The sequence below is a fragment of the Kutzneria buriramensis genome (assembly GCF_003387475.1).
Lineage (GTDB): Bacteria > Actinomycetota > Actinomycetes > Mycobacteriales > Pseudonocardiaceae > Kutzneria > Kutzneria buriramensis.
Genome location: NZ_QUNO01000013.1, coordinates 339,273 through 396,943, shown reverse-complemented (window position 1 = coordinate 396,943; position 57,671 = coordinate 339,273). Strand labels below are relative to the sequence as shown.

Genomic DNA, 57,671 nt, shown 5'->3' with positions numbered 1-57,671 from the left:
ACGACTGCTTCGTCGAGGAACTGGCCGTGCCGTGGCTGATGCGGATGTGTTACGGCACACCGATGTTGAACGTGTGGCTGCGGTCGCTGGGGGCGCGGATCGGGCACGGTGTCTGGTGCGAGACGCACTGGCTGCCGGAGACCGATCTCGTCGGCATCGAACCGGGAGCCACCGTGAACCGGGGAACCGTTGTGCAGACGCACCTGTTCCACGACCGGCTGATGCAACTCGACGAGGTGCGGGTAGGTGCCGGTGCGACGATCGGCCCGCACAGCGTTGTGCTGCCGGGATCGCGGACCGGTGACGGCGTGACGCTCGGACCGGCGTCGCTGGTGATGCGCGGCGAGGAGATCCCGGCCGGCACGCGCTGGCGGGGAAACCCCGTGAGCGCCTGGTGATGCCGTCGGGGGCTGCCGTCTCGGCGGCAGCCCCCGAGGCCGTGTCAGCCGTCGATGTCGAAGGGCTGGCCGTAGACCTGCCAGTGCAGCGGCGGGTTCAGGGCGAGGTTGCCGTTGTTGAGGAAGACCCGCTGCTCGGTGTCGACGCGCGTGGTGTCGCTGTGCGCTGCCTCGGTGAGCATGGCGGCCTTTCGGGCGTCCAGGAACGCGTTGAGGTAGGTCACCTCGTCGCCGCCTTGGGCCGGGGTCTGGGCGTTCTGCATGGCGGTGGCCCGGATCCCGCCGAAGGAGGTGCCGCCGGTGCCGGGACCGTGCATGACGATCGCGTCGTAGTAGATGAACTGCCCGAGCGCGCCGAGGCCGTCCTGCTTGGCCTGGCTCACCGCCGGGTCGAAGTAGACGCGGTCCCGTTCGTCGTTCTGGGCCTGCTGGAAGACGGGATCGCTCGCGGCGGACGCCCAGTCGTCCTTGAACGTCGGGTCGAGGCCGTCGTGCGATTCGGAGCCGTTGACGGCTTCGAGCGCCGGCAGGTACTTCGCGAGGACGTTGCCGGGCTCGCGCTGGGCGTAGTCCCGCACCAGTTCGAGCATGTCACCGGTGCCGGAGCAGAAGCCGATGATGCCGGCGGTGTAGCCGCGCCCGTCGTGGATGTCCTCGATGTAGGCGTACTGGGCCTTCCAGTCCAGCGAGGAGTTCTCCGCGCTGGAGACGAGCTCCATTGCGATCTCCTTCTTCGCGGGATCGTTCAGGTCACCCTCGTCCTGGGCCTGGTGGGCCGTGACGGAGGTGGTGGCGAAGGCGGCTGCGGACGGCACGGCGGCCGTGCAGAGCGCGAGCAGGGAGCCCGCGATCGCGGCCGTGAGGGCGCGCGCGGTGTGTGAAGTTGGCACCGAAGTGTCTCCAGTGGGCAGGGTTTGGAGGTTGTCTTCGGCGGCGGGCTTTCATATTCGTGAACAATCCTTACGATGTCAAGGGTGCGAGCGCTGCTCGTGATCCGCGCCGGCGACCCCGCACGGGCCGCCGGCACGGCCGGTCACGCGACGGTGAGCGAGTAGAAGCCGCGCCCGAAGGTGGCGATCACCAGGCGGTGGTGCGACGGGTCGTAGGCGATGTCGTCGACCGGCACCAGCGGCAGGTTCTGGCCCAGCCGGGCCCACTGGGCGGATCCCGCCGTGCCGGTGAAGACGCCCTGGTCGGTGCCGGCGTAGAGGATGCCGCCCGCGCCGATCACGAGGGTGTTCACGGGCGCCTGCGGCAGGTTTCCGGACAGATCCGTCCAGTGACCGCCGCTGTCGGTGGTGCGCAGCACGTGCGGCTGGGCGGAGCCGGACCGGTAGCCGGACAACGTGACGTAGGCGGAGTTCGGGCTCTGGGGATCCGGGACGACCCGCGTCACCCAGGGCTGACCGGTGAGCACGTTGGTCCAGGTGGCGCCGAGATTGTGCGTGACCCAGACCCGGCCGTCGTCGGTGCCGACCCAGACCGTGTGCTGGTCGGTGGCCGCGGCGACGGTGGTGATGGTGCCGAACGGGAAGTCGTCCTTGCCGGGGCCGCCGGTCAGGTCGGGGCTGATCGCGGTCCAGGTGACGCCGCCGTCGGTGGAGCGGTTGAGCCGGTTTCCACCGTAGTACATGACTTTCGGGTTGGTGGGGTCGAACTGGACGGGGGTGAGCCAGTTGCGGCGGTCGGCGGTGGTGGCGCCGGTGAAGTCGGTCATCGAGGAGCCGCCGTTGGTGGACCGCGCGCATTCGCCGTACTGGAGACAGGCGAAGACGATGTTGTCATTGGCCGGGCTGATCAGGTTCTCCTGGCCGTCACCGCCGAAGTACTCGTTGAACCGCGTGCCGCCCCACGACCGCAGCGATCCGTTGTCCTGCGCGCCGCCGGAGACGCGCGAGGTGTCCGCGGCGGTGATCGCCACGCTGTAGAGCTGCGTGAACGGCTCGACGGTGGCGTGCGTCCAGCCGCCGTCGCCGTTGCTGTCGGACCGGTAGACGCCGCCGTCGTTGCCGAGGTACACCCGCTTCGGATGGCGCGGATCCCAGACGATGACGTGCTGATCGGAGTGCACGGCGTCGTCGGCGGTCCACGTCTTGCCGCCGTCGTGCGAGGTCACCAGGGGCACGCCGGCCAGCTGCACGTGGTTGGCGTCGGTAGGGTCCACCCAGATCTTGCCGAACCACCAGCTGTAGCTGGACTGCGAGTCGACGAGCTCCGCGTCGTCGGGCAGGCGCGTCCAGGTGGCGCCGGCGTCGGCCGAGGTGTAGGCGCTGCCGTAGGAGCCGGCGGTCGTGCCGACGATGGCGTACATCCGGCCGGGCTGGGAGGCGGAGATGCCGAATCCGTAGCGGCCGACGTCGGGGCCGGTGGCCGGCAGCCCGCCGCCGAGCTGCTGCCAGGTGGCGCCGCTGTCGGTCGAGCGGTACAGGCCGGAGCCGACGCCGCCGTAAACCCGTTGGTCGGGCTGCCGGCGGTGATCCCAGAGCGCGGCGTAGACGCGGTGCGGGTCGGCCGGATCGAACTGGACGTCGACGGCTCCGGTGAACGCGTTGGGCACATCGAGCACCTTGTGCCAGGTGCTGCCGGCGTCGGAGCTGAGGTAGACGCCGCGATCGCCACCGGCGTTGTACAGCGAGCCGTTCGCGGCGACGAGGATCCGCTGCGGATTGGTCGGGTCGATGGCGATCGCGCCGATGGTGCCGGAGTCGGGGAGGCCGACCTGCTGCCAGTTCGCGCCGTGATCGGTGGAGCGGTAGACGCCGGTGCCTTCGTAGGTGACGCTGCCGCCGCCCGGATTCGGCTCGCCGGTGCCGACGTAGACAGTGCCGTTGGGCGCTACCGCGACGGCACCCATCGCCTGGGTCGAATCCTGGGGCCAGGCGGCGGTGAAGGTGCGGCCCGCATCCGTCGACCGCCAGAGGCCGCCGCTCGCCGAGGCGGCGTACAAGGCGTCGGTGGTGGTCGGGTCCATGGCCAGGCCGACCACGCGGCCGCCGATGTTGGTCGGACCGAGCGACTGCCAGGCGCCGCCGACCTTCGGCAGGTGGCGGGCCTGAGCTGCGGCGATGTCGTAGGCGTGCCGGGGAAGGGTCTGGCCCGGCACCGTTTTCTGCACGTAGCTGTAGTCGGCGGGGGCCGCCGGGCCACCGTCATCGTCGTCGTCCATGGGGTGGGCCGAGGGAACGACCAGGGTGCTGACGAGCACGACGGCCGTTGCTAACCGAAGCATCCGATCTCCTTCGCGCGGATCCGTGCCGTGACGAAGGGGACGCTAGGAGTAGTGGTCGGCGCGCAACAGCCGTCGAAGGTCGGTCAGTCGCGGTGGCGTGCCTCATCGGCCAGCGCGGCGGCCTCGGCCAGGACGCGGTGGGAGATGCCCGGGTCCTTCTGCTCGGCGGCGACGACGCCACGCCACTTGGCCAGCAGGATGCGGGTGCCGATGAGGTCGCCGGACCTGTCGGCTTCGCGACGGACGACGTCGTACTCGTTCCGGAACTCCGCGCGCAGCAACGGAGGCGGGGTGAGGGCGTCCAGTTCCGCGGCGAGTTCGTCGGCCGTCATGTCCATAGTGGACCTTGTCATGCTGAGATGCTCCCTGCAACACCGGAGATGATGGCTGCGAGTTCGGCCGGGCGGCTCAGCCAGGGGCTGTGGTCCGCGTCGAGTTCGAGGGTCGTGCCGCCGAGTCTTCGGGCCATGCCGTGCTGGACCGGGGTGGGGATGGCGCCGTCGCGCGTGCAGACGACGTAGGTGGCGGGTAGTTGGCCGTACGCCGCCTTGGGGAGGGGGTCCTGGAAGGAGCGTGTCGACTGCGGGGTGAGCTTGGGCGCGGCCGTCGCCGCCTCGGCCGGGGTGCAGGCGTTGAAGAAGTGGCTCTCGGGGTCGGTGGTGGTGAGGCTTTGGCCGTCCGGGCTGGGCAGCCACCAGTCGAGGGGCTGGCCGCCGACCATGCCCTGGAGGCTGGCGCCGGCCGGGATCGCGAAGGCGCAGACGTAGATCGTGTGGACGACGTCGATGCGGGTGGCGGCGATGGCGGTGGTGGGGATGCCGCCATAGGAGTGGGCGGCGATGACGAACGGGCCGTTGAGGTCGTCGAGGGCCGCATTGAGCGCGGCGACGTCGTCGTTCAGGCCGCCCAGGCGGGGCGTGGAGCTGGGGAGGGAGACCGCCGCGGACGGGATGCCGGCGTCGGTGAGCCGGGTGCGGACGTCGTCCCAGCACCACGGTCCGTGCCACGCGCCGTGCACCAGCACAACGGTCGGAAAACTGGCAGCCATGCGTTGGAATCGTAGTTGACTGTTCAAACGATACGGTGGCGGGAGGTGTGGGGCGGCAAGGTTTTCGGCCCGGGCGGTCAGGACCAGGTGGTCTCCAGTATCCGCGCCACGTCGTCGGGCGACGGCATGGCCGCGATCTCGTCGCGCACGAGGGCGGCGCCAGCCCGGATCACCGGGTCGGTGAGGACGCGGATCGCCGCCGCCGCGACCGCGTCGGGCGTCGCCTCGTCGCCGACGAGCGCGATGCCGGCGTCGGCGTTGACCACGCGTTCGGCCTGCCGCGGGTGATCGGCGCCCTGGGGCAGCACGACCAGGGGCACGCCATGGGCGAGCGCGGCCAGCGTGGTCCCGGCGCCGCCGTGGGTGACCATGACGTCGACGCCGACGAGCAGCGTCTCCAGTGGCACGAACCGGCTGAGGTGGACACGGGTGCGGTCCACATCGAACCGATCGGCGTCGGCGTTGAGCGTGACGACGACGTCCAGGTCCCGTTCGACCAGCGCGTCGACCAGCGGCGACAACTGCTCCGCGCGGCCGAAGACGGTTCCGAACGAGACCAGGGCCCGGGGCCTGTCGCCCTTGGCCGGCACGGTCTGCGGCTGCGACCACGGCTGGCGGTAGGCCTCGGGTCGCAGGAGCTGACGCGGGGCCGGCGGCCGCCACTCCGGATAGTTGACCGACGGCGGGCAGATGTCGACGTAGCGAAGCGGCGGGACGCGGATCAGGCCGCGGTCGGCGTACCTGGACGCGACCACCTCGTCCATCGCGGCGGTGTACTCGTCCGGCCGGCGCGGGCCGTAGGCGAACATCGCCGCGGGGGTGCCGAGCGCGGCGGCGACCACCGGGCCGATGTGGTCGGAGATCTCGTGGACGAGGAGGTCGGGTCGCCAGTCGCCGGCCATGGCCAGCGCTGGTTCGGCCGACAGGTCCACCGCGCTGCCCGCGAAGATGTACGCGGCGCCTCGCGGCTCCGGTTTGTCGATCATGTCGATGCCCGTGGCGCGCAGCGTGTCCGCGACGGCGTCAGCGATCGTCATCTCCGTGGCCAGCAGATCGAAGGCCTCGGGCTTGACCAGGTCTGTCGCCTGCGAGGACGTGAGGAAGCCGACGGCGTGGCCGCGAGCGGCGAATGCCCGAGCCAGCGGCATCATCGGCAGCAAGTGTCCATGGATGCCGGTGCCGGAGAAGAGGATGCGCACATCCGCAAGCTAACAGGCGGTGGCGCGTCCGACGGAGCGGTTGGGCGGAGGGTGCGCATTGTCGGCACGAACGGTCGGGCCGTGACAAAAAAGCGGCCCGCCCGGAAACCCGAGCGGACCGCACCAGACCTCAACCCGTTCTACCCCTTGCGAATGGCCTCGATGATCCGCGGCCGCAGCTCCGCCGCGCTCACCACCGCGTCCACGGAACCGACCTCCACCGCCCGGTGCACGCTGTGCACCCGGTCGAACTCCGCGGCCATCTCCGACAGCTTCTCGGTCCGCACCGAAGACCGCACCTCGGCCAACCGGGCGCTCAACTCCGCCCGCACCGCCCCGGAAGCCTCCGCGAGCTGACCCTCAAGCTCCACAACCCGCGAGTCCTCCGCCGTCCGCCGGTTCACCTCCAGCGTGAAGACAACCGCCGCAGCCGGCGCGCCGCCGATCACGGAAGCGAACGAACCCTCAACGGCCAACACCGTCATCCGGGGGTTCAGCGCCTTGGAGAAGACGACGAACGCCCCGCCGTGGTACCGCGAGATCACCGAGAACACGATGGGCCCGTCGAAGTTGACGATGGCTCGCCCGATCTCGGCGCCGTACTCCAGCTGGAGCTTGCGCATCGACTCCGGCGACCCGTCGAACCCGGACAGGTTGGCCAGCACCACCAGCGGCCGGTTCCCGCTGGCGGCGTTGATCGCCCGCGCCGCCTTCTTGGACGACATCGGGAACAGCGTGCCGGCGGTGTACGAGTCGGGGCCGTCGGTGGGAGGGAAACCGCGCCGCTGCACGGACTTCGACTCGATACCGAGCAGACACACCGGCTGCCCGCCGAGGTGCACGTCCTGCACGACCGCCGTGTCGGCGTCGGCCATGCTGGCCCACCGCTCCAGCACCGGGTGGTCCTGGTCGGCCACCGCCCGCATCACGGTGCGAATGTCGAACGGCTTCTTGCGGTCCGGGTTGGACGCCGCGGAGAAGATGTCGCCGACGGTCGCGAAGTCGCTGCCCTCGACCACGTGCGGGAACGAGGAGATGTCCCGGTCCACCGGGTCGCCGGAACCCGCCGCGCGCGGCCCGACTTCCCCAGGCGCCACGTAGGTGTGCTCGTAGTGCGCCATCAGCACATCCCGCGCGCCGGCCAGGCTGGGCGCCCAGTACTGCGCCTGCCCGTTCGGGCCCATCACCCGGTCGTAGCCGCCGATGCCGAAGTTGTCCTCGGCGGACACGCCGCCGGAGAAGTCCAGCGCCTGCTTGCCGGTCAGCACCATCGCCGAGTCCGGCGTCATCACGAGGATGCCCTTGGTGTGCATGAGCATCGTCGCCTCGGCGTTCCAGTACGGCTGCGCGCCGACGTTGATCCCCGCGACCACGATGTTGATCTCGCCGCCGTCCTGGGTGAACTCGACGATGCGCTTGAGCGCCGCCGCCACCCAGTCCATGTTCTCGGTGCCGGACTCCATGGAGATCCGTGCGCCCGAGGACAGCGCGAACCACTCGACCGGCACCTTCATCTGCTCGGCCAGGTCCAGCGCGGCGATCACCCGCCGGCACTCCGGCTCGGACAGCGCGCCCAGCGACTTGGTCGGGTCGCCGAGCAGCACGACCCGCTTGACGCCCTCGGGGTACCGCTCGGTCGGCGTGCTCACCACACCGGCGACCATCGCCGCCGTGTTGCGCCCCTTCGGCCGATCCACCGGCACCAAGGCAAACGAGGAATCCAGGTCGTGCTCGGTGAAGTCGCCCAGCAGCCCCGTCAGCTCGTACGGGTACACCGTGTTCCGGCTGCTGGCCCGCATCACCTTGAGCCGGTAGTCGTCCAGCGGCTCGACCGCGTCCACCGGCGGCTCGTCCACCGACAGCGTGGTGCCGCCGGTCGCGTCGAACGCGATCCGCACGGCGATCTTCGTCAGCTCCCCGGTCTCCGGGTCACGCTGACGGGCGATGAACAGGATCTCCTCCAGCCCGGCGCCGGCCGTGGTCGGCAGCACGCGGCCGGCGATCATCTCCAGCTCCTCGCGGGTCACCTCGCTGACCGGCCAGACGTAGACGACGATCCGGTTGGTGTTGAACCGGTTCTTCGACGGACGCCGCGACTGGGCCCGCCGGATCGAGTCGAGGCAGGTGGCGACGGTGTCCTCGGCGGTGGGCAGCGCGACCAGGCGGCCGTCGTGCTCACGCAGCTCGGTCAGGTCCCGCACCTGCGCGAAGGCGACCAGCCGGTCGTCGGCGGGGTTCTCCCTTGCCACACAACGGAACAGGTACACCTCCTCGTCGGAGGACGGCAGGCGGGTCAGGTCGAACTTGCGCAGCCGCTCCAGCTGCATCCGCTGCGCGATGTACGGGTGGAGACCGCGGATCAGCCGCTCCTCGGTCATCCCCGTGGTGGACGGCCGGAACGTGAAGTGGTGGTGCATGACGGCGCCACCCCGGCCGGCGACGGTCGCCGTGACCCGGCGGACCTGCACCGGCAGCGGGTGCGCGGCGATCACCTCGTGCAGCTCCGCCGCCATCGCGTCGAAGTCCTCGGGCTGCTTCTCCCACGCCAGGTAGATGTCGGCGTCGACCGCCTCGTCGCCACCGGCCAGCTCGGCGAGCCCCCGCAGCGCGCTGCCGAAGGCGTCGAAGCTGACCGCGGCGGACGCGATGCGCGCGCCGGCCCGGGAAGCCACCACGAAGGTGCAGCCCGCGACCTCGCTGCGGTGCACGTCGGTGGTGCCCTTGTTGCCGTAGTAGCGGCGGATCAGCACCTCGAGCATGGTGGCGTTGTCCAGCTCGGCGCGGATCAGGCGCTGCCCCAGCAGGCGGACCAGCGGCTCCGTGCTGCGGACCATCTCGGCGATGCGCTCGGCGCGGTCCGGCGAGTCCGGGTGCGCGTCGAGGTGCCGAAGGTGGTTGCGCACGGCGGCGTACACCCGGGCCCGGTTGCGGCGCAGCAGCGGCTGGCCGAACCACGCGAACACGACGCCGCGGGCGAGGTCGGAGACCACCGGGAACCTGACCTGCGTGGCCGACACCAGCCGTTCCAGGGCCAGACCGGTCGGCTCGCGCAGCGTCTCGTCCGGCGGCAACTCGTTCAGCCACGAGCGCAGCAGCGTCATCACGACGGTCGCGTCGGACGCGGCCCGCTGGAGCGCGAGGAAGATCCGGAAGACCGCGGTCTCCAGCTCGGGGGTGCGCTCCAACTCGGTCACGCCGTAGTGCGCCAAGGCCTTGGACAGCTTGGCCTGGAACGCCTCCGGCAGGCCGGCGCGCTCCACGTCCAGGCTCTGCAGGTACGTGTGGAAGTACTCGCGGGCGCTGTAGGAGTGGCTCTCCTCCTCGCCGGTCGGCCGGTTCCGGCTCAGCTCGGCGAGGTCGGCGAACACGTCCAGCAGCGCCAGCTCCTCGGCCAGCGGACGGTCGTCGGCCTCCTCGCGGGCCGCCACGTAGTCGGCGAGCACCCGGCGCTCGTCCAGCGGGTCGACGTCGAAGCCGAGCAGCAGGTTGCGCAGGTCCTCCTGGCCGCGGGCCAGCCGCTCGGCCACCGGCACGACCGCGGGCGCGGCCGGCAGGTCCAGCTCGACGGTCTCGACCGGGCCGGCGTCCTCCTCGGAGTCGTCGGCGATCGGCTCCAGCCGCATCAGCGGGGCGCCCGTCGGCACCTGGCTGCCCACCGAGACCGGGCGTTCCTTCAGCCGAGCCTTGAACGGCGCGCGCAGCACCGTCTCCATCTTCATGCTCTCCAGCACGATGATCGGCGCGCCGGCCTCGACCTCGTCGCCGACCTCCACCGGGGTCGCCACCACCAGCGCGGGCGCGGGGGAGCGGACGACGCCGCCCTCGTCGCGGCTGATCCGGTGCGCCACGCCGTCCACCTCGACCAGGTGGATCGGGCCGTGGGTGCCGGTGAGCAGGCTGTGGCGGGAGCCGTTGACCAGGATCTGGCCGGTGTGGTGGTCGAAGCGGTCCAGCACGACGTCGGCGGTGCGGACGTCCTCACCGGCCTCGACGGCCACCCGGAACCGGGTCGCGCCGACCCGGGCCACCCGCACGCGGTAGCCGACGCCGCGGAGCTTGAGGTCCAGCGGGCGGCCGCTCTCGTGCTGCACCTGCGGCCGGCCGCCGAACGCGGTGGACAGCAGGCGCTGCCGCTCCACGCGCTCCTCTTCCTCGTACGCCTCGATGGCCGCGGCGGCCAGCGCGACGGAGGAGTGGCGGTGCGAGACCAGCCGGCCCTCGCCGCGGACCCGGTCGATCCAGCCGGTGTCGGCGCTGGCGTCGATCACCTCGGGCTGGTCGAGCAGGTCCAGCACGAAGCTCTTGTTGGTGGCGCCGCCCTCGATGATGACCTTGGTCTCGGACATCGCCCGGCGCAGCCGCGCCAGCGCCTCGTCGCGGTCCCGCCCGTACGCGATGATCTTGGCGATCATCGAGTCGAAGTCGGCGGGGATGGTGTCGCCCTCGCTGACGCCGGTGTCCACCCGGATGCCCGGGCCGGCCGGCAGGTCCAGCCGGGCGATGCGGCCCGGCGACGGCGCGAAGTCGCGGTCGGGGTCCTCGGCGTTGAGCCGAGCCTCCACGGCGTGGCCCAGCTCGGCCGGCTGCTCGCCGGTCAGCTTGCCGCCGGCGGCCACGTGCAGCTGGAGGCGCACCAGGTCGGTGCCGGTGGTGATCTCCGTGATCGGGTGCTCCACCTGGAGGCGGGTGTTCACCTCGAGGAAGGCGAACAGCTTCTCGCCCGGGTGGTACAGGAACTCGACGGTGCACGCGCCGCGGTAGCCGACCTTCACGGCCAGCCGCTCGGCGGACGCCTTCAGCTCGGCGGTCTGTGTGGGGCTCAGCACCGGGGAGGCGGACTCCTCGATGATCTTCTGGTTGCGGCGCTGCACCGAGCAGTCGCGCACGCCGAGCGCCCACGCGGTGTCGCCGTCGGAGATCACCTGGACCTCGACGTGGCGCGCGCCGGTGACCAGGCGCTCGAGGAACACGACGCCGGAACCGAAGGCGCGCAGCGCTTCCTGGCTGGTGCGCTCGTAGGCGTCGGCGAGCTCGTCGGCGGAGGTGACCTTGCGGATGCCGCGTCCGCCGCCGCCCGCGGTGGCCTTGAGCATCAGCGGGTAGCCGATGTTCGCGCCGGCGGTCAGCGCGTCCTCGAGGGTGGCGACCTCACCGCGGCTCCACGGCGCGACCGGGACGCCCACCTCCTCGGCGATCAGCTTGGCGCCGATCTTGTCGCCGAGCTGGCGCATGGCGTCCGCGCTCGGGCCGACGAAGGTGACGCCGACCTTCTCGCACACCTCGGCGAACGCCGGGTCCTCGGCGACGAAGCCCCACCCCACCCAGGCCGCGTCCGCGCCGCTCTCGACCAGCGCCTTCTCCAGCTTGGCGTGGTCCAGGTACGGCCGCGCCGACGCCGGGCCCAGGTCGTAGGTGAGGTCGGCCTCGCGCACGAACGTGGCGTTGCGGTCGGCGTCGGTGTAGAACGCGACGGTCTCGATGCGGCGCCCGGTCTCCGCGGAGAGATCCCGGACGGCGTGGATCAGCCGCATCGCGGCCTCTCCGCGGTTGACGATGGCGACACGACTGAACACCGACCGAGCCTCCTGCACTAGAACCCGGTGGGGCCGACGGACCCCACTCCCACCCTGAACACTCTCGTGGATCCGCCAGTGGCGAAATGCTGTATGTGACGGCGCGGAGCACCGGAAATTGTAGAAACCCAACAAAAGATGACCCCGGTCACAGGGTGCGCCGCGGGCGGCCCGGCCTGTCGCGCTGGACAACGGTCGGTACCGTCGCCCTCCGGACCTGCCGCCGCGCCCATGACGTCCCTTTCGGCCGGGGAACGTTTCGCCGCGCGCTTCGCCGCGCGCCTGCCGTGCAGTCTCTCCCACCGGCGTCTAGTGGAACTCGCAAAATGATGGAAAAAAACGGGGAGCCGGGCAAAAGCCCAGCTCCCCGCCGTTGTCCACTTCGCTCAGCCGGTGACCACCAGTGCCGCGCTGCCCGCCGGGACGTCGATCGTCACACTCCCGTCGCGCACGGTCACATGCTGCGGCTTCGGCGTGAAGGCGCCGTTCTTGCCGACCGCGGAGCCGGCGATGGTGATCGCCGTGGAGTCGAGCGAGGGGGCCGTCAGGACGTACTCGCTGGCCCTTGCGGCGGGGGCGGCAAGGGTGACGGTCGCGTGGACGGCGGAGGTGCCCGTGTTGTTGACGAACACGTTCGTTCCGATGCCCCAGGCGGTCACGTTCGAGCCGCCGGCGACCGTCGCGGCGTGCAGCGAGCCGCGGCCGGCCAGCGCCCAGAGCAGCTCGCCGTAGTAGACGCCCTGCACGCCGGTGGGGGTCATGCCGTCGAACACGATCGGCGAGTACGCCAGCGGGAACTGGATGGACGTGCCGCCGTGGAAGTTCACGCCGTCGCCGTGGTTGGCGGCGATGCCGTGCATGTAGTCCAGCGACCACAGCGCCGCCGCCTGCACGTTGCTGACGCCGGCCGCGCCGCCGTGGAAGTAGGAGTTGGACTCGGTGATCCGCCAGTGGGCCAGGCCGTTGTCGGTGATCGCCTTCTCCATCGCCGCCTCGTTGGTCGGCAGCCGGCCGGAGGAGTTGGAGGCGAGCATGCCCGGGATGGTGGCGGTGGTGTTGCTGGCGATGTAGAGGTGCGTGGACAGCAGGGACAGGCCGTTGGCCTTCTCGTGCGCGGCGAAGGTGGTGGACCAGTCCGTCTTGTCGGCCTCGCCGGGGCCGTCGAACGTCGCGTTCGGCACCTTTGCTCGGATCGCCGCCACGTAGGCGTCGAACGCCGTCTCGTAGGCGGTCTCGGAGTCGTACACGTTGGGCTCGTTGCCGATCTCGAACGCGATCAGGCTGCCGCCCAGCGCGTGCGCCGCGAACTGGGCCTCCGAGGCGGCATTGGCCGGAGTGTTGGTCTTCAGGTTGATGCCGTAGATGACCTTCCAGCCGGCCGCCCGCACGAAGCCGGCCAGCTTGGCGACGTCCGCGGGCGCGACCTCCGTGGCCGAGCCGCCCTTGCCGCCGGCGTTCCAGTTGACCTGGTCGCCGAGGTTGCCGCCCAGGCGCAGCACACTCGGGCCGAGGCGGCGGAACAGCTGCACCAGGTCGGTGTCCTTGGCGTCGAACAGGCCCGCGCCGACGCGGTCCTTCTCGTAGCTGAAGCCGGCGAAGCCGCCGCCGACGTGGCCGCTGGCGGCCTTCGCGACCGTGACGGTCACCGGTGTCGGGGCGATCGCGGTGCCGCCGGCGAACACCGCCAGCGAACTCAGTGCGAACGCCAGCAAACGGGCGGGTACCACCCTCATCGATGCTCCCTTTGATCAGTGCTGTGGGGGTCAGTGCTGCGGAGTGACGGAGATCAGGCGGGACGCGCCCGGTGCCAGCGAGGCGTCGAAACTGGTTGTCGTGCCGAGGTTGCTGTGCGCCCAGAGGTCGCGGACCTTCGCCGGGCCGGAGAAGCCCAACTGGCTCCAGTCGACGCTGACGGTCGCGGTGGAGGCGCCGAGGTTGAACAGCGCGACGTCGTAGCTTCCGTTGGCCTGTTTGGCACTCCAGATCTGGTCCGTGAGCTGCTTGCCCGGGACGCCGGCCTGGTTGACGGCGATCACCTCGTCGTTGGTCATCAGCTTGAGGTCGCCGGCGTCGAGGTGCGTGAGGTCAGCGCCGAGCAGCAGCGGTGCGCAGCCGATCGACCACAGCGTCATGGCCGTCTGGCGCTGCGTCGGCGTGAGGCCGTCGTTGTCGCCGTTGCCCAGTTCCAGCGAGTCCAGGTCGTTCCAGCCGCCCGGGCCGCCGTACTGGGTCCACTTCGGCAGGTCCGTGAAGCGCTTGGACACCTTGGCCCAGCTCGTCAGCGGGTAGCTGCTGCCGGGGGCGCCGCAGTGGTAGCACTCGATGTCGCCGTCGATGCGCCAGCCGTTCGCGTACTGCTTCCAGGTCGCGGCGTCGGCGTAGGACAGGGAGTTGGAGAGCTCCAGCACGATCGGCCGTCCGTTGTGGACGATCGCCTGGTGCCAGGCCTTGATGTCCGGGCGGTTGTCGGCCGGCTTGTTGCCGCCGCCGGGGCCGACGAAGTCCATCTTCACGTAGTCGACGCCCCAGGACGCGAACAGGTCGACGTAGCTCTGGATGTACTGCTGCGCGCCGGGTTTGCTGTAGTCGATGCGCCAGTAGCCGCTGCCGAGCGTGTTGCCGATGGTGCTCGTGTCGGCGATGTCCTTGGCGTGGTAGGGGGTTCCCTTGATCGGCAGGTTGGCGTTCACCACGCTCTGGCGGATGCCCGGGTTGAGGTAGAGCCCGAGCTTGAGGCCCATGCCGTGCAGTTTCGCCGCCAGGACGGGGATGCCGTGTGGGAACAGGCCGGTGTCCCAGGTGTCGCGGCCGTAGGCGTCGACGTGGTCGCTCCAGCCGGCGTCCAGATTGATGTAGCGGTAGCCGTGCGATTCGAGGCTGGTGTGCATCGCGTCGGCCTGCGCCAGGATCTTCGCCTCGTCACCGGGGCCGCGCAGGAAGCTCCAGCTGCTCCAGCCCATGATCGGTTTCGTGGCCGCGCCGCCGGGGGCGGCGGCTGCCGGCTGGGCGGCCAGGACGGCGAGGGCGGTCACGGCGACCGCCAGCAGATGTCTCTTGGTCGGCACGATCCGGTTCCTTCCTCGATGAAGGGGCGCCACCGGGCGGCTCGGAGACCTGGCGACTATAGATCCGATGTATCCGTACCGTAAAGGTCTCCTTCGTGACTGCCGTGCAGGTGTTCCAGAGGTGGCGGCGGTGTTTCGCGGCCGGCCGGTTGTGGCCGATCGTCGTGGCCGATCCGCCCTCGCTGGCCGTCAATACCGTTGTCAGGGCGGGTGCCGGCGAGGCGTCGGCGTTGTTGTGTGCGTTGTCCGGTCGAGGAGGCGGTTGTCATCGACGATGTCGATCGGCCGGGCGTGCCGACGGTTGACGACGCGGAACGGGCGGCGGTACACATCCGATGAATCCGGCAGACTCTGGGGAGTGGGCATGAAGCGGATGTGGCTGGCCCTGGTGGCCGCTCTGATGATGACCGGACTGTGTGCCGCGCCGGCGTGGGCGGCGCCGGGCGACAACCATGCCCACGACGACCCGTTCACCGCGGCGCGCACCGCCTGGTGGCGCGGCGACCGGTTCGGCATGTTCATCCACTTCGGCGACTACTCGAACTGGCAGGGTGTCTACCAGAAGCCGGACGGCACCACCTGCCAGAGTGCCGAGTGGATCCTGCAGAACTGCCAGATTCCGATGAAGGAGTACGAGGCGAAGGCCGCGACCTTCAACCCGGCCGCCTTCGACGCCACGAAGATCGTGAACCTGGCCGAGGCCGCCGGCCAGCGCTACATCGTGATCACCGCCAAGCACCACGACGGCTATGCCATGTGGCCCACCAAGGTCAACACGTGGAACCTGCGCGACCACTCGGCGTTCGACAAGCACCGTGACATTCTCGCCGAACTGAAGGCGGCCGCCGACAAGGCCGGCATCACGTTCGGCATCTACTACTCGATCAAGGACTGGCACGACACCGGCTGCCAGCACGACTTCCCGGCGTACCGCAAGAACATGTACGCCCAGTTGAAGGAGCTCGTCACCGACTACCATCCGGCGCTGCTCTGGTTCGACGGCGCCTGCCCGGCGTGGAGTCCCGCCGAGGGCGACAACCTCCAGAACTACCTGCACGGCCTGAACCCGGACCTGGTCGTCAACAACCGGGTCGGCAAGCGGCGGATCGTCGACGGCGACTACTCGACGCCCGAGCGCACCATTCCGGCCGCTCCGGTGGACGGTGCGCCGTGGGAGACGTGCGACACCATCGCGAGCCACTGGGGCTACAACCGCAACGACACGTTCAAGTCGCCGGTGACGTTGACGCGGAACCTCCTGGACATCGTCTCTCGCGACGGCAACTTCTTGCTCAACATCGGGCCGACCGACACCGGAGCCGTCCCGACTGGACAGTCGACCGTGTTGCAGGCGATGGGGTCGTGGCTGAGCGCGAACGGGTCGGCGGTGCGTGACGCCGGGTACACGGGTCTCGTCGCCGATCCGGACTGGGGCGCGGTGAGCCGTTCCGGCGACAAGCTCTACGCTTCCGTCTACGACTGGGGAAGGCCGCTGCACCTGACGGCCCGGTCGAAGTTCACCATCACCGGCGCGCGCGTGCTCGGCAGCACGCAATCCGTTGCCTGGAAGGCTTCCGGGGACGGCTACGACCTGACGCCGTCGGGCGGCGCGACCAACGGCACTGCCACGGTGATCGAGCTGACCGTCACCACGCCGCCGACCGTGACGACCGCACCCGGCACCGGATTGACCGCGCAGTACTGGCCGAACGCCACCTTCACCGGGAAGCCCTCGGTGACACGGGTTGATCCGACGCTGAACTTCGCCTGGCAGTTGGACGGCAGTCCCGCGCCGTCCATCCCCGTCGGCGCTTTCTCCGCGCGGTGGACGGGATCGGTGGCGGTTCCCGTCAGCGACAACTACTCGCTGGCGACCGTCTCCGACGACACCGCCCAGGTGTGGGTCGACGGCAAGCTCGTCATCGACGCCTCGAAGCCGCACGCCGTTCGCGTGGACAAGGCCGTTGTCGGGCTGACGGCCGGCCGGCACACGATCCGGGTCGACTACACGCAGGCCGGCGACGAGGCGTACCTCAAGCTGCTGTGGTCCAGCCCGAACATCGGGCAGCGGATCATCCCCGCCGGGTCGCTGTACCCGGCGTAGCTACCCGGACTCCTTGGCGTTGCGCATGAGGTGGCTGGCGAGGGCTGTGCGGGAGGCGACGCCGAGCTTGGTGAAGATCCGCGACAGGTGGGCCTCGACGGTCTTGGGGCTCATGAACAACTGGCTGGCGATCTGGCGGTTGGTGTAGCCGTGGGCGACGAGCTCGGCGATCTCCAGCTCACGCTGGGACAGCGGGCCGCCGTCGCGGCGGACGCGGGTGGACTTGGCGCCGAGCTGGCGCTGCTGGTGGACGACGGCGGCGTGCATGCCGGCGGCGCCGGCGTTGGCGAAGAGCTCCTTGGCCCGGCCCAGGTGCTGCTGGGCGTCGTCACGGCGGCCGAGCTCGGCCAGGGCGGCGCCGAGGACGTGGCGGGCCTGGCCCTCGTGGACGGGCAGGTGGGCCTGGGCGAAATTGTCGGCGGCGCGGGCGGCCAGGTCGGCGGCGGCGGGGATGTCCTTGGCGGCGAGGTGGGCGCGGGCGGAGGCGAGCCAGGCCTGGGCGGTCCGGCCGGGAAGGTCGCCGTCGGCGACGGACTGCTCGGCCCGCCGGCCCCAGTCCAGCGCGGCCTCGACGTTGCCCAGGGCGACCTCGGCGCGGACGAGCTCGTCGAACCAGAGGCGGCGCAGCGACGGGGCGTAGCCGATGAGCGCGGGATCGCCGCCGCGCATCAGATCCTGCACGCAGCCCTGCGGATCGCCGTTGGCCAGCCGGGCGGCGGCCAGCGCGGCGACGCCCTCGCCGGACCACCAGTACGCGCCGGGCGCGGCCTTTTCGACGGCCAGCTCGGCGAAGTGCAGCGCGGCCTTCACGTCGCCGCGGCACAGGGCGATCTCCGACTGCCGGGCGTGGATGACCTCCTGCAACTCGGGACGGCCCATCACCAGCGCGGCCTCGAGCGTCGCCTCGGCCTGCTCGGCGGCCTGCGCCAGCTCGCCGAGCTGGGCGTACACCTGCGTGAAGGTCAACAGGATGTCGGGCTGGAGATGGCCGTGGCCGGTGCGTTCGGCCAGCGCGGCGCAGCGGCGAACGTGGCGCAGGGCGTCGAAGTTGCGCTCCAGCACCAATTCCGCCCACGCCAGCTCCAGCGTGAGGTACAGCCGCTCGGCGAGTTCGCCGTCGGACAGGCCGTCCAGCATGGTGGAGGCACGGCGGACGTGTGACACGGCGGTCTCGAAGCGACCGGTGTAGGCGTCGGCGGTGGCCAGGATGCTCAGGCCGACGGTCAGCGTCAGCGGGCGGATCTCATGCAGCGCAGGGGATTCCAGCACCTGCATCACCCAGGTACGGGCTTCCTCGAACTTGGCGCACTGCAACAACCCGGCGGCGATGTCGATCCGCATGCCGAGCGCCAGCCGGTCGTGCCGGTCGGGCAGCCGGGTCAGCTCGGCGGTGAGCAACGCCTGCGCCTCGTCGTAGCGGCCGAGCAGGCGCTCCACGGTTCCGCACATCGACACGGCCGCGCTGCGCAGGTCGCTGGGCTCCTCGGGCAGCAGCACCAGCAGGTCCTGGAGGGTGCCCCGGCACTCGTCGATCCGACCGGTGACGAGCAGAGCCCTGGCGCGCAACAACATCAACCCGCACAACCGGCTGTGTTCGGCGGGAGTGCGGGGGAGGAGGTCGATGGCGGTGCGCAGCCAGTCGACGGCCAGCGCGGGCACCGTGCCCAGCACGGACTCCGCTGCCTCGACGAGGACGTTGATGGCGCTGTCGTCGCCGGCCCGGGCGGCCCGCTCCACGTGGTGCGCACGGGAAGTCGCTGGCGCGCCACGCCTTTCCAATCCGGCGGCGGCGCGGGCGTGGGCGTTCAGACGCCAGGCGGGGCGGCCCGTGCGATACGCGGCGCTGCGCACCAGCGGGTGGCGGTAGCGGAAGCGGCGGGCGCTGCTCTCGGCGCGGATGAGGTCGCGCGCGACCAGTTCGTCCAGATCTGCCAGGGTTTCGCCCTCCGGCAGCTCGGCGACCTCGGCCACCAGCTCCGGATCGAACGGGTCGCCGGCGAGCGCGGCGGCCTGCGCCACCAGCAGCAGCCGCGGCGTCAGGGCGGCCAGTTCGGCGGACAGCGCCACCTCGGGATCGCCGTCGGCGGCGACGCGGGTCAGCGCGTCGAGGTAGAACGGGTTGCCACCGCTGGAATCGTGCAGCTGCTTGGCCCGGGCCGCGTCGACGTCCGGCAGCAGCTGCCGGACTTCCTTCAGCGTCAACGGTTTCAGCTCGAGACGGAGCCGCTCCGGGCCGGCGGCGTGGGACAGCGCGGCGAACAGCCGCTCCGACGCCTGCCGCGGCCGGTAGCTGACGGCGAGCAGGAACGGGCCGGTCGGCGGGTGGCGCACCAGGAACTCCAGCAGCCCCACCGAACCCTCGTCGGCCCAATGCATGTCGTCAAGCAACAAAGTGCCGCCCTGCTCGGGCGTGACGACCTCCAGCAGCGTGCGCACCGCGCGGTAGAGCCGGTGGCGGCCGACGCCTTGCAGGTCGGCGTGCGCGACGGCGCCGCCGTGGAAGACGGCGGTGAGCAGCTCGACCGCCGGCTCGCCGAGCAGGTCGCGCTCGGTGGTGTCCAGATCCGCGACCCGGTCCGCGAGCGCGTCCAGGAACACCGCGAACGGCACATGCTGCTCGAATTCCGTGGCACGGCCGCAGAACACCGCGCCGCGGTGGCGGGCGAACTCGACGAGCAGGCTGGTCTTGCCGATGCCCGGATCGCCGACGACCTCGACCAGCCGGGCCGCTCCCGGCGCGTGCAGCAGCGCGAGTTCGTGCTCCCGCCCGACTATCGGGCGGCTGGTGCCGTTCACGACTGTCCCCTCAGTGTGGCCTGACGGACAGACAATACGCGAAGGCGATCGATCGGCCGGTGAACGAAGTCAGGCGGTGGGCCAGACCGACACCTGGGTCAGGCCGAGCAGACTCGACGCGCGCAGTCGCACGTAGCGGGCGGTGACCGTCTCCAGCAGGGAAACCTTCATGAACCGGCCGGCGCCGCTGCCGCGCGCGGTCCAGGTGTGGGCGTCGTCGCTGGTCTCGATCGCGACCGGCTGGCCGGCGGCGACGCCGCGGGCGAAGACCGCGCCGATCTGTTGCGGCCGGCCGAGGTCGAGGTACACCCAGTGCTCCGTCGCGGCGGTGCAGTCGTTGGACGTGCATTCCGGTTGGATGAGCGGATGTTCGAACGAGCCGTCGGTCAGGACACAGGGGGAGACCGGCACGGGCTTGCCGTCGGGACCGTCGGTGTAGCAGGCCGCGGCGCGTGACTCGGGGCGGCCGACCTTGCCCGTGAACGGAATGCCCTGGCTGGTGTAGGTCGTGTCGAAGCTGGTGTCCGGACCGGCGGCGCTGCCGGTCGTCGAGACGCGGATCACCCCGTTCACGTCCTCGAACGCGCGGGCGTCCACTGTGGATCCCGGCGTGCCGTCGGCCGACCAGACGTCCTGGAAGTCCTTGGCGAAGTGGACGGTGTAGTCGCCCGAGCCGGCCAGCCGATCCCAGCCCACGGTGGTGTTGGCCGCGTCGCCGACGGCCGTGACGTGCTGCGGTTCCCAGAACTTCAGCGCCGGCACGGCCAGGTCGGTCCGCTGGATCACGAAGTTCGTCTGCACGCCGGGGCCGCCGACCTCGTCGCCGGCGGCCGGAAGCTGCGCCGACAGGCCGAAGTTCGTCGCCGTGTTGAAGCTGCCCCGCACGTCCGACCCGCTCATGTGGACGGTGAACCGGCCCTGGCCGTCGGAGGTGACGGTCCGCAGGATCTTGCACACCTGCGGCGGGTTGTCGGCCAGGCACGCGGTGCCCAGCGTCCCCACCACCATGAGGCCCTGCGTCGCGACCTCGCCGAGGTCGGGGACGCGGATGAGAGCGAGCCGCAGGTTCGCGGCCGGGCCGCCGTTCTGCCGGACCACCTGGCCAGTCAGCGTCACCTCCGCGCCGGCCGGCACCTTGCTCTGCGCGCAGCCGGCGGTGAGGGCGGCGACCAACGTGACGGCGACCGGCGCGGCGACGCGGATCTTGCGCATGGCGGCGATCGTAGGGAGCCGTGCCCCGGTCCGACGGCGTTTTCGCGCAACTGGCCCCTACCAAAGTCGGTGGCGTCGTGTCGCGAAAGTTCGATGTGGCCGGCGACCAGCGCTGCCTACGCTCGGTGACGTGAGCGAGTTGATCACCCACTGGATCTCGACCGTGCCGCCGTGGGCGGTGTACGTCTCCGTCGCCCTGATCATCATGATCGAGAGCCTGGGCATTCCCATGCCGGGGGAGTTCGCCCTGGTCGGCGCCGCCCTGCTGACGCTGCGGCCGGGGGTGAGCTGGGAGCTGGTCGCCGCCTGCGCCGCCGCGGGGGCGATCGTCGGCGATTCGATCGGGTACACGATCGGCCGCCGGGGCGGCCGGCCGCTGCTGGCGTGGGCCGGACGGAGGTTCCCGCGGCACTTCGGACCGAGGCACCTCGCCGGCGCGGAGCGGGCGTTCGAGCGGTGGGGGATGTGGGCGGTGTTCCTCGGCCGCTTCATCCTGCTGCTGCGGATCCTCGCCGGGCCGCTGGCCGGCGCGTTGCGCATGCCGTACCGGCGGTTCCTCGTCGCGAACGCGCTCGGCGGGATCGTGTGGGCGACCGGCACCGCCGCCCTCGTCCACTACGTGGGGGCGGCGGTGGAGACGTGGCTGAGCGGGATCGCGCTGTGGGGGCTGGTCGCCGCGCTGGTGTGCGGGGCGGTGATCTCGGTGGTCCTGAAGCGGCGGCTCACTGATCATGAGGATGTGACTACTGGTGCTGATGAGACGGAAGAGCCGTTGGCCGGTGGGCACGACACGGCGGAGGTGGTCCGCGTCGGCGACACCGTCCGGCGCACGCGCCGGTCCGGATCGCCCTTCGCCGAGCAGGTTCTGCGCCACCTCGAGGCGGTGGGCTACCCGCACGCCCCGCGCTTCCGGGGTGTCGACGACAGGGGCCGGGACATCCTCACTTACGTCCCGGGGCGCACAACCGACCACCCGTCACAGCGAGCCGAGGGTGCCTACCGACAGGGCGGGGCGATGCTTCGCCGCCTCCACGACGCCACGGCGGGCCATCGGCTGGCCGGCGGCCGGGAGTGCGTCGTGCACGGCGATCCGGGCCCGTTCAACACGATCTTCCAGGACGGCCGGCCGGTCGCCTTCATCGACTGGACGGGCTGCGCGCCGGGGGACCGGCTCGACGACGTGGCGTACCAGGCCTGGACCTGGTGCATCCAGACCGTGGGCAACGTGCCGGTCGCCGACCAGGTGGCCCACCTGAGGGAGCTGTGCGACGGCTACGGGGGCCTCGACCTCGAGCTGGTCGTCGCGGCGATGGTCGAGCGGCAGACCCGGCTCATCGACACCGAACGAGCCAACGCCGCCGATGCCGACCTGTCCGAAGCCCGCCGCGACCATGCCCGGATCGCCGTCGCCTGGGCGACGGACTGCCGCGCACTGGTCCGGGAGCATCTGATTGCGGCCCCGGGAACGCCCGGGATTGCGTCGTGAAATTGCATGGGAGACTTGCCTCGGGTAACTGCAGCCGGCAATGTCAGTTGGACTTCCGACTGTCGGGGGACCGGCCCCCGGTGCGGTGATCCTTTTCGAACGACCCCCGCTGTCCAGCGGAAATGGCGCGCTGCACGTGCACGTGCACCGGCGTCGGAAATTCGTCGGAGCATTCCCCCTTTTTGGCTATTTGCGCGGCGGCGGCTGTCGTTGAAACTGAGGGCGTTTCCTGGGGGCGCGAGGAGGGTGGGGTCCGTGATGGAGGAAAATCGACAAATACGTGACATGGACAACAGTCGAATTCCAGCCGTTCCGGTATCCAGGGCGTGTCTAGGACTGCGGCCGCCCCCGGACCCACGGCGAATGGGCCGGCGACCCCGGCCCGTCCATCGCTCTCAGTGCCTGGCCGCGCCCCGTCGCCCACCGCGCCCGACCATTTCGCTGCCACCCCGAAAAAGCCTGCTCACGCTGGCCTGGCGGCTGTCGAGAGTGATCACCGGCGCGTCCTCGATGGGCGCCGGCCTGGCCTTGATGATCCGCGCGCGGCTGGGCGCGCAGCCCTGGGACGTGCTGCACCTGGCGCTGGCCAGGCTGCTCGGCGTGTCGCCGGGCACCGTGATCATCGGTGTCTCGCTGCTGGTGCTGCTGTTCTGGTGGCCGCTCAAGCAGCGGCCCGGCCTCGGCACGTTGGCTACAACCTTCCTGCCGGGCGTCTGCTGCGACTTGGTGCTTTCGGTGGTACCGGTGCCGGCGGACCTCGCCCCGCGCGCGGCGCTGCTGGCCGGCGGCATCGGCGTCTTCTCCCTCGGCACCGCGCTGGTGATCCAGGCCGGCCTAGGCCCCGGCGCCCGCGACGGCCTGATGACCGGCGCCTGCGCGAGGTGGGGCTGGAGCGTTCGCGCCGTCCGCACGAGCCTGGAGCTGGGCGTGCTCGCGCTGGGCCTGGTGCTGGCCGACCCGGTGCAGGCCATCCACACCGGCACCGCCGGCCCGGGCACGCTGGCCATCGCCCTCACGCTCGGCCCCCTGATCGGCTGGCTGCTCAAGCAGCGGGCCAGGCAGCGGGAGGCCGCGGCGACTCAATGACCTTCCGGCCCGCACCCTCAGTCGTGTACCGCGGCCGCCGCCAGCTGTGCCCGCAGCTCCGGCGTCAACCGCGTCGCCATCCGCTCCACCAGCATGGACATCTCGTACGCGACGACGTCCATCTCGCAGGTCGGCGCGGCCAGCACGGCCAGGCACGACCCGTCGCTGATCGACATCAGGAACAGGTAGCCCTGCCGCATCTCGACGATCGTCTGCACCACCTCGCCCATCTCGAAGCACCGGGCCGCGCCCTTGGCCAGGCTGACCAGCCCGCTGGCCACGGTCGACACCTGCTCGGCCCGGTCGGTCGGCAGCGCGTGCGAGCCGGCCAGCAGCAGGCCGTCGGCGGACACCACCACGGCGTGCGCCACCTCGGGCACGCGGCGCACGAAGTCCGTGATGAACCAGCCGAAGTCGCCGGGTTCCTGGTTGGTCATGCCTGCTTACGCTCCTGTCCGTCAGCTGCGGTGCTCGGCCGCCGCCATGCCGTTTGGGGCCATGTCGTCCGACTCGCTGTCCAGCGCGTGCCGGCGCGCCCGGCCGAGCCCGCGCTGGAAGCCGGCCAGCCGGCTGCGGGTCGTCTCCGGGGACCGCTCGGGGAACTGCGGCGGCCGGGTCTCCTGCACGTCCGGCGGCGCGCTGCGCGGCGCGGCCGAGCCGGGCACCAGGTGCTTGTTCGGCACGCGTTTGGGCAGGCCGACCGGGGTGAGCTGGTCGCCGGCGGGGCCGCTGAGCCGGGTCCGCACGGTCAGCCAGCCCTCGTCGGCCGGCGAGTTCCACGGCCGGCCCGGCAGCTCGTGCCGGTTGACCGGCTCCGGCGACTTGACCGGCACGCCGACCTCGACGGCGGCCGGCAGGTCCGGCAGCGGCGGCGCGTCCGGCTCGTCCACCGGCCACTCGTCGACCGGCTCGACGGGCTGGAACCAGCGGGACAGGACTTCCTCGTAGATCGGCAGCCGCAGGGTCGGCTCGGGCTCCGGGTCCTTCCTGACCGGCGGCGGCTCGACCTCGGCCTCGTCGGGCGGCTTGCGGAACAGGCTGCTGCTGCCGTTCTGGCTCTGTCGGGGGATCGGCACGTCGCCGGGCTGGGTCTCCTCGAGCACACGCCGACGCGGCGCGGCCGTGAGCGCCGGCGTCTCCTCCTCGCGCGGCGGCGCGAGCAGGTCGGCCGGCACGGTGATGACGGCCTTGGTGCCGCCCTCGATGAAGTCGCCGTTGCGCAGCCGGACCCGGATGTTGTGCCGCTGGGCCAGGCGCGCGACCACGTACAGGCCCATCCGGCGGGCCACCGTCACGTCGAAGGCGGGCGGGTCGGCGAGCCGCTGGTTGGCGGCGTCGAGCTCCTCGGCGGTCATGCCCATGCCGCAGTCGGAGATCTGCATCGCCAGCTGGCCGCCGCGCAGCGTGCGGGCCGCGATCGTCACGGTCGTCGACGCCTCGGAGTACGTGGTGGCGTTGTCCAGCAGCTCGGCGATGAGGTGCACCAGGTCCTTGACCGCCCGGCCGTGCACCAGCACGGTCGGCAGTCCGGTCGCCTTGACCCGGGCGTAGTGCTCCACCTCGGAGATCGCCGCGCCGATCAGCTCGGCCAGCGGCAGCGGCCGGACCATGTGCTTGGTCAGCCCGGTGCCGGACAGGATGATCAGGTTCTCGCTGTTGCGGCGCATCCGGGTGGCCAGGTGGTCCAGCACGAAGAAGCGGGCCAGCTGGTCGGGATCCTGCTCGTTCTGCTCCAGCCGGTCCAGCTCGCACAGCTGCCGCTCGACCAGTGCCTGGCTGCGCCGGGACAGGTTGACGAAGATCGCGTTCACGTTGTCGCGCAGCACGGCCTGGTCGGTGGCCATCCGCACGGCCTGGTCCTGCACCACGTCGAAGGCCCGGGCCAGCTGGCCGATCTCCTCGCGGCTGAACACCGACACCGGGTCGACCGCGTTCTTCGACGCCTGCACGGGGTCGGGGTCGGCGAGGATGCGCTTGAGCGTCTGCGGCAGCCGGACGTGCGCGATGTCCAGGGCCTCCAGGCGGAGCCGGCGCAGCGGCGTGAGCAGCGACCACGCCACCACCAGCATCAGACCGAGCGCGATCATCAGCGTGCCCAGCAGGGCGGCGATGTCCCGGCCGGCCGAGGCGGCGGCGTCGTTGGCCAGCGCGGTCGCCTGCGACCGCAGCTGGCTGATCAGGCCCAGCTCGACCTTGTGCAGCTTGTCGTTGGCGGTGTCGCTGGTCGCCGTGAACGCCGGGATGTCGATGTTCAGCGGCGCGTTCGGGCTGTCGGTGAGCAGCGCGGACTGCTCGGTGAGGTGGTCGGCGTCGACGTCGGCGCCGGAGTAGCCGTCGCTGAACTGCTGGCGCTCCTGGGTGGTGGCGACCGCGGTGAAGTCCGCGATGGACGCCGTGAACGCGGCGTTGGCCGCGCGCGCCAGGTCCTGGTTGAGCGCGGACTGGAACGAGTTGTTGGCCGCGGCGATCCGGAGCAGCGAGTCGAGCTGGGCGATCTGCTCCTTGGCCTGGCCCAGCGTCTGGGCGGCGGTGCTGGCGCGGGAGAGCTCCTGGCTGCCGGCGGCCGCGCTGACCTCCCGGCCGACCTGCACCAGCGAGTCGATCACCGACGTGTACTCGGTGAACAGCGCGGAGTCGGGGTAGACGCCGCGCTGGGCCAGCACGCGCAGCGTGGTCAGCGTGCTCAGGCCGTCCACGGCGCGGGTGTAGCGGTCCATGCTGCCGGCGTCGGGCAGGTTCAGCCCGGCCACCGCGGACCGCAGGTCGGTGATCGCGTTGTTGGTGCGGTCCAGTTGCACGGCCAGCGGACTGCCGGCGGCCGAGCTGGCCGCGCCGGCGCCGACGACCATCAGCTCGCGTTCCCTCTGCAGCTGGTGGACCACCTCGGTGAGCTGCTTGGCCACGTCGACCTGGGCCACCGTGCGGTGGAAGTTGTTGGCGTTGTCGATCTCGGTCTGCACCCGCAGGCCGCCCAGCACCAGCGCCGCGATGGTCGGCACCAGCAGCACGGCGCCGACCTTGGTGCGCAGCCGCCAGTTCCGCAGCCGCCATCGCCCGCCGGCCGAGCCACCGGGCCCGGGTCGTCGTCCCGTCACCGGCCGGGCGGGCCGGCGACGACCGCCCGGCTCGTCTTCGGTGTCCCGACGCTGTGGCTCGGACACTTCCACACGCTCCCCTGGTCAACCGAACAAGGACCCGGCAGGCGAATCGGAGTTCGAGGGTCGTAGGCGCGAACTATTGTCGACAGTTGACGATCCGCTCCCGGCGGCCTTGCGATCGCCGGATGCAATTGCACCGAAGCTTCTTAACACAGCCGAAGAGCCGGTGTTGACGCTCGCCCGGGTGACTTCGCGGCGACGTGCGCCGTTCCTGTCGCAGTTTGCGTCGACAAGGACCAAACCGTTTCGGCAGCCCGGCGGGGTTTTTCGAACGGGGTCGGCCTCGCTCTTGGCGATGATCGCCTTCGGTGAATTCACCCGCATGGACGCGACGGCTGCTTCGGTGTCTTTTTGGCTATCGGATAACCGCCTGCGCGCTTCGGCGTAAACCGGTGCGTCGGGACGGCGTCAATCGGTGCCCGGAACAGCATGATTTGCGGCCGGCGGCCGTCGGGGCCGCATGTTCGGCGGTATTGCGGGGGTCGCTAGAGTCCCCTGCTGTGCGGTCGGTGATCCGCATCACAGTTAATTGTGAATTCTACCCCCGAGCGGGGAGGAGAAAGATCGAATGAGCGCAACGCCCTGGTCGCGGCGGCTGTTCCTGTCGGTGACGGCCGCGGCCGCGGTGGCCGCGGTGGACTCCGGGTGCAGCCTGCTGGGCGGCGGCTCGACCACGCAGGTGAAGGCGGCCGGCGACCAGACCCTGGAGAAATCCAAGATCAACGTATCGCTGATCCCCTGCACCGACGTCGGACCGCTGTGGCTGGCCAAGAAGAACGGCTACTTCGCCGCCGAGGGACTCGACGTCACCCTGGTCAACAAGCCCAGCGGCCCGGACGTGATCAGCAGCGTCTTCGGCGGCGACGCCGACTTCGGCTTCGCCACCTACCCGGTGCTGGTGCAGGCGCAGCTGAAGACCAAGGGCAAGCAGAACCTGCGGGTGGTGGCCGATGCCTCGGCGGCCAAGCCGGACACCACCGCCGTCGTGGTCAAGAAGGGCTCGCCGCTGACCCGCGCCGAGGACCTCAAGGGCAAGCGGATCGCCGTCACCGCCCGCGGCACGATGGCCGACCTGGCCGTGATGGCCGGCCTGCGCGCGGCCAAGGTGGACTGGAACACCGTGCAGTGGAAGCAGATCGGCTTCGCCGACATGCTGCCCAAGCTGGAGAGCGGCGAGATCGACGCCGCCTTCTTCGCCGAGCCGTACGTGACGATCGCTCAGGCGCAGGCCGGCGTCACCACCGTGTTCCAGCCGCTCACCGGTGCGCTGGACGGGATCCCGCTGTCCGGCTACATGGCCACCGAGCAGACGACCAAGGAGCGGCCCAAGACCGTGGCCGCGTTCCAGCGGGCGATCCGCAAGGCCCAGACCGAGGCCGCCACCCAGCACGGCGACACCGAGGTCAAGCAGACCATGGTGGACAACGCCAACGTGCAGCCCGACATCGCGCCGGTGATCCACCTGCCCACGTACCCGATCTCCGCGGACCCCACCCGGCTCCAGCGGGTGCCGGACCTGATGCAGCAGTTCGGGCTGATCAGCGACAAGTTCGACATCAAGCCGATGATCCTGCCGGAACTGGGCTGAGGTGCGGGGCCTGGCCGGCATCGTCCTCCTGCTGCTCGGGTGGGAGGCGGCGGTGCGCGCCGGCGCGGTGCCGGCCGAGTACCTGCCGCCGCCGTCGGTCGTGTTGCCGCAGTTGCTCGCGATGCTGACCGATCCGGGGTTTCAGTTGGCGGTCGTGGCGACGGTGCTGTCCTGGGCCATCGCCCTGGCGGTGGCCACCGGGATCGCGGTGCCGGCCGGGTTGTTGCTGGCGAGCGTGCCGTGGCTGCGCGTCGCCAGCCGTACGGTGGTGGAGTTTCTGCGGCCGATCCCCGCCGTCGCGTTGGTGCCGCTGCTCGTGGTGGCCGTCGGCGGCGGGCCGGCGACCAAGATCGGCCTGGCGGTGTTCGCCGGGCTGTGGCCCATCCTGTTCAACACCATCTACGCCTTCGACGAGATCGAACCGTTGCATGTGGACACCGCCCGCGCGTTCGGCGCGGGCCGGGTGCGGGTGCTCACCGAGGTCGCGCTGCCGAGCGTGGCGCCGTTCGTGCTGACCGGCGTGCGGCTGTCGGCGGCGATCGGGCTGGCGGTGGTGATCAGCGCGGAGATGCTCACCGGGGCCAGCGGCGGCATCGGCCAGTTCATCCTCGCCGCGGCCAGCGGGGCCACCCGCATGGACCGGGTGCTGGCCGGGGTGGTGGTCGCCGGCGTGCTCGGCTACGTGATCAACGCCGGCCTGGAACGCCTGCACCGCAACTACTTCGACTGGGGTGCGGCGTGACCCGGCCGCAGCGATTCCTGTTGCGCTGGGGAGTCCTCCTCGCCCTGGTGACGTGGTGGCAACTCGTCACCGCCGCCATCGACCACCCGTACTTCCCGCCGCCACTGGAGATTCTCGCCGCCGCGCGGCAGATGTGGTTCTCCGGCAGCGCGAGCACCCTGTTCCTCAGCCAAGACGCCCTGGACTCGCTGTTGCCGAGCATCGGTCGGCTCCTCGGCGGCTGGTGGCTCGCGGTGCTCGCCGGCGTGGTGCTGGGCACCGCCCTCGGTCTGTCCCGGCGATTGCTCGACTACACCGGCCCGGTGTTCGCGTTCTTCCGGTCGCTGCCGCTGCCGGCGCTGGTGCCGGTGTTCGTGCTGCTGTGCCGGTTGGGGTCGCAGATGGTGGTCGCGGTGATCCTGTTCGGCGCGGTGTGGGCGGTGCTGCTGAACACTGTGGACGGTGTCCACACGGTGGACCGGGTTCAGCTGGACACCGCGCGGGCGTTTCAGATACCGGCCGTGCGGCGGCTGGTCGGCATCGTGCTGCCGGCGGCGCTGCCCAAGATCTTCGCCGGGCTCCGGGTGAGCCTGTCCCAGTCGGTGACGCTGATGGTGGTGGCCGAGCTGTTCGCCGCCAACGGCGGGCTCGGCGGCGAGCTCCAGGACGCGCGGGACCAGTTCGACTTCGCCCAGATGTGGGCGGTGGTGGTGATGGTCGGCGTGCTCGGCTACACCCTCAACACCGTGCTGCTCGCCGTGGAACGGCGCGCGCTGGCGTGGCATCAGGCCGTTGAAGGAGGACAACTTGTCGACCATGCTTGAGTTGGCCGGGTTGAGACATGTCTACCGTGGCGGGCACGCCGCCGTCGACTCGCTGTCGTTCACTGTGGACGGTGGCGAGCTGTCGTGCATCGTCGGGCCCTCGGGCTGCGGCAAGTCCACGCTGCTGCGGGCGGTCGCCGGCCTGATCGCGCCGACCGGCGGTGAGGTGCTGCTGCACGGCTCGCCGGTGCGGGGCGTGCCCGAGGAGCTTGCGGTGGTGTTCCAGGACTACAGCCGGTCGCTGTTCCCGTGGCTGACCGTACAGTCCAATGTGGAGTTTCCGCTGCGTGGGCGCGCCACCCGGGCCGAGCGCCGGGAGCTGGCCTGGTCGGCGCTGAAGCAGGTCGGGCTCGCGGACGCCGCCCACAAGCATCCGCAACAGCTTTCCGGTGGCATGCAACAGCGAGTCGCCTTGGCGCGAGCGCTGGCGTATCGCCCGGCGTTGCTGCTGCTGGACGAGCCGTTCGCCTCCGTCGACGCGCAGACCCGTTTCGAGCTGGAAGACCTGCTGCTGCGCGTGCATGCCGAGCAGGGCACCACCATGCTGCTCGTCACCCACGACATCGACGAGAGCGTCTACCTGGGCGACCGGGTGCTGGTTCTTTCCTCCTCGCCGGCCCGGCTGCTCGCCGACCTGCCGGTGCACCTGCCCGCCGAGCGGGACCAGATCACGACCCGCGAGTCGGAGACGTTCGTCGAACTGCGCACCGAGGTCGCGCGGCTGCTGCGGGGCGTGGCGGCGCCGGTGTCGGTCAGCCCTTGAGGCCGCCGGAGGTCACGCCGGACACCACGAACCGTTGCGACAACAGGAACACCACCAGCGGCACGGCCATGCCGACGGTGGAGAACGCCATCGCGCCGCTCCAGTCGCTGGTGTTCGCGCCGAAGAAGCCCCACAGGCCGGTGGTGACCAGCCGCTTGGAGTCGTCGGTGGCCAGCGTCAGGGCGAACACCAGATCGCCCCAGCCCCACAGGAAACTCAGCACGGCCACCGTCGCCACACCCGGCTTGGCCAGCGGCAGCGCGACCTGGAGGAAGGTGCGGACCGGGGAGCAGCCGTCGATGGTGGCGGCCTCGACCAGTTCGCGGGGGATGGTGGCGAAGGTCGGGCGCAGCAGCACGATCGCGTACGGCAGGGCGAGCGTGGTGTCGGCGAGGATCAGCCCGAGGTAGCTGTCGGTCAGGTGCAGCCGGCTGAAGATCACGAACAGCGGGGTGGCCAGCATGATCGACGGGAACATCAGGCTGCTCAGGCAGAAGAACAGGATCACCGACCGGCCGCGGATCCGGTGCCGTGCCAGGGCATACGCGGCCGGCGCCGCCAGCGCCACGGACAGGATCATGGTGCCGGTGGCCACGATGGCGCTGTTCAGGACGTAGTGCAGCACCCGGGGATCGCCGAAGATCCGGGACGTCCAGGTGGCCGGCGTCGGCGCGAGCGGGATCAGCTGCGGTGGCACGGCACGGATGTCGGCGTCGGACTTGAACGACGCGGTGATCATCCAGTACACCGGGAACAGGTAGGCGGCGACCAGCACCAGGCCCACCACGAACGGCAGCCGGCGGGTCACGCCTCGGCCTCCTCGCGGCGGGTCGTCAGCAGGTACAGCACGGCCAGCCCGAACAGCACCACGAACACGATGTTCAACACGGCGGCTCCCTTGCCGAACAGGAACTCCAGGAACACCGAGCGGTAGGCCAGGGTGGGCAGGATGTCCGAGGCGCCGGCCGGGCCGCCCTGGGTGGCGATCCACACCAGGTCGAAGCTCTTGAACGTGAAGATCAGGCTGAGCACGGCGGAGGCGGCGAAGGTCGGCCGCAGCAGTGGCCAGGTGACGTACCGGAACCGCGTCCACGGGCCGGCGCCGTCGATGGCCGCCGCCTCGTACAGCTCGCGGGGGATGCCGACCAGGCCCGAGAGCAGGTTGACCAGCGTGAACGGGATGCCCAGCCACACCTGCACGAGGATCAGCGCCGGCAGCGCGAGGCCGGTGTCGGACAGCCAGTACGTGGGGGAGCTCTCCAGGCCGAGGCCGCCGAGCACCCAGTTCACCAGCCCGGACCGGCCGTCCAGCAACCAGCGGAACACCTGCGCGCTCACCACGATCGGGATGGCGTAGCCGGTGAGGTAGAGCGAACGCATCACCTTCGCGCCGGGGAAGGACTTGGCGTAGAGCAGCGCCAGCGCAAGGGCGATGACCAGTTGCAGCGCGACGGCGCTGACCGTGAAGACGACCGAATGCCAGGCGGCGGAGCCGAACTGTGGGTCCGCGAAGGCGGTCTCGTAGTTGGCGAACCCCACCCACGGCGTCGCCCCGTGGAACAGGTTGCCCAGCGTTCGGTCCTGAAAGGACAGCACGAGATTGAACACCAGCGGGTACGCCAGCAGCGCGCCGAGGAACACGACCGCCGGCAGCACGAACAGGTAGCCGGTCAGCGATCGCCGCAGCCGCCACCACGAGAACCCGGTGGCCGGCAGCAGTTCGCCGGACCACCGGGTGACCAGGGGATCGGTGCGCATCAACCGCCGACCAGGGCCTTGATCTGCTTGCTGCCGTCGGCGGCCGCGTCCGTCGCGTTCTTGGTGCCGGCCAGCACGGCCTGCTCCATGGTCCAGATCGCCTGCGAGATCTGGGTGTACTTGTCGCCGTAGATGCCGCGCGGGTGGGCGGTGGCCATCTGGGCGGCGAACGTCTTGACGATCGGGTTCCAGTTCGCCGCCGGGTCGTCCACGGTGTTCGTGCGGTTGGGGATGTTGCCCAGGCTCTCGTTGATCTCCTTGGGGTTGTCGGCCGGATCGGCCAGCCAGCTCACCGCGTCCCAGGCCGCGTCGGCGTGCTCGGTGTTCTTGCCGATCGTCCACACCTCGCCGCCCAGCGGCGAGGCCGTGCCCTTCGGACCGGCCGGCCATGGCGCGACGTCCCAAGCGAACTTGGCGCTCTGCACCGAACCCAGCACCCACGGGCCGTCCACCATCATCGCGCACAGTCCGGAGCCGAACTGCTCGCCCACATCGGACTGGCCCCATTGCAGCACCGACTTCGGCGCGCTCTTGTCCACGTTCACCAGCGTGTTCACGAAGTTCAGCGCGTCGACCGTGGGGTGCTGGTCGATGGTGTTGATGTCGCCGCCGGCCTGCCACAGGAACGGCAGGAAGGTGAACGTGCCCTCCTCGGTCGGGGCGGCGGCGAAGCAGAAGCCGGCGTGCTTGTCGGTGGTCAGCTTCCTGGCGTCGTCACGCAGTTCTTCCCACGTGGTCGGCGGCCCGGCGATACCGGCCTGCGTCAGCAGGTCCTTGTCGTACCAGAGCGCGGTGGTGTTGTTGCGGAACGGGACCCCGTAGAACCTCGGGCCCACCTTGACGCTCTGCACCACCGCGTCGAAGTAGTTCTTCAGCTCGGGCCAGCTCTGCATCTTGTCCGACACGTCGGTCAGCACGCCCTGGTTCGCGAAGGCCGACACGTCCGAGTTGTCGATCGCCGCGATGTCCGGGTAGCTGCCGGTGGCGGCCGCCTGCAACAGCTTCGTGCGGAAATCGGCGAAGCCGATGGTGGTCCGCTGGATGGTGACGTTGGGGTGCGACAGCTCGAACTTGCTGATCAGCAGCTTCATCGCGGAGTCCGAGGCCGGCGAGTAGCCGAAGTAGTCCCACTCCGTCAGCACCGTCTTGCCGCCCGAGCCGCCGGCGTCCGAGCTCCCGCAGCCGCCGGCGGCCATCAGGGCCGCCGCCAGCGCCAGGCCGAGCGCCGCGCGAAATCGCCTGCGCTGCATCCTCATCAGGCTCACTTCCTCCACTTCGGACGGTTATCGTGCCGCGAGTTCGAGCAGCAGTTCGTCGTAGCCGGCGCGGTCGACCGGCAGCGACACCTCGCGTCTGAGCCGTCCGGACATGATCAGGGCGGCGGCGAGTTCGGTGGTCAGCGCTGCGCTGCGGCCGGCGGCGACGAGCTCCCGCTCGCCGGCGATGGCGGCCACCAGGTTCTGGTAGAGCTGCACGTGCCGGCCGTCCCGGCCGGTCAGCGTCTCCACGGTGTCGATCCTCGGCGCGGCGTATGGGTCGCCCGGCGCGGCGGCGTAGTCGCGGAAGTCCTCGGCGTTGCGCCAGAACTCCAGCCGGCCGGGCGTCAGCCGGAGCCGGCCGCCGGTGCCGACCACCTCTAGTCGTTGCTGCTCACCGGTTTCCGCCGTGGAGACGCGGATGGTGCCGGTCGCGCCGTTTGACCACTCGGCGAGGGCGACCGCCGTGTCCTCGGTCTCGATGGGATGCACGGCGGTGCGGGTCCGAGCCAGCACGGACGCCGGCGGGCCGACCACGTGACAGAGCAGGTCGAGGTCGTGGTGCCCCTGGTTGACCAGCACGCCGCCGCCCTCGCCGCGCCAGGTTCCCCGCCACGGCGCGGTGTCGAAGTAGCCGGACTTGCGGGGCCAGGTCGCCAGCAGGTCGACCCGTTGCAGCTCGCCGAGCTCGCCGCCGGCGATCAGCTCGCGGGCGCGGATCACCTCGGTGCGGGTGCGTTGCTGGAAGGCGACGGCGAGCAGCCGCTGTTGGCGATCGGCCTCGTCGCACATGCGATCGGCGTCGGTCATCGTCACGGTCAGCGGTTTTTCGACGAACACGTGGTGGCGCGCCTGGAGGCACGTCACGACGAGGTCCGCGTGGAATCGGTGCGGCGCGAGCACGACGGCGAGGTCGGCGCCGTGACCGAGCAGCTCGTCGAGGCTCGCGGCCACCGGGCAGTCCAGCTCGTCGGCGACCAGCTTGGCCCGGTCGGCATCGACGTCGTGCACGGCGACCACCGTGGCGTCGATCGCGGCGATGCCGGGGGAGTGGAACTGCCAGACGTTCGCGCCGACGCCGGTCACGACCAGCCGGGTCATGAGAGGTCGACACCCCGGCGCGCGGCCAGTTCGCGCAGCGCCGCCACCGATTCGCGGGTCGCCTCGGCCGCGCCGCCCTCCGGTGTGGCGTAGTGGGTCTCCATCGAGAGATAGCCCTGGTAGCCGCCGCCGGCCAGCGCCGCGAGCTGCGCGTCCCAGTCGACGATGCCGTCGCCGACCTTGACCCAGTCGCCGTCGAAGTCCTTCACGTGCACGTGCCGCACGGCCTGCCGCACGGTCCCGTACTCGGCGGGATCGGGGCGCAGGCCCAGGAACTTGGCCTCGTTGCCGGGATCCCACACCAGCCCGACGGCGTCGGCCGGCAGCCAGCGCAGCAGCTCGCGGGCCTCCCGAGCCAGCGCGATGTTGCACACGAACTCGATCTCCAGCGCGATCGCGAGGCCCGCGCCCGCCGCCCGACGGCTCGATTCGGCCAGCACGTCGGCCAGCCACGGCAGCGCGGTCTCCGGCTCGGCGATGCGCAGGCCGGAGAACAGGCGCACGATGCCCGCGCCCAGCATGTCGGCGATCTCGATGCCGCGGTCGAGGTCGGCCCAGGCCGTCTCCTCGACCTTGGTCTTGAGGAACGGTGTGTCCACCACGGGGCAGGTGAAACCGCCGGCGGCCAGGGAATCCCGCACCCGGCGGACCGTCTCCGGCGGATGGTGCACGATGTTGCGGCCGCCGATCGTGCGCACCTCGATGCCCCGGACGTCCAGCGACTCGCACACCCGCAGCGCGGCGTCGAAGTCGGGGTCGACCTCGTCGGTGATCACGGACAAGCGCATGGGCATCCATCTCCTGACCGCGTGGGGAAGCGGCCGACGGCTCCGCGCAGGGTTCGAGGCGGTCGGACCGGGGCGGCTGCCGCCCGTAGAAAAGGCTTTCTACTCCCGCCGGGCGGGTGCGTCAATCGTGTACCCGAATCCTGCATATGGGTGCGGTGAGCTGCTGGAATGCGCCTACAGTGATCAGCTGGGACGATCTTCGCGGCCGGAGAGGACGGGCTCCATGGCACCACGGCGTTCCGACGGCGCCCACTACATCGGCGGGGTGTTCGAACCGGCCGAGACGGAGCCGGTGGTCGAGAAGGCGACCGGCGAGGAGATCGGCCGGTTCGCGATCGGAGGAGTCGATGAGGTCCAGCGGGCCGTGGCGGCCGCCGTTTCCGCGCAGCGGGAGTGGGCGGCGCGGCTGCCCGACGAGCGGGCCTGGCTGCTGCGACGCGTCGCGGACGTGCTGCTTCGGCGGCAGGACGAGTTCACCGACGTCCTGATGCGCGAGACCGGCGGCATCCGGGCCAAGGCCGCCGGCGAGGTGGCCGCCGCCGTGCGCAAGCTGCACGAGTCGGCCGGGCTGGCCAACCGCATGGCCGGCGACGTGCTGCCGCCGTTCAAACCGGACAAACTCGTGTTGCTGCAACGGCTTCCGCTCGGCGTGGTCGGCGCCATCACGCCGTGGAACTTCCCGTTGGTGCTGGCCATGCGCCCGATCGCGCCGGCGCTGGCCCTGGGCAACGCCGTCGTGCTCAAGCCGGCCGAGCAGGCCCCGATCGGCGGCGGGCAGCTGCTGATGGAGGCGTTCGACGAGGCCGGCGCGCCGCCCGGACTCATCAACCTCGTCACCGGCTACGGTCCCGAGGCCGGTCAGCCGCTCGCCGAGCATCCGGACGTGGCGCTGGTCCACTTCACCGGCTCGGTGCCGGTCGGCCGGCAGCTGGCGGCGATCGTCGCCCGCGACGGCCGGCAGGTGAGCCTGGAACTGGGCGGTGACAACGCTTTCGTCGTCCTCGACGACGCCGATGTGGCCGCCGCCGCGGCCTGCGGCGGCGGGAACTCCTTCGAGTTCCAGGGGCAGACCTGCATCACCGCGAGCCGGCACATCGTGCAGCGGGCCGTCTACCTGGAGTACCTGGACGCGCTCGTCGCGGTGGCGCGCAAGATCACCGTCGGCAACCCGATCAAGGGCGGCGTCGACCTCGGCCCGATGATCAGCGAGGCCCAGCTCGACCGGGTGCACCACGAGATCGTGGAGCCGTCGATCCGCATGGGGGCGCGGCTGATCGAGGGCGGTGTCCACGATGGACTGTTCTACTACCCGACGGTGCTGGCCGACGTGACCCCGGACATGCCCGCCTTCACCGAGGAGATCTTCGGCCCCGTCGCGCCCGTCACGGTGGTCGACACCGAGGAGGAGGCGCTGGCGCTGACCAACCGCCACCCCGCGCTGGTCAACGCCGTCTACACCGGCGATCCGTTGCGCGGCCTGGCGTTCGCCGAACGGGTCAACTCCGGCATGGTGCACGTCAACGACGCCGGCGGCCGCCCGCACGACGAGTCGGACCTGGAGGAGTTCACCAAGCGGCGGTGGATCGGCGTGCAGCGCTGAGGAACGCCCCTGGCCCGGGCGGGGCCAAGGGCGTCAGGGCCTCAGGCCGCGAGCCGCCACTGCTGGACCGGTCCCGCGTAGCAGGAGTACTGGTCCACCGCGGCGAAGTCGTTCGTCCGGCCGTTCTCCACGTCGAGGCACTTGCCGCTGTTGACGTTCTGCAAGGTGTACACGCCGGACGTGCCGGTGTTGCCCAGCACCTGCGAGCGCGCGACCGGCGTGGCGGACCTGTTGTCACGCTGCGGCGGGCTGCGGATCCTTGCCACGAGCGGAAACCGCTGGGCGTCGCCGGCGAAGTCGTGTGGCCGCTGGACGGTCTGCGCCCGCCGGACGCGCACCGCCTGTTCCTGGACCGGGCCGCCGCCGCGCGGCCGGGCTTCGCCGCCGATCACCGGGTCGTGGCGCGGGCGTGCGAGCAGTTGGCGGGCGTGCCGCAGGCGATCGAGCTCCTCGCCGCGCGGGTGCGTGATCACGATCTGGACGAGCTGGTGCCCGAACACCCCCGCTGGGAAGCTGGGCCCATGAGCCCTGACGCCTCGGCCACGAAGGTCGACTTCTACTTCGATCCGATCTGCCCGTTCGCGTGGATCACCTCGCGCTGGATCCTGGAGGTCGAGCGGCAGCGCGAGCTCGACCTGACGTTCCGCGTGATGAGCCTGACCGTGCTGAACACCGGTCGCGAGGACCTGCCGGAGCAGTACAAGGCGCGGCTGGGCGAGGGCTGGTGGGCGGTCCGAGTGGCGACGGCCCTGGCGCAGCTGCGGGGCGAGGCGGCGCTGCGGGACTACTACACCGAGTTCGGCGTCCGATACCACAACCAGGGCAACAAGGACCGGCGCGAGGTGATCGCGGCCGCGCTGGAGGCGATCGGCGCGCCGGCGGAGCTCAACGCGGCCGCCGATTCGACGGAGTTCGACGAGGCCGTGCGCAAGAGCCACCACGAGGGCATGGATCCGGTGGGCATGGACGTCGGCACGCCGACCATCCACATCGACGGCGTCGCCTTCTTCGGGCCGGTGCTCAGCACGATCCCGCGCGGCGAGGACGCCCTCAAGATCTTCGACGGCGCGGTGGCGCTGGCCGGCTACCCGACGTTCTTCGAGCTCAAGCGGACCCGGGTCGGCGACCTGGACTTCAGCTGACGCTGGGAAGGACGCCCCACCCGCGTTCAGCGAGGGTGAGGCGTCCTTCCCCGCATCAGGTCAACTTCGCGAAACCTATTGCGGCGTAGTCGATCGGGAACTGGGCGAAGCCGAACGCGCCGAAGTTGACCAGCGTGCCGCGCACCGCATACGTGCCCGGCACCTGGTAGAGCGGCAGCAGGCCGCCCTCGGCGAAGATCTCGGCGTCGGCCTGCTGGACGAGCCCGATCCGCTTGGCGTCGTCGGTTTCCGCGCCGGCCGCGTCGAGCAGCCGGTTGAGCTCGTCGCTGCCGACGGCGCTGTGGTTCTGCTGGAGATTGCCCGGCGTGTAGTAGAACGCTGATCTGCTGGCGGCCAGCGGCTGCGGCTGGCCCTGGTAGGAGTAGCTGATCACGTCGTACGCGCCGCGGTTGACGTAGTTCGGGAAGAAGTCGGCCGGCGGCACCGCGTTGATCTTGGCGTTGATGCCGGCGGCCTTGAGCTGCGACTGCACGAGGGCGCCGATGGAGGTGCTGAGCGGGATGCCGGCCGGGAGCACGAAGTTCAGGTCGAACTCCTTGCCGTCCTTGACCCGGAACTCGCCGCTCTGCTTGTACCCCAGCTCGTCCAGCTTCTTGCGGGCCGCGTCCGGGTCGTACTTCACCGGCCCCGAGTTGTCACGGTAGTTCCGGTCGCCCTGGGCGAAGAAGTGGTTGCCGACCGGCTGGGGATCGGGAACCATCTGCCCGATCAGGCCCCTGGCCACGGCCCTGGTGTCGATCGCCTGCTCGACCGCGACCCGGGTGGCCCGGTCGCGCAGCGGCGTGCCGGGCGCGCCGTTGAAGTCCACCAGGTTGTACTGCGCCTCGGTGGCCTGCCGGATCGTCACGCCCTTGGTCGTCTGGGCCCGTTTGTACAGGTCGACGGTGGAGCCGATGCGGTAGAAGTCGATGGCGCCGCTGGCCAGCGCGTCCGGCACGGCGGCGCGCGCGACGACCTTGAACACGATCTGGTCCAGGTGCGCCTGGCTGCCCCACCACGACCTGTCCGCGACCAGGGTGACTGTCTTGCCGGTCGCGTCGATCCGGCCGATCTTGAACGCGGCGGCGGTGATCGGCTGGGTGTCGGCCCAGGCCTTGTTGAACGTGTCCGGGTCGGCGTTGAGCTCCTTGGGCGTCAGCGGCGAGAACAGGCTCTGCCACTCGCCGAACGGCCGCGCGAAGGTGACCTTCACGTCCTGGTCGTCGCCGCCGCGCTCGACGCCGGCGATGTTCTCCAGGCCGGTGGTGCTGGCGCACTGGAAGGCGGTGTTCCGGCCGTCGCAGGCCTGCCAGGCGGCGCGGAAGTCCTCCCACGAGATGGCCCGGCCGGTGGACCACCGCGCCCTGGGGTTGATCTTGTACTCGACCACCTGCGGGTTCGTCGACACGAGCTGGGCCGAGGTCAGGTAGTCCTTGTTCAGCGCCAGCGAGTTGTCGGCACGGGCCGTGAACAGCCACGGCAGCAGCGCGTTGGTGATCATCCAGTCGCCGTTGGCGAAACCGCCGTCGAGCTGGTCGGGATTCCAGTTGGCCGGCAGCGCGTCGATCGGCCACTGGAGGACGCCGCCCGGCTTGATGTCCGCCGCCGGCCGCGGATTGATGTCGTTGTGCCCGGTGACGGACTCGGTCGATTTGATCGTGGTGCCCTGGTCGGGCCCGCCGCCGCAGGCGGTGGCCAGCAGCACCACCGCCGCGAGCACCCCCGGCATTCGTCGTCTCATTGTCACCTGCCCACTCGTTTCCCCATTGTCGACGTCATTGTCGCGCCCGGAAAACGGCAGCCGGGAAAGTGGAAACGGATGGGTGGATATTCGGACGGCGGCCGGCAGTTCGTGAATTGTTCCGCGTCGTTTTCGGGCAGGAGTCACCCGCCGTTCACGCTGTCGACCAGCTTGAGCTCGGCGGCCAGCCCGGCGCGGGCCCGGTCGAGCTCGTCCGCGTGCTGGTCGATCAGTTGTCGCTGGTAGGCGGTCTCCACGGTGAACCAGACACCGACCAGGTTGGTCCGCCGCTTGCAGGCCACGTCCGCCGTGGCCATCGCCAGCTCCGCCGCGGACGGTTTCGGCGTGGTGACCGACATCGAGTCCGGCGGCACGTCCATCGGCGAATCGGCCCGATATCCGGCGTCCTTCATGCACGCCGACCACTGTGCGAACACCGCCTGCACCCGGGAATCGGCCTTGGACGCGTCGAAACTGTCGTGGTCGACCTGGCGCGCGATCGGTGACGTGCCATAGGTCGCGCCGCCGGAATCGAGCTTGTGCTGAGCCTCGCCGAGGCAGCCGGCGGGGTCGCCCGGGCGGGTCCTTCCCTGCGAATCGCCGGTGAGTGCGGTGAGTTCGGCCGGTGAGTGGGCGGCGACGGGTGGCGGGGAGGGCAGTTGGCCCGCCGGCAGATGGTAGCCGTTGCCGGCGTCGGTGATGCCGTAGCGGCGGTCGAGGACGCCGATGCCGGCAACCGCCCGCGTGACCGGGTACGTGAACCCGTGCTGGTGCATGCACTGGGCGGTGAGCGTGCTGAGCGCGTCGGTCACGCGTGCGGCCTGTGCCGACGAGGGCATGTACTGCTCGATCGGCAGGTGGATGCCGGCCGTCGACGTCAGCGTGGGAATGTCGCCGACCGCGGGTGCGCTGCTGCATCCGGCCAGCAGGGTCAGCCCGGCAATGGCGAGAGCGGCGCGCCGCCCGGAAGGGATTCCGGGCGACGCGACGGACGAACTGTTCAGCAGGTCCACGACTGCGACGCGTTCTGGTTGTACGTGTGCTGCAGCTGCGGAAGGCCTCGCTGCGGCGCGATCGCGTCGGCCGGTCCCTGGTAACCGTGGTTGTACCAGACCCAGACGGTGCAGTTCGGGTCGTTGTTGTAGTCGGACGCGGCGTTGTTCTTCACCGGCTGGCCGGCGCCGTTGCCCGGGCCACGGAAGTTGTAGCCGGCGAAGTCGTAGACCGCGAACTCGAAGCCGGCGACCGCGCCCTGGTAGTTCGAGTTGAAGTACAGGCAGTTGTCGCCGCTGAGGCACGTGTTGTCGTTGGTGCCGGCGAACGCGGTGGCGGGCGCCAGCAGGGCCACGCCGGCGGCGGCCGCGATGGCCGCGCCGACGAGCTTCTTGGAAACGGACATTGTTTCTCCCCTCGGAGCCGGGGCGATCGCCCCGGCCAGCGCTGACACTGCCGCCGCCCGCTGCAGTCACACGGCAGTTCCACTGAAATCCCACGGAAGAAGGTCATCGACCCCGTATCGTGATCGGCGTCGAAGGGGACGACATGACGGAACTGTCGGGGGGCGGTCCGAGATTCGGGGTTCTCGGACCGGTTGCGGCGTGGCGTGGTTCGGACGAAGTGCGTGTCGGCTCGGCCAAGCACCAGCGGCTGCTGGCGGTGCTGTTGCTGCACGTCAACGAGCGGGTGGACCGGGATCGGATCATCGACCTGGTGTGGGCGGGCGATCCGCCGCGCAGCGCCCTGAACCTGTTGCAGAAGTACGTCGGCGAGCTGCGCCGATCGTTCGGGGACGAAGGACCGGAGCTGGCGCCGCTGGCCGGCGGTTACCGGCTGCGGCTGTCGACCGGTCAGCTGGACAGCGCCCGGTTCGGGGAGCTGGTGGAGACCGCCCGGTCCCAGTTCGCCGACGGCGAACTCGTTGCGGCGCAGGCGTGTCTACGGGAGGCGCTGGCGCTGTGGCGCGGTCCCGCGTACGACGGTTTCGACGCCGAGGCCGCCGACACCGAGCGGGCGCGGCTGGACGAGCTGCGGATCGCCGCGCTGGAGGACCTGGCGGAGATCACCCTGGCGCGCGGGCAACACGACGCGGCGGCCGCGGATCTGGCCCGGCTGACCAAGACGTATCCGTTCCGGGAACGCCTGCGCGAGTTGCAGATGATCGCGCTGTACCGGCAGGGGCGGCGGGCCGAGGCGCTGGCGGTGTTCGACACCGTGCGCACGGTGTTGGCCGACGAGCTGGGCATCGACCCGGGCGCGCGGCTGCGCCGCTGCTACGAGCTGATCCTGCGCGGCGATCCGGAGTTGGAACCCGGGTCGGAGCCGGTGGAAGCGACCGCGGCGCCGCTGCCGGTGCGCCAGCTTCCGTTGCCGGTCCTGGACTTCGTCGGCCGGGTCGAGCAGGTGGCCGAGGTGACGACGGCTCTGGTCGCCCGCACGCCGAGCGTCGTGGCCGTCGCCGGCGGTCCGGGTGTCGGCAAGTCCAGCCTGGTCGTACGGGCCGCGCATCTGGTCAGCGAGTCGTTCCCGGACGGCCAGCTGTACTTCGACCTCGCGGCCACCTCGGACACGCCGCAGCAGCCGGCGCAGTTGCTCGCCGACGCGCTGCGTGCGCTTTCCGTTGCCGGCAACGCGATCCCGCCCAGGCTCACCGAGCGGGCCGCGCTGTACCGGTCGCTGCTGGCCGACCGGCGCATGCTGGTGGTGCTGGAGGACGCCGGCGCCGCCGAGCAGGTGCTGCCGCTGCTGCCGGCGGCCGGCGGCTGCGCGGTGCTGATCACCAGCCGCGCCCTGCTCACCGAGCTGCCCGGCGCCCGGCAGATCGACCTGGACGTGCTCGACCACGCCGAGGCGTACGAGCTGTTCACCGGCATCGTCGGCGGGGAACGCGTCGCCGCCGAACCCGGTGAGGCGGCGGCGATCCTGGACAGCTGCGGCAATCTGCCGCTGGCCATCCGCATCGCCGGGGCCCGGCTGGCGGGCCGGCCGGCGTGGTCTCTGCGGGTGCTGCGGGAGCGGCTGGCCGACGAGTCCCGGCGGCTGACCGAGCTGCGGATCGGGCAGCTGGGCGTGCGCGCCAGCGTGGAACTGAGCATGCGACTGCTGCCGCCGGACGCGGCGCGGGCGCTGAGCCTGCTCGGACTCCTTGGCGCGCATACGCTTCCGGGCTGGGTGGTGGGTGCGCTGCTCGACCGGCCGGACGCCGAGGCCGTGCTGGACACGCTCGTCGACGCCAGCCTGCTGCGCCTGACCACCACCGACGCGATCGGCCAGCCGCGCTACCGGCTGCACGACCTGATTCGCGCCTACGCCAGGGAATCCGTCGACCGCATACCGTATCCGGAGCGCCGGGACGCGATCGCCCGTGTGCTGGGCGGCTGGCTGTCGCTGGCCGAGCACGCCACCGACCTGATGCCGGCCGGCCTGCTGTCGCTGGCCCCCGGCACGGCGCTGCGGTGGACGCCGCCGGAGACGCCGCGGCTCGTCGCCGACCCGTTCGCGTGGTTCGACGCCGAACGGGACACGCTGCTCGGCGCCGTCCGGCTGGCCGCCGACTGGGGGCTGGACGAGCCGGCCTGGGAGCTCGCCGCGAGCGCCGTGACCTACTACGACCACCGTTGCCTGCACGAGGACTGGAAGCTCGGGCACCACATCGCGCTGGAGGCCGTACGCGCGGCGAACAACCTGCGCGGGGAATCCGTGCTGCTGCGGGCGCTCGGCCAGGTGCACATCTACCGTGACGACTTCGACGACGCCGTGCGGGACATCGAGGCCGCACGCGCTCTGTGCCAGCTCACCGGCGACAAGCTCGGCGGCGCCCTGGCGCTGTCCATGCTGGGCACGGTGAGCCGGGAACAGGGCCGTCACGACGAGGCGCTGAGCCAGGTCCGGCAGGCGCTGCTGATCGTGGTCGGCGAGCGGGACCGGCACCTGGAGGCGCAGCTGCGGTCGTCCATCGCCTCGATGTTGTTGGCACGCGGGGAGTTGGACGAGGCCGCCGAGTGGTTCGAGGAGGCGCTGCGGCTGGCGCGGGCGCTGGGCGACCGGCACCGGATCGCCGTCGTGCTGCGCCGTATGAGTTCCCTGCACGACCAGCGCGGCAACCCGGGCGCCGCGCTGGCCTGCCTCGCCCAGGCGTTGGACGCCTTCGTCGAGCTGTCGGACGAGCGCTGCGCCGGCTACACGTTGCTCGAGATCGGCCGCGTGCATGCCCGGCGGCACAGCCGGCAGGTCGCCACGGAGGCGCTCGAGTCCGCCGCCGGCGTCTTCCACCGGCACGGCGACCGCCGGGACGAGGCCGAGTGCTGGCGGCTGCTGGCCGACCTCAACGCGGCACTGGACCAGCCGGGCGCGGCCCGGCGGCACTACGACCGCGCGCTGCGCCTGTGGCGGACCATCGGCGACACCGCGCGGATCGCCGCCGCCATGCTCAGCCTCGGCGCGCTCAGTACTGGTCGTCCCGGATGATGTGCACCGCGGCCTCCTCGGCCGACGCGCCGGCCCCGTCGATGCCGACGTCCACGCCGAGCAGGTCCGCGTCCCACTCGTCGCCGCCCACGCTGGCCGCGTCGGAGGCGACGTAGGACTCGCTGACCAGGCGGCCGGCGCGCTCGTCGCCGACCTCGAAGTCGCGCAGCTCGCCGTCGGAACCCTCCTGGTCGCCGAGCTCGTCGTCGTCCTCGGCGGCGAAGTCGGGCAGCTCGCGGGCCAGCCGGTCGTCGAGGGTCTGCCCGTCGGCCTGCTCGCGCGGCGTGGTGCCCCAGTCGTCGAGGACCCACGGCTTCTCCACCGGCGAGTAGCCCTCGTCCAGCGGGTCGGCGGGCCCGTCGTCCAGCGTGTCCTGGGCGTCGAGCTGCTCGAACGCGTCGTCGTCGAACTCGTCGCGGTCGAATTCGTCGCTGTCCATGCGGCGCTCCGTCCAGCCGTCGTGCATCTGGCGCGGCCAGAATAGTCGCGTACGTCGGATCGCGTAGGCCGCAGGTACGTCGGTCGTGCGATGTCTGCCGGCCGGTCGCGGCCTACCGTCAGTCGGGTGACGACTCTCGCGACCCGCCTGCCGGCCACCCGGTCCATCGACCGGGCGTGCTACCTGGTGGCGGCCCTGCTGTTCGCCAGCGGCCTGTTCCACGTCGGCGTGCAGCTGGTCGTCGGCGGGCCGTGGGACGGGCCGGTGTCGTGGCGCAAGCCGGCCGACTTCGGCGTCGCCTTCGGCCTCACGCTGCTCGCCGTGACGTGGGCCAGCGGGTTCCTGCCGTTGTCGGAACGCGTTCGCCGTGTCGTGTTGACGGCGTTCGGCGCCGCGTCGGTGGTCGAGGTTGTCGCGATCTCCGTGCAGGCCTGGCGGGGTGTGCCGTCGCATTTCAACACGACGACGCCGGTGGACGCCGCTTTCGCCTTCAGCGCCGCCGGTGGCGGCGCGGTGATCATCGCCTCGACGGTGGTGTTGCTGCGGGCCTCTTTCCGGCACTCGTCGGCCTCACCGGAGCTCCGGCTGGCGCTGCGGGTGGGATTCGTCAGCCTGCTGGTGGCGCTCGCCGTGGGCGCTGTGATGATCGCCATCGGCACGACCATGGCCCGTACGGTGTCGCTCAGCGCCGCCTACGACGCCGCCGTCGTGCTCGTGCCCGCGCATGCGGCGGCGATGCAGGGGATTCTCGTGCTTCCCGTCTTCGCCTGGCTGGTGGGCTTCACCCGCTGGACGGCGGCGACCCGTTTCCGCGTCGTCGCTTGGGGTTGCGCGGCCTACGTGGCCTGTGCGATCGCCTTCGCGGTCGTCGCCTGAGCTCGTTTTCCCGGGTGGGCTTGATGTTCGGCCACGGTGCTCAGCTGGACGTGATGCGGCCGGTGTCACTGAGCGGTAACTCAGCGTAGAGTGCCGTCCCTGCCCCGCGTAGGCTTTCGATGTGGATTCGGCCCTCGAGGGCTTCCACGCGGTCTTTCAGGCCGAGTAGGCCGGTGCCACCGGTGAAGTCGACACCACCGATGCCGTCATCGCGAACCGCGACGTGAAGTACTTCGCCGGCGATCTTGACGGTGACGTCGACGGTGGAGGCGTGCGCGTGCTTGGCTACGTTCGTCAGCGCTTCGGACACGACGTAGTACGCGTTGACCTCAATCTGCTCCGGCAGTCGCCCGATGTGCACGTGGAGGTCGACAGGGATGCGCGAGCGCCGAGCGAGCGCTTTGAGCGCCGGCGTGAGACCGCCTTCAGCGAGGACTGCGGGGTGGATGCCACGTGCCATCTCACGTAGTTCGTCTATCGCGTCCACGAGTCCGGCGGCAACGCTGTCAAGCTCGCCGTCGAGTCCCTCCAGCGCGGGCGGCAAGGTTGCCTGCGCTGTACGAAGTTGCAGCGCCAACGAGACCAGACGCTGCTGAACGCCGTCGTGCAGGTCGCGTTCGATGCTTCGGCGCGTTTGGTCGGACGCGGCGGCGATGCGGGCGCGGGAAGCCATCAGCTCCGCACGGGCCTCGGCGTTCTCGACCGCGGTGGCGACAAGCTCGGTGAAGCGGGCGATCTGCGACTCAGTGTCCACGGGGAAGCGCACATCGCCTTTCGTCGAGGCGGCGATCGCGCCCCACAGGCGGCCGGCTACCACGATCGGACAACCAACGGACGAGCGGATACCCAGCGTGCGCGCCTCCTGAGCGATCGCGCCCGCCGCGCTCGCATAGCTGTCGACCCGGACGGGGGCACCGGATTGCCGGATGCCGCAGGCGACTCCCACCCCATCGAGCCTGAACCGCGTGCCCACGGCCAGGCAACGGCCCGGCGCCCTGCTCCAGGTGGCGATGCCCGTCGCGGTGTCGTCCGCCTCATAGCGCTCCATGCGTGCGAGATCCGCTTTGCACAGCAGGCCGACTTCGCGCGTGACCGCGTCGAAAACCATCGATGGCGGAACCGACTGTGCGACCAGGGTCGCGACACGCCGCAATGCGGACTGCTCCTCCGCCAACGATGCGGATTCGATCGTCGCACGCCGCATCCGCGCCGCCAGCTCACCCACCGCCACCGCCGCCACGACCACCGACGTGACAAGGAAGACACCCAACGCCACAGTGCTTCGCCAGTCGTCGATCTCCAGCGTGTATTCGGGGGAAACGAACAGGTAGAAGTAGGTCGCGACGCACAGCAGCGTCGTGGCCACCGCCATTCTGGTCCCCCACACCAGGGCAACCGGCACCACCACGGGCATATAGAGCGTGAGCAGGTTCAGCGGGGGAATGATCGGCTCAAGCAGCTTGACGACGCTGGTCACCGCGGCCACCAGCACGACGCTGACAAGGAGTCCGGTCATCCAGTGCGTCGCATACGCACTCATCTGGCGCCGTGTCATCGCACCCCCGCCCCCACGGCAGCAGACGGGGTCGCCGCCGACGACTCGATCGTTCGACCTCGACTACCACCTATCACTCGGACACGGCCGCGGCAAGGCGTCGTTGCGACATTGACGCGAAGCACCCCGAGGGGCGGGTCCGCAGGACAGGACCTACCAGGCGGTGTGGCGTTCTATGGCGCCGTCGACTTCGCCTCGACAGACACCGAGGCGCCGCGGCGTTCCAACCGGAAGTCGTGCTGGTCGACGTCCAAGACCGTCAAACGCGACCTCACCATGGCCGAACACCAAGCCCACACGGGTTGAAGAACAAGCTGAGCGGCCGCCGGAAAATCGGTTGCCCGGCGGCCGCCCGGCTGACCATGATGCGGCTCATGTTCGTGTGATCAGTGGCTTCTCCCTTACGCGACGGGCCGTGTGCCGTCGCGCGCACCGGCGCGTTCCGCTCTCGGACGCCGGCCGTCACTGACCCTTGCCCACGAACCCTGGGATACCCATGAGCTCATCTCGTACTACCCGTGTGCCCGCAGACGTCGACCGGAAGGCCCTGTGGGTGGTCAAGGAACTCGGCCTGCCCACCATCCTCAAGGGATGCGTGTGCGGGCACTCCCGCCACCGCCCCACCGGGAAGTTCCGCGTCAACGCCAGTGGCAAGCTGCTCGACGTGTGGCTGCTCATCGGCTGCGAACTGTGCGGCCGCACCTCGAAGATCCCGCTCAACGAGCGCATCCACGTGCGGACGCTCGACCACGAGCGGCTGGTGCGGTTCGAGAAGAACGATCCGGCGATGGTCCGCGAGCTGGCCATGGACACGGCGCTGGCCGGCAAGTCCGCGTACCGGCTCGACTGGGCCGGCACCTGGGAGCTGGAGACCGACCTGCCGTTCTACGAGCTCGACGGCGAGGATCCCGCGCCGCTGGAGGTCGTCGTCCGGTTCGAGCTGCCGGCGCCCGTGCGGGTGATCAAGCTGCTCACGGCCGGTTTCGGCCTGAGCCGCAACGTTGTGCGGAACATGGTCGCCGCCGGCCGTGTCCAGCTGCCGATGGACGTGGATGCCAGGGCCCGCCAGGACTTCACGTTCTTCGTCAGGCCGGATTGCCCGCCCGCAGCCAGCTGAGGTAGTCGGCGACGGCGCGTTCCGTGTCGTACGCCGGCTCGTAGCCGGTGTCCTCGCGCAGGCGGGTGATGTCGAGGTGCGGCATCGCCGTGCCGTCGGCGGTCAGGTCGATCCGAGCATCCGGGACGATCTTCCTGACCGCCGCGACCACCTCGGCGTTGCTGGTCGACCGGCCGGAACTCACGTTGTACGTGCGGTGCGCGAGCGTGTCGGCGGTCTGGAGCAGCGCGATGCCCCGGCCGCAGTCCTTGACGTAGCACAGGTCGAGGGCGTCGTCGGCCCGCGCGGTGGCCGGCTCGCCGCTGTTGGCGGCGTGGATCAGCTTGGGGGCGGCGAAGAACCGCTCCGAGGTGTGGCCGAGCGGGCCCCAGATCGCGCCGATCCGGTAGTTCACGACGTCCATGCCGGTGGCGCCGGCGAGGTGGTCGGTGAGCAGCTCGCCGATCTTCTTGAACGCCGGGATCAGGTGGCCGGACGTCATCGGCAGCGGCATGTCCTCGGTGAAGGGCGTGTCGCTGTCCACCCCGCCGTACACGCCGATCGTGCTGGCGATGCCGACCCGTTTCACGCCCCAGTCCTGCGCCGCCTGGAGCACGTTGAACAGGCTGCCGAGCGCCCGCCGCGCCGCCTCGATGGGTTCGTCATCGGACGGCGGCCAGGGCATCGAGCCCGCCAGGTGCACGATGCCGGTGATCTCGTGCCGGTCGCCGACGCCCCGCAACGCGTCCAGATCGGTCAGGTCGACGCGCTCGGTGACCGCCTCCAACGGTGCCGTCGCCTGCCGCCGCTGGGCCAGCACGACGGGGTGGCCCAGCTCGACCAGCGCCCGTGCGGTGTGGGTGCCGATGAAGCCGAGGCCGCCGGTGATCAGGATCATCACTACCTCAAATCTGTTCGTTGGGCTGATCGTCAGTGGTACTGACAATCAGCGTAGCGATAGAATTCGGGGGTGTCGAGTGACGAGGGGCCCGGACCCGTGGTGACCCGGCGGCTGGGCTACCTGCTCAAGCACGCCCAGCAGCGGATGGCCGAGCTGACCGAGGCCGCGCTGGGGCCGCTCGGCCTCACCGGCCGGGAGCTCGGCGTGCTCAACGTGCTCGTCGGCCGCGAGCCCGGCTCGCAGCAGCAGGCCGCGCAGCGCCTCGGCATCGACCGTACGACGATGGTCGCCCTGCTGGACACGTTGGAGGGCAAGGGACTCGTCGCCCGCCATCCGCACGCGGAGGACCGCCGCCGCAACGTCGTCGAGCTGACCGAGGTCGGCCACGAGACCGTGCGCAAGGCCACCGCCGCCGCCGAGGCGGCCGAGCGGGAGTTCCTGTCGTCGCTGTCCGAGGCCGATGGCCGGGCGTTCCGGGAGTCCCTGCACACCATCGTCACCGGGTAGGCGTACGGAAACTTCCGCACGGGTTCGTCGGCGACGACGAGGCGACCGGGTTCGGGTCGGCCTAGGGTCGACGGGGGAGCGAGGGAGGCGACGCATGCGGACGCTGCTGCGCGGCGGGCGGGTGGTGGACCCGGCCACGGGGTTCGACGGCACCGCGGATGTGCTGGTGGACGACGGCAAGGTGGCGGCGATCGGCTCCCGGCTGGAAGCGTCCGAGGTGGTGGACGTCAGCGGCCTCGTGGTGGGCCCGGGCTTCGTGGACCTGCACAGCCACGTGCACTCGATCGCCGGTCAGCGGCTCCAGGCGATGGACGGCGTGACGACCTCCCTGGACCTGGAGGCGGGGCTGCTGCCGATCGAGCTGGCCTACGCGCACGCGGCCGAGCAGGGCCGGCCGCTGAACTACGGGTTCTCGGCGTCCTGGGGCGCGGCGCGGGCGCAGGTCCTGCTCGGCGACCCGGCGGACGGCCGGATCGGGCTGGCGATGCTGGGCAATCCCGCCTGGCAGCGGACGTCCAGCAAGGCGGAGCTGACGGCGTGGCTGGGGCTGCTGGAACGGGGTCTGGCCGCCGGCGGGCTGGGCATCGGCGTGCTGATGGGCTACGCCCCGGCGTCGGATCCGGCGGAGTACCGGGCCGTGGCGGAGTTGGCGGCGAAGGCCGGGGTGCCGACGTTCACGCACGTCCGCGAGCTGGTGGAGGTGGACCCGGCGACGCCGGTGGACGGCGCGGAGGAGGTGTTCCGCGCGGCGGCGGAGACCGGCGCGGCGATGCACCACTGCCACGTCAACAGCACCTCGGGCTACCACATCGACCGCGTCCTCGCGGCGTTCGACCAGGCGCGGCGGGCGGGTTCGCGGGTGACGGTCGAGGCCTACCCGTACGGCGCGGGCAGCACCGCGATCGGGGCGGCGTTCATCAGCCCGGAGCGGCTGCGCATGAAGGGCCTCAACCCGGCCAGGGTGATCCTGCTCGAGACCGGCGAGCGGGTCGCCGACGAGAAGCGCCTGCTGGAGCTGCGTGAGCGCGACCCGGGAGCGCCGTGCCTGCTGGAATTCCTGGACGAGAACGACGACGCCGACCGGGCCAAGCTGCACCGGGCACTGTCCTTTCCGGACTCCGTGGTGGCCAGCGACGCGATGCCGGTGTTCTGGCCGGACGGCAGCTACGAGAACACCGAGTGGCCGCTGCCGCCGGGCGGGGCCACGCATCCGCGCACGGCCGGCACCTTCGCCAAGACGCTCCGGCTGATGGTGCGGGAGACCGGGACCTGGACCTGGCTGGAGGCGTTCCGGCGCTGCTCGTACCTGCCGGCCCGGATCCTGGACGACTGCGCCCCCGGCGCCCGCTCGAAGGGCCGGCTGGAGGTCGGCGCGGACGCCGACATCGTGGTGCTGGACCCGGAGGCGATCACCGACGCCGCGACCTACGCCGAGCCGACCCGCCCGTCGGTCGGTGTTCGGCACCTCTACGTCGGTGGGATTCCCGTTGTCCGAGAAGGAGAGCTGCGTCCGGACGCGTTGCCGGGCCGGCCGCTGAGGGGTGAGGTGCGTTGACGGATTTCCTGGCCGACATCGAACAGCTGATCCGGTGCGAGTCGCCGTCCTCCGATCACGATGCGGTGGCGCGCAGCGCCGAGGTGGTTGCGGAGCTCGGCCGCCGGCTGCTCGACGCGGAGCCGGAACGGATCGTGATCGACGGCTGCACACACCTGCGGTGGCGATTTGGTGACGCGCCAAGGGTCTTGCTGCTCGGGCACCACGACACGGTCTGGCCGCACGGGTCGCTGGCCACGCATCCCTTCACCGTCAAGGACGGGATCATGCGCGGGCCGGGCTGTTTCGACATGAAGACCGGCGTCGTGATGGCCCTGCACGCCGCGGCGGCGCAGGAGGACCGCGGCGGGCTGTCGATCCTGATCACCGGCGACGAGGAGCTGGGTTCGCCCACGTCCCGCGCCCTGATCGAGGAGGAGGCGCGGGGCTGCGAGGCGGCATTCGTGCTGGAGGCGTCGGGGCCGGGCGGCGCGGTGAAGACCCGCCGCAAGGGCACCTCCATGTACCGCATCGTCGTCGAGGGTCGGGCCTCGCACGCCGGGTTGGAGCCGGAGAAGGGCATCAACGCCGGCGTCGAGCTGGCGCACCAGATCCTCGCCGTGACGGCGCTGGGCGATCCAGCCGCCGGAACCTCCGTCGTGCCAACGGTTCTGAGCGGCGGCACGACGTCCAACACCGTGCCGGGCGCCGCGGTCGTCGCGGTCGACGTGCGGGCCTGGGAAACCGCCGAGCAGCAACGGGTCGACCGGGCCATCCGGGAGCTGCGGCCGGTGCTCGACGGCGCGCGGGTACGGATCGAGGGCGGCATCAACCGCCCGCCGCTGGACACGGCCTCGTCCTCGGCGCTGTTCCAGTTGGCCTCGAAGCTGGCGCTCGACCTCGGTCTGGACGCGCTCGAGGAGACCGCCGTCGGCGGCGCGTCGGACGGCAACTTCACGGCGGGCGTGGGAGTTCCGACGCTCGACGGCCTCGGCGCGGTCGGCGACGGGGCGCACGCCGACCACGAGCACGTGATCGTCGAGGAGATCCCGCGGCGGACGGCGCTGCTGACCGCCCTGGTGCGGTCGGCGCTGACGAACTAGCTACCCGCTTTTCGTGCGGGACCACGAACAACTGCCGGCCTCGGCCGGAAATGATGGTCCCCGTGACGGAACTGGAGATCCGCGAGCTGGGCGAGGTCGCCGACCTGGCGGCCGTCGCCCGGCTCTTCGATTCCATCTGGGGCGGCAAGCCCGTGTCGGTGGAGCTGCTGCGGGCGATGGCGGTGGCCGGCAACTACATCGCCGGCGCGTACGAGGCGGACAAGCTGCTCGGCGCCTGTTTCGGCTTCCTCGGCGAAACCGGGCTGCACAGCCACATCGCGGGCGTCGCCTCGCACGGGCTCGGCCGCGGCGTCGGGTACGCGCTCAAGCAGCACCAGCGACGGTGGGCGCTGGACCGGGGCCTGGGCACGATCTCCTGGACGTACGACCCCCTGGTGCGGCGCAACGGCCACTTCAACCTGACCAAGCTCGGCGCGCGGCCCGTGTCGTACATCCCCGACTTCTACGGGCGGATGAATGACAGCATCAACGGATCCGACGAGACGGACCGGCTGCTGGTCGCCTGGGACCTCAACACTCCACAGAGGACCATCGAACCGGCCGGCGCCACAACGGCTCTGTCGGTCGGCGACGACGGGGGACCGGTCGCCGGCGGCGTGGACGGATCGGTGCTGCGCGTCGCCGTGCCGCCGGACATCGAGGCGCTGCGCCGAACCGATCCGGCGCTGGCCCGCTCGTGGCGGGTCGCGCTGCGGGAAGTGTTGCAGGGGCTGATGGTTGACGGCGAGGTCGTCGGATTCGACCGGGCCGGCTGGTACCTGATCGTGAGGGAGCGGAAGTGAAGATCGCTGGCGTTGAACTGCTCCGGCTGCGGATGCCGCTGGTGTCGCCGTTCCGGACGTCCTTCGGCACGCAGGAGACACGCGAGCTGCTGCTGGTGCGCGTGGTGACGGCGGATGCGGAGGGCTGGGGCGAATGCGGCGCGCTGGTCGACCCGGTGTACTCCTCGGAGTACGTCGACGGCGTCGCCCATGTGCTCCGGAACTACCTGATCCCCACGCTACTGACCGCCGGTGACGTCACCGCGCACGCGGTCGGGCCGCTGCTGGAGCGGTTCAAGGGGCACCGGATGGCCAAGGCCGCGCTGGAGATGGCGGTCCTCGACGCGGAGCTGCGCACGCACGAGATGCCACTGGCCACCGCGCTCGGGTCCACGGTGGACTCCGTGCCGTGCGGGGTTTCCGTCGGCATAATGGATTCCGTTCCGCAGCTGCTCGACGCTGTCGGCGGCTACCTCGACGCCGGCTACCTGCGGATCAAGCTCAAGATCGAGCCCGGCTGGGACGTGGCGCCGGTGCGGGCCGTGCGCGAGCGCTTCGGCGACGACGTGCTGCTCCAGGTCGACGCGAACACCGCCTACACGCTGGCCGACACCGCCCGGCTGGCCCGCCTCGACCCGTTCGACCTGCTGCTGATCGAGCAGCCGCTGCCCGAGGAGGACGTGCTCGGGCACGCCGAGCTGGCCAAACACCTCCGCACCCCGATCTGCCTGGACGAGTCGATCGTCTCCGCCCGGGCGGCGGCCGACGCGATCACCCTCGGCGCGTGCCGGATCGTCAACATCAAGCCCGGCCGCGTCGGCGGCTACCTGGAGGCCCGCCGGGTGCACGACGTCTGCGCCGCGCATGGTGTCCCCGTCTGGTGCGGCGGCATGCTCGAAACCGGCGTCGGTCGCGCCGCCAACATCGCGCTGGCGGCGCTGCCGGGGTTCACGCTGCCGGGCGACACCTCCGCCTCGGACCGGTACTACCGACAGGACATCACCGAGACGTTTGTGCTGGTCAACGGCCGGATCGAGGTGCCGAACGGGCCCGGCATCGGGGTGACGCCGCTGCCGGAGCGCCTCGCGGAGGTGACGGTAGGCCGTTCGTGGATTCCGACCGATTCGGCGGGGTGATTCGTCGAACTGCACTAACGGCGGGCGACGCGGAACCGTTACCGTCGAGGGATGCCCACCAGCCTCGGCCGTGTGCTCGACGCTCTCGGGAGCGTGCTGCTGGAGCCGCTCGCCGGCGTCAAGAAGCAGCAGGTCGGTGCGGTTGTCATCCACGATCCGCAGGACACCTCGGCCTTCCCCGAGCAGGCCGTGGTGCTGGGCGTCGGTGTCCGGGACGTGTCCGACCTGCTGGTCGAGTACGGCCGTCGCGGCGCGAAGGCCCTGGTCGTGCGGCTGCCGCAGGAGCGCACGCCCTTGGTCCGGCGGGCGGCCGAGCGGTCCGGGGTCGCCCTGCTGGGCCTGGCCGAGGGCGCGTCGTGGGCGCAGCTCGCCGCGCTGCTCCGGACGTTGCTGGCGGAGGGCGACATCGGCGCCGGAACGTCGGAGACCCTCGGCGGCATGCCCTCCGGTGACCTGTTCGCGCTGGCCAACGCGGTGGCGGCGCTGCTGGACGCGCCGGTGACGATCGAGGACCCGGCGTCGCGGGTGCTGGCGTTCTCCGGCCGTCAGGACGAGGCCGACGAGTCCCGCGTCGAGACGATCCTGGGCCGTCAGGTGCCGGCGCGGTTCACCCGCGCCCTGGAGCGCAACGGCGTGTTCGACCGGCTGTACGGCGGCCGTGAGCCCGTCTACATCGACCTCGCCGACCAGGAGACCGAGGTCGGGCTGCCGCGCGTCGCCGTGGCGGTGCGGGCCGGCGAGGAGATCCTCGGCTCGATCTGGGCCGCCGTTCCCGGGCCGCTCGGGGAGGAAAGATCCCGCGCGTTCGTCGACGCCACCAAACTCGTCGCCCTGCACCTGCTTCGGCTGCGGGCCGGCGCGGACGTCGAGCGCCGGCTGCGCACCGATCTCGTCGGCACGGCGCTGGAGGGCGGCCCGGCCGCGCAGGAAGCGTTGGCCCGCCTGGGTTTGCTGGGGCGGTCGGCGATCGTGCTGGCCATGGGGCTGACGCCCGAGTCCGACGACGACGTCCGCCGCGCCGCCGAACGGCAGCGGCTCGCCGACGCGCTGGCGATGCACCTGAGCGCCGTGCAGCCGCGGTCGGCGGTCGCGCTGCTGGGCGAGGTCGCCTACGCGATCGTGCCGATGGAGCCGGAGAGTTGCCGGGAGCGGTCGATCCGCGTCGCGGAGGACTTCCTGGCCCGGACCGGCCAGCGGGTGGCGACCGCGATCGGCATCGGGCCGCTGACGAGCGACGGCTCCGGCCTGCGGCGATCCCGTGAGGGCGCGGACCGGGCGCTGCGGGTGCTGCTCGCCGGTGGTGCTCGTCGAGTGGCCACTGTGGACGATGTGCACATCGACGCCCTGTTGCTGGAGCTGGCCGATCTCGCCGCCGCGCGCGGGGACGTCATCGCCGGACCGGTGGCGCGGCTGATCGAGTACGACGCCCGCCATCAGGCGCAGCTCGTGCTCACCCTGCGCTGCTGGCTGGACGCCTTCGGCGATGTGACCGCCGCGTCGGCGAACGCCTTCGTGCACCCGAACACCTTCCGCTACCGGCTCAAGCGGGTCGCCGAGGTCGGGGAGATCGATCTCGACGATCCGGGGCAGCGGTTCGCGGCGATGCTGCAAATACGGTTGATATGAGGGGGAGCTGTGGAAATCGACGACCTGTACCGGATGTCTCTGCCGTCGCAGCCGGCGATCTCGCCGGACGGCGGCCGGATCGTGTACGTGCTGACCACCGCCGACCGTGAGGCGGACCGGAACGTCAGTCAGCTCTGGCAGATCGAGACCGGCGGGAGACAGCCGCGGCGACTGACCCGCGGTGTTTCCGATTCGTCGCCGGCGTGGTCGCCGGACGGCACTCGGATCGCCTTCCTGCGGGCCGAGGACGGGCCGGCGCAGGTGTGGCTGCTGCCGGCGTCCGGCGAGCCGGAGCGGGTCACGACGTTACCGCATGGCGCCGGTGCCCCGGTGTGGAGCCCGGACGGCGGTCGGATCGCCTTCGCGGCGACGGTGGATCCCGATGGCCGGGAGGCCGCGCCGGTGGCGATCGACCGGCTCGGGTACAAGTTCGACGGTGTCGGTCTGTTCGGCACGAAACGGCGGCACCTGCACGTGCTCGACATCGCCACCGGGAAGGTCTCGCAGGTCACCTACGGCGATTGGCACGCGAGCGATCCGGCGTGGTCGCCTGACGGGAAGCTGCTGGCGTTCTCCGCCGCGCAGGATCCCGATGCCGCCAGGACTTTTCGGTCCGCCGCCTACGTGGTGGAGCCCGGCGGCGAGCCCAGGTTGGTCGGCAGTGGCGACGGCCAGGCCGGTCCCGTCGCCTGGACCGCCGACGGCGAGGCGCTGCTCGTGGTCGGTCGCACCGACACGGCCATCGGGCATCAGGGTCTGCTGCGCGTTCCGCTCGACGGCGGCGAGGTCGGCGATCTGGTGAAGGCCTTGGACCGCAACGTGATGCCGGGTGGGCCGGGGTATCCCGGCGCGCTGCCGCAAACCATCGGCGACACCGTGCTGTTCTGCGTTCGGGATCGTGGCTGCTCGCACTTGTACGCCTGGGACGGCGCTGCCCGTGTGGTGGTCGGCGGAGCCGGCAATGTCGTGTCCGGTGTGGACATCGCCGGCGACAAGATCGCGATCGTGCTGGCGACTGCTGATTCGTACGGGGAGATCGCCACCGTCGACCTCGACGGCGGGATCACCGTGCTGACGGAGCACTCCCTCGACGTCGAACTGTTCTCCCATGAGGAAAGGGAATTCACCGTCTCCGACGGCACCGTCGTGCACGGCTGGTTACTTCGCGATCCCTCGCGGCAGGGTCCTCTGCCGCTGCTGCTGGACATTCACGGCGGCCCGCACAACGCATGGAACGCCGCCGCCGACAGCGTCCACCTGTACCACCAGGTTCTGGCTTCGCGCGGCTGGGCCGTGCTGCTGCTCAACCCGCCCGCCAGCGACGGCTACGGCGAGGCCTTCTACACCGCCACCCTCGGCCAGTGGGGACTCGTCGACGCGAAGCACTTCCTCGAGCCCCTGGACGAACTCGTGGCCTCCGGTGTGGCGGACCCGAACCGCCTGGCCGTCGCCGGCTACAGCTACGGCGGCTTCATGACGTGCTACCTGACCAGCCGCGACAACCGGTTCGCCGTGGCCGTCGCCGGCGGCATCGTCGCCGACGCGACCAGCATGGCCGGCACCTCCGACGCCGGCCACTACCTCGCACGGGCGGGATTCTCCAGCAACGAGGCGTCACCACTGTCCCGAGTGGACGATGTTCGCACGCCGACACTGGTGCTGCAAGGCGGTTCCGACGAGCGGTGCCCCGTCGGGCAGGCCGAGCAGTGGTTCACCGCCCTGCACGAGCGTGGCGTCCGCAGCGAACTCGTGGTCTACCCCGGCGCTGCCCACATGTTCATCCTCGGCGGGCGGCCGTCGCACCGTGCCGACTACAACCAGCGGATCCTCGACTGGGTGACGCAGACGCCGTCGATCCGGGCCGAGCACTGGCGGCAGCGGCTCGCCGAGTTGGCCCGCAAGCACGGCGTTCCCGGTGCGGCGCTGGGCATCCTTCGCCTCGACACCGACGAGGTCGTGAGTGTCAGCGCCGGCGTGCTGAGCACGGCCACCGAGATCGCCGTCACCGACGACTCC

At 71.0% G+C, this 57,671-nt stretch carries 44 protein-coding genes (2 of these 44 cut by a window edge); 20 read left to right on the top strand and 24 right to left on the bottom strand.

The genetic code is table 11. From position 1 onward, the window contains the following. Nucleotides 1-398, top strand: the end of a protein-coding gene (locus BCF44_RS35500; protein ID WP_116178799.1) for a Pls/PosA family non-ribosomal peptide synthetase. 3,406 nt of this gene lie to the left of the window's left edge; 398 of the gene's 3,804 nt are visible here — the last part of the coding sequence; its start codon lies beyond the left edge, outside the window; its stop codon occupies nucleotides 396-398. 44 nt (nucleotides 399-442) lie between these two features. Here the strand turns inward: BCF44_RS35500 and BCF44_RS35495 are convergent, their stop codons facing one another. The 8 genes from BCF44_RS35495 to BCF44_RS35460 all read right to left on the bottom strand — a co-directional run bounded on the left by BCF44_RS35495 (nucleotide 443) and on the right by BCF44_RS35460 (nucleotide 14,512). Beyond that, a complete protein-coding gene (locus BCF44_RS35495) occupies nucleotides 443-1,288 on the bottom strand; it encodes a chitosanase (RefSeq protein WP_116178798.1) in 846 nt (281 codons plus the stop codon). A 143-nt stretch (nucleotides 1,289-1,431) separates the two neighbouring features. Next, nucleotides 1,432-3,627, bottom strand: a complete 2,196-nt coding sequence (locus BCF44_RS35490) for a WD40/YVTN/BNR-like repeat-containing protein (protein ID WP_116178797.1) — start codon at nucleotides 3,625-3,627, stop codon at nucleotides 1,432-1,434. 83 nt (nucleotides 3,628-3,710) lie between these two features. Next, nucleotides 3,711-3,980 (bottom strand): DUF6247 family protein, encoded by a 270-nt coding sequence (locus BCF44_RS35485; protein ID WP_147328753.1) that lies wholly within the window; start codon nucleotides 3,978-3,980, stop codon nucleotides 3,711-3,713. Beyond that, nucleotides 3,977-4,675 carry an alpha/beta hydrolase gene (locus BCF44_RS35480; protein ID WP_116178795.1) on the bottom strand — a complete coding sequence of 233 codons (699 nt, stop codon included), beginning with the start codon at nucleotides 4,673-4,675 and terminating at the stop codon, nucleotides 3,977-3,979. Before BCF44_RS35480 ends, BCF44_RS35485 begins: the two co-directional genes overlap by 4 nt. A 77-nt stretch (nucleotides 4,676-4,752) precedes the next feature. Further along, entirely contained in the window at nucleotides 4,753-5,874 is a 1,122-nt protein-coding gene (locus BCF44_RS35475; RefSeq protein ID WP_116178794.1) for a glycosyltransferase, read from the bottom strand. 140 nt (nucleotides 5,875-6,014) lie between these two features. Then, entirely contained in the window at nucleotides 6,015-11,447 is a 5,433-nt protein-coding gene (locus BCF44_RS35470) for an ATP-binding protein (protein ID WP_116178793.1), read from the bottom strand. A 386-nt stretch (nucleotides 11,448-11,833) separates the two neighbouring features. Further along, nucleotides 11,834-13,180, bottom strand: a complete 1,347-nt coding sequence (locus tag BCF44_RS35465; RefSeq protein ID WP_116178792.1) for a glycosyl hydrolase family 79 C-terminal domain-containing protein — start codon at nucleotides 13,178-13,180, stop codon at nucleotides 11,834-11,836. Between the two features lie 30 nt (nucleotides 13,181-13,210). Further along, on the bottom strand, nucleotides 13,211-14,512 hold the full coding sequence (locus BCF44_RS35460; RefSeq protein ID WP_246015942.1) for a glycoside hydrolase family 27 protein: 1,302 nt from the start codon (nucleotides 14,510-14,512) through the stop codon (nucleotides 13,211-13,213). Between the two features lie 364 nt (nucleotides 14,513-14,876). Here BCF44_RS35460 and BCF44_RS35455 point away from each other — a divergent pair, with 364 nt between their 5' ends. Beyond that, nucleotides 14,877-16,616 (top strand): alpha-L-fucosidase, encoded by a 1,740-nt coding sequence (locus tag BCF44_RS35455; protein ID WP_116178791.1) that lies wholly within the window; start codon nucleotides 14,877-14,879, stop codon nucleotides 16,614-16,616. On the opposite strand, the gene BCF44_RS35450 is transcribed toward BCF44_RS35455, so the two are convergent. Beyond that, nucleotides 16,617-19,412, bottom strand: coding sequence for a helix-turn-helix transcriptional regulator (locus BCF44_RS35450; RefSeq protein WP_116178790.1), 2,796 nt, complete (start codon nucleotides 19,410-19,412; stop codon nucleotides 16,617-16,619). A 69-nt stretch (nucleotides 19,413-19,481) separates the two neighbouring features. Beyond that, the gene (locus tag BCF44_RS35445) at nucleotides 19,482-20,624 is read right to left on the bottom strand and encodes a discoidin domain-containing protein (RefSeq protein WP_116178789.1); all 1,143 of its coding nucleotides are present in this window, start codon (nucleotides 20,622-20,624) and stop codon (nucleotides 19,482-19,484) included. A 130-nt stretch (nucleotides 20,625-20,754) separates the two neighbouring features. Here BCF44_RS35445 and BCF44_RS59000 point away from each other — a divergent pair, with 130 nt between their 5' ends. Continuing rightward, nucleotides 20,755-22,110, top strand: coding sequence for a VTT domain-containing protein (locus BCF44_RS59000; protein WP_342775682.1), 1,356 nt, complete (start codon nucleotides 20,755-20,757; stop codon nucleotides 22,108-22,110). Nucleotides 22,111-22,599: 489 nt separating this feature from the next. Beyond that, nucleotides 22,600-23,196: a YczE/YyaS/YitT family protein gene (locus BCF44_RS35430; protein ID WP_116178788.1), complete on the top strand. Its 597-nt coding sequence runs from the start codon at nucleotides 22,600-22,602 to the stop codon at nucleotides 23,194-23,196. Nucleotides 23,197-23,213: 17 nt separating this feature from the next. On the opposite strand, the gene BCF44_RS35425 is transcribed toward BCF44_RS35430, so the two are convergent. Together BCF44_RS35425 and BCF44_RS35420 are read right to left on the bottom strand one after the other, a co-directional pair. Beyond that, on the bottom strand, nucleotides 23,214-23,633 hold the full coding sequence (locus BCF44_RS35425; RefSeq protein ID WP_116178787.1) for a roadblock/LC7 domain-containing protein: 420 nt from the start codon (nucleotides 23,631-23,633) through the stop codon (nucleotides 23,214-23,216). 21 nt (nucleotides 23,634-23,654) lie between these two features. After that, nucleotides 23,655-26,357, bottom strand: a complete 2,703-nt coding sequence (locus BCF44_RS35420; protein WP_147328752.1) for a sensor histidine kinase — start codon at nucleotides 26,355-26,357, stop codon at nucleotides 23,655-23,657. A 565-nt stretch (nucleotides 26,358-26,922) separates the two neighbouring features. Here BCF44_RS35420 and BCF44_RS35415 point away from each other — a divergent pair. The 4 genes from BCF44_RS35415 to BCF44_RS35400 are packed head-to-tail and all read left to right on the top strand — an operon-like array spanning nucleotide 26,923 to nucleotide 30,250. Continuing rightward, nucleotides 26,923-27,942, top strand: a complete 1,020-nt coding sequence (locus BCF44_RS35415; protein ID WP_116178785.1) for an ABC transporter substrate-binding protein — start codon at nucleotides 26,923-26,925, stop codon at nucleotides 27,940-27,942. Between the two features lies 1 nt (nucleotide 27,943). Continuing rightward, nucleotides 27,944-28,684 carry an ABC transporter permease gene (locus tag BCF44_RS35410; protein WP_246015940.1) on the top strand — a complete coding sequence of 247 codons (741 nt, stop codon included), beginning with the start codon at nucleotides 27,944-27,946 and terminating at the stop codon, nucleotides 28,682-28,684. Beyond that, on the top strand, nucleotides 28,681-29,487 hold the full coding sequence (locus BCF44_RS35405) for an ABC transporter permease (RefSeq protein WP_116178784.1): 807 nt from the start codon (nucleotides 28,681-28,683) through the stop codon (nucleotides 29,485-29,487). Before BCF44_RS35410 ends, BCF44_RS35405 begins: the two co-directional genes overlap by 4 nt. Next, nucleotides 29,471-30,250 (top strand): ABC transporter ATP-binding protein, encoded by a 780-nt coding sequence (locus BCF44_RS35400; protein WP_116178783.1) that lies wholly within the window; start codon nucleotides 29,471-29,473, stop codon nucleotides 30,248-30,250. The genes BCF44_RS35405 and BCF44_RS35400 overlap by 17 nt, the downstream gene beginning before the upstream one ends. On the opposite strand, the gene BCF44_RS35395 is transcribed toward BCF44_RS35400, so the two are convergent. From BCF44_RS35395 to BCF44_RS35375, 5 genes are read right to left on the bottom strand one after another with little or no spacing between them, the layout of a single operon-like run. Beyond that, a complete protein-coding gene (locus tag BCF44_RS35395) occupies nucleotides 30,240-31,058 on the bottom strand; it encodes a carbohydrate ABC transporter permease (protein ID WP_116178782.1) in 819 nt (272 codons plus the stop codon). The genes BCF44_RS35400 and BCF44_RS35395 overlap by 11 nt on opposite strands. Continuing rightward, a complete protein-coding gene (locus BCF44_RS35390) occupies nucleotides 31,055-32,008 on the bottom strand; it encodes a carbohydrate ABC transporter permease (RefSeq protein WP_116178781.1) in 954 nt (317 codons plus the stop codon). The genes BCF44_RS35395 and BCF44_RS35390 overlap by 4 nt, the downstream gene beginning before the upstream one ends. Further along, the gene (locus BCF44_RS35385; protein ID WP_170217916.1) at nucleotides 32,008-33,258 is read right to left on the bottom strand and encodes an ABC transporter substrate-binding protein; all 1,251 of its coding nucleotides are present in this window, start codon (nucleotides 33,256-33,258) and stop codon (nucleotides 32,008-32,010) included. Before BCF44_RS35385 ends, BCF44_RS35390 begins: the two co-directional genes overlap by 1 nt. A gap of 33 nt (nucleotides 33,259-33,291) precedes the next feature. Continuing rightward, nucleotides 33,292-34,365, bottom strand: coding sequence for a Gfo/Idh/MocA family protein (locus BCF44_RS35380; RefSeq protein ID WP_116178779.1), 1,074 nt, complete (start codon nucleotides 34,363-34,365; stop codon nucleotides 33,292-33,294). Then, entirely contained in the window at nucleotides 34,362-35,153 is a 792-nt protein-coding gene (locus BCF44_RS35375; RefSeq protein WP_170217915.1) for a sugar phosphate isomerase/epimerase family protein, read from the bottom strand. Before BCF44_RS35375 ends, BCF44_RS35380 begins: the two co-directional genes overlap by 4 nt. A 223-nt stretch (nucleotides 35,154-35,376) precedes the next feature. Between BCF44_RS35375 and BCF44_RS35370 the strand changes: the two genes are divergently transcribed. Then, nucleotides 35,377-36,753: an aldehyde dehydrogenase family protein gene (locus tag BCF44_RS35370; RefSeq protein ID WP_170217914.1), complete on the top strand. Its 1,377-nt coding sequence runs from the start codon at nucleotides 35,377-35,379 to the stop codon at nucleotides 36,751-36,753. 41 nt (nucleotides 36,754-36,794) lie between these two features. Here the strand turns inward: BCF44_RS35370 and BCF44_RS35365 are convergent, their stop codons facing one another. Further along, entirely contained in the window at nucleotides 36,795-37,253 is a 459-nt protein-coding gene (locus BCF44_RS35365; RefSeq protein WP_116178777.1) for an RICIN domain-containing protein, read from the bottom strand. 21 nt (nucleotides 37,254-37,274) lie between these two features. Here BCF44_RS35365 and BCF44_RS35360 point away from each other — a divergent pair, with 21 nt between their 5' ends. Next, on the top strand, nucleotides 37,275-37,895 hold the full coding sequence (locus tag BCF44_RS35360; protein WP_116178776.1) for a mycothiol-dependent nitroreductase Rv2466c family protein: 621 nt from the start codon (nucleotides 37,275-37,277) through the stop codon (nucleotides 37,893-37,895). A gap of 55 nt (nucleotides 37,896-37,950) precedes the next feature. On the opposite strand, the gene BCF44_RS55905 is transcribed toward BCF44_RS35360, so the two are convergent. From BCF44_RS55905 to BCF44_RS35350, 3 genes are all read right to left on the bottom strand, one after another. Then, nucleotides 37,951-39,624, bottom strand: coding sequence for an ABC transporter family substrate-binding protein (locus tag BCF44_RS55905; protein WP_170217913.1), 1,674 nt, complete (start codon nucleotides 39,622-39,624; stop codon nucleotides 37,951-37,953). 155 nt (nucleotides 39,625-39,779) lie between these two features. Next, the gene (locus BCF44_RS55900) at nucleotides 39,780-40,649 is read right to left on the bottom strand and encodes a hypothetical protein (RefSeq protein ID WP_170217912.1); all 870 of its coding nucleotides are present in this window, start codon (nucleotides 40,647-40,649) and stop codon (nucleotides 39,780-39,782) included. Continuing rightward, nucleotides 40,637-41,035 (bottom strand): peptidase inhibitor family I36 protein, encoded by a 399-nt coding sequence (locus BCF44_RS35350; RefSeq protein ID WP_116178774.1) that lies wholly within the window; start codon nucleotides 41,033-41,035, stop codon nucleotides 40,637-40,639. The genes BCF44_RS55900 and BCF44_RS35350 overlap by 13 nt, the downstream gene beginning before the upstream one ends. Before the next feature lie 218 nt (nucleotides 41,036-41,253). On the opposite strand from BCF44_RS35350, the gene BCF44_RS35345 reads away from it, so the two are divergent. Next, entirely contained in the window at nucleotides 41,254-44,100 is a 2,847-nt protein-coding gene (locus BCF44_RS35345) for an AfsR/SARP family transcriptional regulator (RefSeq protein WP_170217911.1), read from the top strand. Here the strand turns inward: BCF44_RS35345 and BCF44_RS35340 are convergent. Then, entirely contained in the window at nucleotides 44,078-44,539 is a 462-nt protein-coding gene (locus BCF44_RS35340) for a DUF5709 domain-containing protein (protein WP_116178849.1), read from the bottom strand. The genes BCF44_RS35345 and BCF44_RS35340 overlap by 23 nt on opposite strands. 126 nt (nucleotides 44,540-44,665) lie before the next feature. On the opposite strand from BCF44_RS35340, the gene BCF44_RS35335 reads away from it, so the two are divergent. After that, nucleotides 44,666-45,415, top strand: coding sequence for a hypothetical protein (locus tag BCF44_RS35335; protein WP_116178772.1), 750 nt, complete (start codon nucleotides 44,666-44,668; stop codon nucleotides 45,413-45,415). A 40-nt stretch (nucleotides 45,416-45,455) separates the two neighbouring features. Here the strand turns inward: BCF44_RS35335 and BCF44_RS35330 are convergent, their stop codons facing one another. After that, nucleotides 45,456-46,970 carry a sensor histidine kinase gene (locus BCF44_RS35330; protein ID WP_116178771.1) on the bottom strand — a complete coding sequence of 505 codons (1,515 nt, stop codon included), beginning with the start codon at nucleotides 46,968-46,970 and terminating at the stop codon, nucleotides 45,456-45,458. Nucleotides 46,971-47,490: 520 nt separating this feature from the next. Here BCF44_RS35330 and BCF44_RS35325 point away from each other — a divergent pair. Next, nucleotides 47,491-48,087: a DUF1062 domain-containing protein gene (locus tag BCF44_RS35325; protein WP_246015938.1), complete on the top strand. Its 597-nt coding sequence runs from the start codon at nucleotides 47,491-47,493 to the stop codon at nucleotides 48,085-48,087. Here the strand turns inward: BCF44_RS35325 and BCF44_RS35320 are convergent. Continuing rightward, on the bottom strand, nucleotides 48,056-48,964 hold the full coding sequence (locus BCF44_RS35320) for an NAD-dependent epimerase/dehydratase family protein (protein ID WP_116178769.1): 909 nt from the start codon (nucleotides 48,962-48,964) through the stop codon (nucleotides 48,056-48,058). The genes BCF44_RS35325 and BCF44_RS35320 overlap by 32 nt on opposite strands. A 72-nt stretch (nucleotides 48,965-49,036) precedes the next feature. Here BCF44_RS35320 and BCF44_RS35315 point away from each other — a divergent pair, with 72 nt between their 5' ends. From BCF44_RS35315 to BCF44_RS35285, 7 genes are all read left to right on the top strand, one after another. Then, nucleotides 49,037-49,474, top strand: a complete 438-nt coding sequence (locus BCF44_RS35315) for a MarR family winged helix-turn-helix transcriptional regulator (protein WP_246015936.1) — start codon at nucleotides 49,037-49,039, stop codon at nucleotides 49,472-49,474. 94 nt (nucleotides 49,475-49,568) lie between these two features. Next, nucleotides 49,569-51,029, top strand: a complete 1,461-nt coding sequence (locus BCF44_RS35310) for an amidohydrolase family protein (RefSeq protein ID WP_116178768.1) — start codon at nucleotides 49,569-49,571, stop codon at nucleotides 51,027-51,029. Next, nucleotides 51,026-52,111, top strand: coding sequence for a M20 family metallopeptidase (locus BCF44_RS35305; protein ID WP_116178767.1), 1,086 nt, complete (start codon nucleotides 51,026-51,028; stop codon nucleotides 52,109-52,111). The genes BCF44_RS35310 and BCF44_RS35305 overlap by 4 nt, the downstream gene beginning before the upstream one ends. A gap of 53 nt (nucleotides 52,112-52,164) precedes the next feature. Continuing rightward, entirely contained in the window at nucleotides 52,165-52,914 is a 750-nt protein-coding gene (locus BCF44_RS35300) for a GNAT family N-acetyltransferase (RefSeq protein ID WP_379801619.1), read from the top strand. Further along, entirely contained in the window at nucleotides 52,911-54,029 is a 1,119-nt protein-coding gene (gene menC, locus BCF44_RS35295) for an o-succinylbenzoate synthase (RefSeq protein ID WP_116178765.1), read from the top strand. The genes BCF44_RS35300 and menC overlap by 4 nt, the downstream gene beginning before the upstream one ends. A 51-nt stretch (nucleotides 54,030-54,080) precedes the next feature. Then, nucleotides 54,081-55,655: a PucR family transcriptional regulator gene (locus tag BCF44_RS35290; protein WP_116178764.1), complete on the top strand. Its 1,575-nt coding sequence runs from the start codon at nucleotides 54,081-54,083 to the stop codon at nucleotides 55,653-55,655. A gap of 33 nt (nucleotides 55,656-55,688) precedes the next feature. Beyond that, nucleotides 55,689-57,671, top strand: the 5' portion of a protein-coding gene (locus tag BCF44_RS35285) for a serine hydrolase (protein WP_116178847.1). 1,191 nt of this gene lie beyond the right edge of the window; 1,983 of the gene's 3,174 nt are visible here — the first part of the coding sequence; it begins with the start codon at nucleotides 55,689-55,691; its stop codon lies off the right edge, out of view.

Coding starts and splice junctions, on each gene's coding strand:
- BCF44_RS35330 (WP_116178771.1), bottom strand. CDS start 46,970: ATGACACGGCGCCAGATGAGTGCGTATGCGACGCACTGGATGACCGGA.
- BCF44_RS35340 (WP_116178849.1), bottom strand. CDS start 44,539: ATGGACAGCGACGAATTCGACCGCGACGAGTTCGACGACGACGCGTTC.
- BCF44_RS35300 (WP_379801619.1), top strand. CDS start 52,165: ATGGTCCCCGTGACGGAACTGGAGATCCGCGAGCTGGGCGAGGTCGCC.
- BCF44_RS55905 (WP_170217913.1), bottom strand. CDS start 39,624: ATGCCGGGGGTGCTCGCGGCGGTGGTGCTGCTGGCCACCGCCTGCGGC.
- BCF44_RS35425 (WP_116178787.1), bottom strand. CDS start 23,633: ATGACCAACCAGGAACCCGGCGACTTCGGCTGGTTCATCACGGACTTC.
- BCF44_RS35465 (WP_116178792.1), bottom strand. CDS start 13,180: ATGAGGGTGGTACCCGCCCGTTTGCTGGCGTTCGCACTGAGTTCGCTG.
- BCF44_RS35375 (WP_170217915.1), bottom strand. CDS start 35,153: ATGCGCTTGTCCGTGATCACCGACGAGGTCGACCCCGACTTCGACGCC.
- BCF44_RS35480 (WP_116178795.1), bottom strand. CDS start 4,675: ATGGCTGCCAGTTTTCCGACCGTTGTGCTGGTGCACGGCGCGTGGCAC.
- BCF44_RS35350 (WP_116178774.1), bottom strand. CDS start 41,035: ATGTCCGTTTCCAAGAAGCTCGTCGGCGCGGCCATCGCGGCCGCCGCC.
- BCF44_RS35485 (WP_147328753.1), bottom strand. CDS start 3,980: ATGACAAGGTCCACTATGGACATGACGGCCGACGAACTCGCCGCGGAA.
- BCF44_RS35310 (WP_116178768.1), top strand. CDS start 49,569: ATGCGGACGCTGCTGCGCGGCGGGCGGGTGGTGGACCCGGCCACGGGG.
- BCF44_RS35360 (WP_116178776.1), top strand. CDS start 37,275: ATGAGCCCTGACGCCTCGGCCACGAAGGTCGACTTCTACTTCGATCCG.
- BCF44_RS35320 (WP_116178769.1), bottom strand. CDS start 48,964: ATGATCCTGATCACCGGCGGCCTCGGCTTCATCGGCACCCACACCGCA.
- BCF44_RS35290 (WP_116178764.1), top strand. CDS start 54,081: ATGCCCACCAGCCTCGGCCGTGTGCTCGACGCTCTCGGGAGCGTGCTG.
- BCF44_RS35415 (WP_116178785.1), top strand. CDS start 26,923: ATGAGCGCAACGCCCTGGTCGCGGCGGCTGTTCCTGTCGGTGACGGCC.
- BCF44_RS35370 (WP_170217914.1), top strand. CDS start 35,377: ATGGCACCACGGCGTTCCGACGGCGCCCACTACATCGGCGGGGTGTTC.
- BCF44_RS35445 (WP_116178789.1), bottom strand. CDS start 20,624: ATGCGCAAGATCCGCGTCGCCGCGCCGGTCGCCGTCACGTTGGTCGCC.
- BCF44_RS35455 (WP_116178791.1), top strand. CDS start 14,877: ATGAAGCGGATGTGGCTGGCCCTGGTGGCCGCTCTGATGATGACCGGA.
- BCF44_RS35490 (WP_116178797.1), bottom strand. CDS start 3,627: ATGCTTCGGTTAGCAACGGCCGTCGTGCTCGTCAGCACCCTGGTCGTT.
- BCF44_RS35380 (WP_116178779.1), bottom strand. CDS start 34,365: ATGACCCGGCTGGTCGTGACCGGCGTCGGCGCGAACGTCTGGCAGTTC.
- BCF44_RS35390 (WP_116178781.1), bottom strand. CDS start 32,008: ATGCGCACCGATCCCCTGGTCACCCGGTGGTCCGGCGAACTGCTGCCG.
- BCF44_RS35385 (WP_170217916.1), bottom strand. CDS start 33,258: ATGCAGCGCAGGCGATTTCGCGCGGCGCTCGGCCTGGCGCTGGCGGCG.